This window comes from Streptomyces angustmyceticus (assembly GCF_040701845.1).
GTDB classification, from domain to species: domain Bacteria; phylum Actinomycetota; class Actinomycetes; order Streptomycetales; family Streptomycetaceae; genus Streptomyces; species Streptomyces angustmyceticus_A.
In genome coordinates this window covers 1-55,067 of sequence record NZ_JBFBHQ010000029.1, presented here as the reverse complement: position 1 = coordinate 55,067, position 55,067 = coordinate 1, and the positions used below count along the sequence as shown (strand labels likewise).

The 55,067-nt window shown below is 69.2% G+C and carries 64 protein-coding genes (1 of these 64 running past the window's edge); 59 read left to right on the top strand and 5 right to left on the bottom strand.

Features of this window, described 5'->3' with window-relative positions:
• The 42 genes from AB0411_RS33355 to truA form a co-directional block, all read left to right on the top strand.
• Positions 1-133 carry the 3' end of a hypothetical protein gene (locus AB0411_RS33355; RefSeq protein ID WP_366420987.1) on the top strand. It extends 731 nt beyond the left edge of the window, so only the last 133 of its 864 coding nucleotides appear in the window; its start codon lies off the left edge, out of view; the stop codon is at positions 131-133.
• 317 nt (positions 134-450) lie between these two features.
• Positions 451-1,002, top strand: coding sequence for a 50S ribosomal protein L10 (gene rplJ, locus AB0411_RS33350; protein ID WP_189101119.1), 552 nt, complete (start codon positions 451-453; stop codon positions 1,000-1,002).
• An 84-nt stretch (positions 1,003-1,086) separates the two neighbouring features.
• On the top strand, positions 1,087-1,473 hold the full coding sequence (gene rplL, locus AB0411_RS33345; RefSeq protein WP_042155841.1) for a 50S ribosomal protein L7/L12: 387 nt from the start codon (positions 1,087-1,089) through the stop codon (positions 1,471-1,473).
• 626 nt (positions 1,474-2,099) lie between these two features.
• Positions 2,100-5,585, top strand: coding sequence for a DNA-directed RNA polymerase subunit beta (gene rpoB, locus AB0411_RS33340; RefSeq protein ID WP_088798413.1), 3,486 nt, complete (start codon positions 2,100-2,102; stop codon positions 5,583-5,585).
• Between the two features lie 101 nt (positions 5,586-5,686).
• Positions 5,687-9,586, top strand: coding sequence for a DNA-directed RNA polymerase subunit beta' (locus AB0411_RS33335; protein WP_129295740.1), 3,900 nt, complete (start codon positions 5,687-5,689; stop codon positions 9,584-9,586).
• A gap of 231 nt (positions 9,587-9,817) precedes the next feature.
• The gene (locus tag AB0411_RS33330; RefSeq protein WP_366420986.1) at positions 9,818-10,306 is read left to right on the top strand and encodes a DUF1707 and DUF4190 domain-containing protein; all 489 of its coding nucleotides are present in this window, start codon (positions 9,818-9,820) and stop codon (positions 10,304-10,306) included.
• Between the two features lie 401 nt (positions 10,307-10,707).
• Positions 10,708-11,079, top strand: a complete 372-nt coding sequence (gene rpsL, locus AB0411_RS33325) for a 30S ribosomal protein S12 (protein WP_003948652.1) — start codon at positions 10,708-10,710, stop codon at positions 11,077-11,079.
• 2 nt (positions 11,080-11,081) lie between these two features.
• Entirely contained in the window at positions 11,082-11,552 is a 471-nt protein-coding gene (rpsG, locus tag AB0411_RS33320; protein ID WP_004571813.1) for a 30S ribosomal protein S7, read from the top strand.
• A 39-nt stretch (positions 11,553-11,591) separates the two neighbouring features.
• Positions 11,592-13,712, top strand: a complete 2,121-nt coding sequence (fusA, locus tag AB0411_RS33315) for an elongation factor G (RefSeq protein ID WP_366420985.1) — start codon at positions 11,592-11,594, stop codon at positions 13,710-13,712.
• 155 nt (positions 13,713-13,867) lie between these two features.
• On the top strand, positions 13,868-15,061 hold the full coding sequence (gene tuf / locus AB0411_RS33310) for an elongation factor Tu (RefSeq protein WP_018090904.1): 1,194 nt from the start codon (positions 13,868-13,870) through the stop codon (positions 15,059-15,061).
• Positions 15,062-15,506: 445 nt separating this feature from the next.
• Entirely contained in the window at positions 15,507-15,815 is a 309-nt protein-coding gene (rpsJ, locus tag AB0411_RS33305) for a 30S ribosomal protein S10 (RefSeq protein WP_004571821.1), read from the top strand.
• A gap of 14 nt (positions 15,816-15,829) precedes the next feature.
• Positions 15,830-16,474, top strand: coding sequence for a 50S ribosomal protein L3 (gene rplC / locus AB0411_RS33300; protein ID WP_018090903.1), 645 nt, complete (start codon positions 15,830-15,832; stop codon positions 16,472-16,474).
• Positions 16,475-16,482: 8 nt separating this feature from the next.
• The gene (gene rplD / locus AB0411_RS33295) at positions 16,483-17,133 is read left to right on the top strand and encodes a 50S ribosomal protein L4 (RefSeq protein WP_129295744.1); all 651 of its coding nucleotides are present in this window, start codon (positions 16,483-16,485) and stop codon (positions 17,131-17,133) included.
• Positions 17,133-17,456 (top strand): 50S ribosomal protein L23, encoded by a 324-nt coding sequence (gene rplW / locus AB0411_RS33290; protein WP_006604875.1) that lies wholly within the window; start codon positions 17,133-17,135, stop codon positions 17,454-17,456. The genes rplD and rplW overlap by 1 nt, the downstream gene beginning before the upstream one ends.
• A 39-nt stretch (positions 17,457-17,495) precedes the next feature.
• Positions 17,496-18,332, top strand: a complete 837-nt coding sequence (gene rplB, locus AB0411_RS33285; protein WP_018090900.1) for a 50S ribosomal protein L2 — start codon at positions 17,496-17,498, stop codon at positions 18,330-18,332.
• Positions 18,333-18,344: 12 nt separating this feature from the next.
• A complete protein-coding gene (rpsS, locus tag AB0411_RS33280) occupies positions 18,345-18,626 on the top strand; it encodes a 30S ribosomal protein S19 (protein ID WP_018090899.1) in 282 nt (93 codons plus the stop codon).
• A gap of 43 nt (positions 18,627-18,669) precedes the next feature.
• Positions 18,670-19,017 carry a 50S ribosomal protein L22 gene (gene rplV / locus AB0411_RS33275; RefSeq protein WP_037839423.1) on the top strand — a complete coding sequence of 116 codons (348 nt, stop codon included), beginning with the start codon at positions 18,670-18,672 and terminating at the stop codon, positions 19,015-19,017.
• Entirely contained in the window at positions 19,017-19,844 is an 828-nt protein-coding gene (gene rpsC, locus AB0411_RS33270; protein WP_030986147.1) for a 30S ribosomal protein S3, read from the top strand. The genes rplV and rpsC overlap by 1 nt, the downstream gene beginning before the upstream one ends.
• A 5-nt stretch (positions 19,845-19,849) precedes the next feature.
• The gene (rplP, locus tag AB0411_RS33265; RefSeq protein ID WP_006604880.1) at positions 19,850-20,269 is read left to right on the top strand and encodes a 50S ribosomal protein L16; all 420 of its coding nucleotides are present in this window, start codon (positions 19,850-19,852) and stop codon (positions 20,267-20,269) included.
• Positions 20,269-20,493 carry a 50S ribosomal protein L29 gene (gene rpmC / locus AB0411_RS33260; protein ID WP_033269705.1) on the top strand — a complete coding sequence of 75 codons (225 nt, stop codon included), beginning with the start codon at positions 20,269-20,271 and terminating at the stop codon, positions 20,491-20,493. The genes rplP and rpmC overlap by 1 nt, the downstream gene beginning before the upstream one ends.
• Positions 20,493-20,774: a 30S ribosomal protein S17 gene (gene rpsQ, locus AB0411_RS33255; protein ID WP_006604882.1), complete on the top strand. Its 282-nt coding sequence runs from the start codon at positions 20,493-20,495 to the stop codon at positions 20,772-20,774. The genes rpmC and rpsQ overlap by 1 nt, the downstream gene beginning before the upstream one ends.
• Positions 20,775-20,880: 106 nt before the next feature.
• Positions 20,881-21,249, top strand: coding sequence for a 50S ribosomal protein L14 (gene rplN / locus AB0411_RS33250; RefSeq protein WP_003992364.1), 369 nt, complete (start codon positions 20,881-20,883; stop codon positions 21,247-21,249).
• Between the two features lie 3 nt (positions 21,250-21,252).
• Positions 21,253-21,576, top strand: a complete 324-nt coding sequence (gene rplX / locus AB0411_RS33245; RefSeq protein ID WP_086717609.1) for a 50S ribosomal protein L24 — start codon at positions 21,253-21,255, stop codon at positions 21,574-21,576.
• Positions 21,576-22,136, top strand: coding sequence for a 50S ribosomal protein L5 (gene rplE, locus AB0411_RS33240; RefSeq protein ID WP_086717611.1), 561 nt, complete (start codon positions 21,576-21,578; stop codon positions 22,134-22,136). Before rplX ends, rplE begins: the two co-directional genes overlap by 1 nt.
• 2 nt (positions 22,137-22,138) lie before the next feature.
• The gene (locus AB0411_RS33235) at positions 22,139-22,324 is read left to right on the top strand and encodes a type Z 30S ribosomal protein S14 (protein ID WP_004571834.1); all 186 of its coding nucleotides are present in this window, start codon (positions 22,139-22,141) and stop codon (positions 22,322-22,324) included.
• A gap of 238 nt (positions 22,325-22,562) precedes the next feature.
• Positions 22,563-22,961: a 30S ribosomal protein S8 gene (rpsH, locus tag AB0411_RS33230; RefSeq protein ID WP_006604885.1), complete on the top strand. Its 399-nt coding sequence runs from the start codon at positions 22,563-22,565 to the stop codon at positions 22,959-22,961.
• A gap of 22 nt (positions 22,962-22,983) precedes the next feature.
• On the top strand, positions 22,984-23,523 hold the full coding sequence (rplF, locus tag AB0411_RS33225; protein ID WP_086717613.1) for a 50S ribosomal protein L6: 540 nt from the start codon (positions 22,984-22,986) through the stop codon (positions 23,521-23,523).
• Between the two features lie 3 nt (positions 23,524-23,526).
• Positions 23,527-23,910 (top strand): 50S ribosomal protein L18, encoded by a 384-nt coding sequence (gene rplR / locus AB0411_RS33220; RefSeq protein WP_086717614.1) that lies wholly within the window; start codon positions 23,527-23,529, stop codon positions 23,908-23,910.
• 46 nt (positions 23,911-23,956) lie between these two features.
• Positions 23,957-24,559: a 30S ribosomal protein S5 gene (rpsE, locus tag AB0411_RS33215; RefSeq protein WP_006604888.1), complete on the top strand. Its 603-nt coding sequence runs from the start codon at positions 23,957-23,959 to the stop codon at positions 24,557-24,559.
• On the top strand, positions 24,559-24,741 hold the full coding sequence (rpmD, locus tag AB0411_RS33210) for a 50S ribosomal protein L30 (protein WP_030074796.1): 183 nt from the start codon (positions 24,559-24,561) through the stop codon (positions 24,739-24,741). Before rpsE ends, rpmD begins: the two co-directional genes overlap by 1 nt.
• Before the next feature lies 1 nt (position 24,742).
• Entirely contained in the window at positions 24,743-25,198 is a 456-nt protein-coding gene (gene rplO / locus AB0411_RS33205) for a 50S ribosomal protein L15 (RefSeq protein WP_129295749.1), read from the top strand.
• Between the two features lie 224 nt (positions 25,199-25,422).
• Complete coding sequence (secY, locus tag AB0411_RS33200) at positions 25,423-26,736, top strand: preprotein translocase subunit SecY (RefSeq protein ID WP_086717619.1); 1,314 nt, start codon at positions 25,423-25,425, stop codon at positions 26,734-26,736.
• Positions 26,736-27,392 (top strand): adenylate kinase, encoded by a 657-nt coding sequence (locus AB0411_RS33195; RefSeq protein ID WP_366420984.1) that lies wholly within the window; start codon positions 26,736-26,738, stop codon positions 27,390-27,392. Before secY ends, AB0411_RS33195 begins: the two co-directional genes overlap by 1 nt.
• A 124-nt stretch (positions 27,393-27,516) precedes the next feature.
• Positions 27,517-28,353, top strand: coding sequence for a type I methionyl aminopeptidase (map, locus tag AB0411_RS33190; RefSeq protein ID WP_366420983.1), 837 nt, complete (start codon positions 27,517-27,519; stop codon positions 28,351-28,353).
• A gap of 243 nt (positions 28,354-28,596) precedes the next feature.
• Entirely contained in the window at positions 28,597-28,818 is a 222-nt protein-coding gene (gene infA / locus AB0411_RS33185) for a translation initiation factor IF-1 (protein WP_003956442.1), read from the top strand.
• A 60-nt stretch (positions 28,819-28,878) separates the two neighbouring features.
• On the top strand, positions 28,879-28,992 hold the full coding sequence (gene rpmJ, locus AB0411_RS33180; protein WP_003956441.1) for a 50S ribosomal protein L36: 114 nt from the start codon (positions 28,879-28,881) through the stop codon (positions 28,990-28,992).
• A gap of 198 nt (positions 28,993-29,190) precedes the next feature.
• Positions 29,191-29,571, top strand: coding sequence for a 30S ribosomal protein S13 (gene rpsM, locus AB0411_RS33175; protein ID WP_030074809.1), 381 nt, complete (start codon positions 29,191-29,193; stop codon positions 29,569-29,571).
• Positions 29,572-29,667: 96 nt separating this feature from the next.
• Positions 29,668-30,072, top strand: coding sequence for a 30S ribosomal protein S11 (rpsK, locus tag AB0411_RS33170; protein ID WP_004571845.1), 405 nt, complete (start codon positions 29,668-29,670; stop codon positions 30,070-30,072).
• Between the two features lie 26 nt (positions 30,073-30,098).
• Positions 30,099-30,725, top strand: coding sequence for a 30S ribosomal protein S4 (gene rpsD / locus AB0411_RS33165; protein WP_311623450.1), 627 nt, complete (start codon positions 30,099-30,101; stop codon positions 30,723-30,725).
• Positions 30,726-30,834: 109 nt separating this feature from the next.
• Positions 30,835-31,857, top strand: a complete 1,023-nt coding sequence (locus AB0411_RS33160) for a DNA-directed RNA polymerase subunit alpha (RefSeq protein ID WP_003956430.1) — start codon at positions 30,835-30,837, stop codon at positions 31,855-31,857.
• Between the two features lie 185 nt (positions 31,858-32,042).
• On the top strand, positions 32,043-32,510 hold the full coding sequence (gene rplQ, locus AB0411_RS33155) for a 50S ribosomal protein L17 (RefSeq protein ID WP_030074813.1): 468 nt from the start codon (positions 32,043-32,045) through the stop codon (positions 32,508-32,510).
• 149 nt (positions 32,511-32,659) lie between these two features.
• Positions 32,660-33,523, top strand: coding sequence for a tRNA pseudouridine(38-40) synthase TruA (gene truA / locus AB0411_RS33150; protein WP_366420982.1), 864 nt, complete (start codon positions 32,660-32,662; stop codon positions 33,521-33,523).
• A 57-nt stretch (positions 33,524-33,580) separates the two neighbouring features.
• Here the strand turns inward: truA and AB0411_RS33145 are convergent, their stop codons facing one another.
• A complete protein-coding gene (locus tag AB0411_RS33145) occupies positions 33,581-34,453 on the bottom strand; it encodes a hypothetical protein (RefSeq protein ID WP_366420981.1) in 873 nt (290 codons plus the stop codon).
• A 56-nt stretch (positions 34,454-34,509) separates the two neighbouring features.
• On the opposite strand from AB0411_RS33145, the gene AB0411_RS33140 reads away from it, so the two are divergent.
• The 4 genes from AB0411_RS33140 (at position 34,510) to glmM (ending at position 38,929) form a co-directional block, all read left to right on the top strand.
• Complete coding sequence (locus AB0411_RS33140; protein WP_366420980.1) at positions 34,510-36,144, top strand: ABC-F family ATP-binding cassette domain-containing protein; 1,635 nt, start codon at positions 34,510-34,512, stop codon at positions 36,142-36,144.
• Positions 36,145-36,437: 293 nt separating this feature from the next.
• The gene (gene rplM / locus AB0411_RS33135) at positions 36,438-36,881 is read left to right on the top strand and encodes a 50S ribosomal protein L13 (protein WP_361318349.1); all 444 of its coding nucleotides are present in this window, start codon (positions 36,438-36,440) and stop codon (positions 36,879-36,881) included.
• A gap of 45 nt (positions 36,882-36,926) precedes the next feature.
• Positions 36,927-37,430, top strand: coding sequence for a 30S ribosomal protein S9 (rpsI, locus tag AB0411_RS33130; protein ID WP_086719508.1), 504 nt, complete (start codon positions 36,927-36,929; stop codon positions 37,428-37,430).
• A gap of 140 nt (positions 37,431-37,570) precedes the next feature.
• Complete coding sequence (glmM, locus tag AB0411_RS33125) at positions 37,571-38,929, top strand: phosphoglucosamine mutase (protein ID WP_366420979.1); 1,359 nt, start codon at positions 37,571-37,573, stop codon at positions 38,927-38,929.
• Positions 38,930-39,017: 88 nt separating this feature from the next.
• Here the strand turns inward: glmM and AB0411_RS33120 are convergent, their stop codons facing one another.
• Positions 39,018-39,956: a DUF389 domain-containing protein gene (locus AB0411_RS33120; protein ID WP_366420978.1), complete on the bottom strand. Its 939-nt coding sequence runs from the start codon at positions 39,954-39,956 to the stop codon at positions 39,018-39,020.
• Between the two features lie 13 nt (positions 39,957-39,969).
• Entirely contained in the window at positions 39,970-40,953 is a 984-nt protein-coding gene (gene coaA / locus AB0411_RS33115; RefSeq protein WP_366420977.1) for a type I pantothenate kinase, read from the bottom strand.
• 197 nt (positions 40,954-41,150) lie between these two features.
• Between coaA and AB0411_RS33110 the strand changes: the two genes are divergently transcribed.
• The 9 genes from AB0411_RS33110 to AB0411_RS33070 all read left to right on the top strand — a co-directional run bounded on the left by AB0411_RS33110 (position 41,151) and on the right by AB0411_RS33070 (position 49,932).
• Positions 41,151-41,429 carry a hypothetical protein gene (locus AB0411_RS33110; protein ID WP_366420976.1) on the top strand — a complete coding sequence of 93 codons (279 nt, stop codon included), beginning with the start codon at positions 41,151-41,153 and terminating at the stop codon, positions 41,427-41,429.
• A 24-nt stretch (positions 41,430-41,453) separates the two neighbouring features.
• Positions 41,454-43,301, top strand: coding sequence for a glutamine--fructose-6-phosphate transaminase (isomerizing) (gene glmS, locus AB0411_RS33105; protein WP_366420975.1), 1,848 nt, complete (start codon positions 41,454-41,456; stop codon positions 43,299-43,301).
• The gene (locus AB0411_RS33100) at positions 43,298-43,666 is read left to right on the top strand and encodes a holo-ACP synthase (RefSeq protein WP_366420974.1); all 369 of its coding nucleotides are present in this window, start codon (positions 43,298-43,300) and stop codon (positions 43,664-43,666) included. Before glmS ends, AB0411_RS33100 begins: the two co-directional genes overlap by 4 nt.
• Before the next feature lie 98 nt (positions 43,667-43,764).
• Positions 43,765-45,189: an NAD(P)H-hydrate dehydratase gene (locus AB0411_RS33095; protein WP_366420973.1), complete on the top strand. Its 1,425-nt coding sequence runs from the start codon at positions 43,765-43,767 to the stop codon at positions 45,187-45,189.
• A 110-nt stretch (positions 45,190-45,299) separates the two neighbouring features.
• Complete coding sequence (locus AB0411_RS33090) at positions 45,300-46,151, top strand: L,D-transpeptidase (protein WP_366420972.1); 852 nt, start codon at positions 45,300-45,302, stop codon at positions 46,149-46,151.
• 59 nt (positions 46,152-46,210) lie between these two features.
• The gene (alr, locus tag AB0411_RS33085; protein WP_366420971.1) at positions 46,211-47,398 is read left to right on the top strand and encodes an alanine racemase; all 1,188 of its coding nucleotides are present in this window, start codon (positions 46,211-46,213) and stop codon (positions 47,396-47,398) included.
• Positions 47,395-48,726, top strand: coding sequence for an alpha/beta fold hydrolase (locus tag AB0411_RS33080; protein ID WP_366420970.1), 1,332 nt, complete (start codon positions 47,395-47,397; stop codon positions 48,724-48,726). The genes alr and AB0411_RS33080 overlap by 4 nt, the downstream gene beginning before the upstream one ends.
• A 146-nt stretch (positions 48,727-48,872) precedes the next feature.
• Complete coding sequence (gene tsaE / locus AB0411_RS33075) at positions 48,873-49,409, top strand: tRNA (adenosine(37)-N6)-threonylcarbamoyltransferase complex ATPase subunit type 1 TsaE (RefSeq protein ID WP_366420969.1); 537 nt, start codon at positions 48,873-48,875, stop codon at positions 49,407-49,409.
• Positions 49,410-49,653: 244 nt separating this feature from the next.
• Positions 49,654-49,932 (top strand): hypothetical protein, encoded by a 279-nt coding sequence (locus tag AB0411_RS33070; protein ID WP_366420968.1) that lies wholly within the window; start codon positions 49,654-49,656, stop codon positions 49,930-49,932.
• Between the two features lie 33 nt (positions 49,933-49,965).
• On the opposite strand, the gene AB0411_RS33065 is transcribed toward AB0411_RS33070, so the two are convergent.
• Positions 49,966-50,532, bottom strand: coding sequence for a hypothetical protein (locus AB0411_RS33065; protein WP_366420967.1), 567 nt, complete (start codon positions 50,530-50,532; stop codon positions 49,966-49,968).
• Positions 50,533-50,671: 139 nt separating this feature from the next.
• Between AB0411_RS33065 and tsaB the strand changes: the two genes are divergently transcribed.
• From tsaB to AB0411_RS33045, 4 genes are all read left to right on the top strand, one after another.
• Positions 50,672-51,382, top strand: a complete 711-nt coding sequence (gene tsaB, locus AB0411_RS33060) for a tRNA (adenosine(37)-N6)-threonylcarbamoyltransferase complex dimerization subunit type 1 TsaB (RefSeq protein ID WP_366420966.1) — start codon at positions 50,672-50,674, stop codon at positions 51,380-51,382.
• 83 nt (positions 51,383-51,465) lie between these two features.
• Positions 51,466-51,993, top strand: a complete 528-nt coding sequence (gene rimI / locus AB0411_RS33055; protein ID WP_366421007.1) for a ribosomal protein S18-alanine N-acetyltransferase — start codon at positions 51,466-51,468, stop codon at positions 51,991-51,993.
• Positions 51,994-51,998: 5 nt separating this feature from the next.
• Positions 51,999-53,126, top strand: a complete 1,128-nt coding sequence (gene tsaD / locus AB0411_RS33050; protein WP_366420965.1) for a tRNA (adenosine(37)-N6)-threonylcarbamoyltransferase complex transferase subunit TsaD — start codon at positions 51,999-52,001, stop codon at positions 53,124-53,126.
• Between the two features lie 121 nt (positions 53,127-53,247).
• Positions 53,248-53,613, top strand: a complete 366-nt coding sequence (locus AB0411_RS33045; RefSeq protein WP_340484920.1) for a hypothetical protein — start codon at positions 53,248-53,250, stop codon at positions 53,611-53,613.
• Positions 53,614-53,620: 7 nt separating this feature from the next.
• Here AB0411_RS33045 and AB0411_RS33040 read toward each other — a convergent pair whose 3' ends face one another.
• Positions 53,621-54,883, bottom strand: a complete 1,263-nt coding sequence (locus AB0411_RS33040) for a class I SAM-dependent methyltransferase (protein ID WP_366420964.1) — start codon at positions 54,881-54,883, stop codon at positions 53,621-53,623.
• Between the last annotated feature and the right edge of the window lie 184 nt (positions 54,884-55,067).

Sequence of the window (55,067 nt, the reverse complement as noted above, 5' to 3'; positions counted from 1 at the left end):
GCTGGTCAAGAAGACCGAGAAGCTCGGCGGCAAGCAGCCCAGCGACTCCACGGCCTTCTACACGGCCTACGGCAGCAAGGTCGACGTGGCCCCGCCGCCGGCGAGCCAGACGGCGACCCCGCCCGGCGCCTGACCGGCACGGCAGACCGGATGAGGGTGTGAGCGGGGGCGCGCCGATGCCTCCGCCCACACCCGATTTGCCTGAGCACGGGCCGCTCCCGTATCTTTTCCCGGAAGCCAAAGACCGCTGGTTGTCTCTGCGCGTCCGGTCCCGGACGTGTGGTGGCCGAAGGATCCGCTAGCTGCGGACGGCCTGCGCAGGTGTGTATGGATGAACTCCCGGGCGGATTTCCGCTCCGGTCGAGTACGCCCCGTGCGCCTGCGCCGGGGCGTTTGTTTTGCCCAGCCCCTTCTGCGCGGTCCTCATCACCCGGAAGGAGGCCGAGGCTCATGGCGACGTCTGACAAGAACGCAGCCGTTGCGGAGATCACGGAGAAGCTCCGCGACTCCAACGCAGCTGTTGTGACTTCTTACACCGGACTGAGTGTGGCGCAGCTCAAGGAGCTGCGTCGTTCTCTCGGCGAGAACGCTCAGTACCGTGTGGTGAAGAACACGCTGACCAAGATCGCGGCCAAGGAGGCCGGGATTCAGCTGGACGAGCACCTCAAGGGCTCGACCGCTGTTGCCTTCGTGACCGGTGACCCGGTCACGGCGGCGAAGGGTCTTCGTGACTTCGCCAAGGAAAACCCCGCTCTCGTCATCAAGGGCGGTGTCCTTGACGGCAAGGCGCTGTCCGCCGACGAGATCAAGAAGCTTGCGGACCTCGAGTCCCGCGAGGTTCTGCTCGCCAAGCTGGCGGGTGGCATGAAGGCGTCCATGGCCAAGGCCGCGGCGACCTTCCAGGCCCCGCTCACGAAGTTCGCCCGCACCGCGGACGCCCTTCGCAGCAAGGTCGAGCAGGGCGGTGCCGGTACGCCGGCTCCCGCCGAGGCTGCCGAGTAACCACTCGGACGCCCAGCGGGCCCGTAGTACGCCCGCCAGACATGTACATCCGGCACCAGCCGAATTAGTGGAAGGACCGCCACCATGGCGAAGCTCAGCCAGGAAGACCTGCTCGCGCAGTTCGAGGAGATGACCCTCATCGAGCTCTCCGAGTTCGTGAAGCTCTTCGAGGAGAAGTTCGACGTCGAGGCTGCCGCCCCGGTCGCCGTTGCCGCCGCCGGTGCCCCGGGCGCCCCGGCCGCCGCCGCCGAGGAGGAGAAGGACGAGTTCGACGTCATCCTCACCGGTGCGGGCGACAAGAAGATCCAGGTCATCAAGGTCGTGCGTGAGCTGACCTCCCTGGGCCTGAAGGAGGCCAAGGACCTCGTCGACGGCACCCCGAAGCCCGTCCTCGAGAAGGTCGCCAAGGACGCCGCCGAGAAGGCCGCCGAGTCCCTCAAGGGCGCCGGCGCCTCCGTCGAGGTCAAGTGACCCCACTGAGTCTCTGACTCACGTCCACGGCGCCTGAGGCGCCTCGGACAGCAGCCAAGGGCGATCACCCATGCGGGTGGTCGCCCTTCGGCGTGCTCGTCACGGCTGCGTTGTCTCGCGCCTGCGTGCGAGTATGGTGATCATCGTTGCCCGGACGTGCCCCCATGTGACGATCTCCCAGAGGTGGGGGGCCTTGACGAACCGGACGCGGCGCGCAATTCTCGGGACGCGACGCTGAAGCGATCCAGGGTTCGAGGCATGGATCGCCGACGAAGAGGGAAGCATCGGTGTGCGCCACTGGCGCAGGGCTTTCGGCAGGCGCAGGGCAATGGGCGTAGAGAAGAACAACGAGGCGCTCCTCCGGTGGGAGGACAAGACCTCCCGGAGGGAGAAGATCGGTATCACGGCGTTGAACCGGTCTCCGGAAACTCGCTCTGGACATCAGTGTGCCAAGTGGCTACACTGACCCTTTGCGCTGCCTGTTAGCTGCTCCCTGCCCGTCACCAGGGGCATACCCGAGCCCGAGCAAAGCTGAATGATCCGCCCTGATCTGGGCTTTCCCTCAGTCTGCTCGATTCGGGACCGGTACGCGCGTAGTGAGTCCGAGCCCTCGGAAGGACCCCCTCTTGGCCGCCTCGCGCAACGCCTCGACTGCCAATACGAACAACGGCGACAGCACCGCCCCGCTGCGCATCTCTTTTGCGAAGATCAAGGAGCCCCTCGGGGTTCCGAACCTCCTTGCGCTGCAGACCGAAAGCTTCGACTGGCTGCTCGGCAATGCCGCATGGAAGGGTCGCGTCGAGGCTGCGCTGGAGAGTGGGCAGGAAGTCCCCACCAAGTCCGGTCTGGAAGAGATCTTCGAAGAGATCTCCCCGATCGAGGACTTCTCCGGGTCGATGTCGCTGACGTTCCGCGACCACCGCTTCGAGCCCCCGAAGAACTCCATCGACGAGTGCAAGGAGCGCGACTTCACGTACGCCGCTCCGCTCTTCGTCACCGCCGAGTTCACCAACAACGAGACCGGCGAGATCAAGTCCCAGACGGTCTTCATGGGCGACTTCCCGCTCATGACGAACAAGGGCACCTTCTGCATCAACGGCACCGAGCGTGTCGTCGTCTCGCAGCTGGTCCGCTCGCCGGGCGTGTACTTCGACAGCTCCATCGACAAGACGTCCGACAAGGACATCTTCTCCGCCAAGATCATCCCGTCCCGGGGTGCCTGGCTGGAGATGGAGATCGACAAGCGCGACATGGTCGGTGTGCGCATCGACCGCAAGCGCAAGCAGTCCGTCACCGTCCTGCTCAAGGCGCTCGGGTGGACCACCGAGCAGATCCTCGAGGAGTTCGGCGAGTACGAGTCGATGCGCGCCACCCTGGAGAAGGACCACACCCAGGGCCAGGACGACGCGCTGCTCGACATCTACCGCAAGCTGCGTCCGGGCGAGCCCCCCACGCGTGAGGCCGCGCAGACGCTGCTGGAGAACCTGTACTTCAACCCGAAGCGCTACGACCTCGCGAAGGTCGGCCGCTACAAGGTCAACAAGAAGCTCGGCGGCGACGAGCCGCTGGACGCCGGTGTGCTGACCACCGATGACGTCATCGCCACGATCAAGTACCTGGTCAAGCTGCACGCCGGCGAGACCGAGACGATCGGCGAGAACGGCACGGAGATCGTCGTCGAGACCGACGACATCGACCACTTCGGCAACCGTCGTCTGCGCAACGTCGGCGAGCTCATCCAGAACCAGGTCCGTACGGGTCTCGCCCGTATGGAGCGTGTCGTGCGCGAGCGCATGACCACCCAGGACGTCGAGGCGATCACGCCGCAGACCCTGATCAACATCCGGCCGGTCGTCGCCTCCATCAAGGAGTTCTTCGGCACCAGCCAGCTGTCCCAGTTCATGGACCAGACCAACCCGCTGTCGGGTCTGACCCACAAGCGCCGTCTGTCGGCGCTGGGCCCGGGTGGTCTCTCCCGTGAGCGGGCCGGCCTGGACGTCCGTGACGTGCACCCCTCGCACTACGGCCGCATGTGCCCGATCGAGACCCCTGAAGGTCCCAACATCGGTCTGATCGGCTCGCTGGCCTCCTACGGCCGGGTCAACGTCTTCGGCTTCATCGAGACGCCCTACCGCAAGGTCGTCGACGGCCAGGTCACGGAGGAGGTGGACTACCTCACCGCTGATGAGGAGGACCGCTTCCTGATCGCCCAGGCCAACGCGAAGCTGACCGACGACATGCGCTTCGCCGAGCAGCGTGTCCTGGTCCGCCGCCGTGGTGGCGAGGTCGACCTGGTCCCGGCCGACGAGGTCGACTTCATGGACGTCTCGCCGCGCCAGATGGTGTCGGCCGCGACCGCCATGATCCCGTTCCTCGAGCACGACGACGCCAACCGCGCGCTCATGGGATCGAACATGATGCGCCAGGCCGTGCCGCTGATCAAGGCGGAGTCGCCGCTGGTCGGCACCGGCATGGAGTACCGCTGCGCGGTCGACGCCGGCGACGTCATCAAGGCCGAGAAGGACGGTGTGGTCCAGGAGGTCTCCGCGGACTACATCACGGTCGCCAACGACGACGGCACGTACACCACGTACCGCGTCGCCAAGTTCACCCGCTCCAACCAGGGCACCTCCTTCAACCAGAAGGTCGTCGTGGACGAGGGCGCGCGGGTCATCGAGGGCCAGGTCCTCGCCGACGGTCCGTCCACGGACGAAGGCGAGATGGCGCTCGGCAAGAACCTGCTCGTCGCGTTCATGCCGTGGGAGGGCCACAACTACGAGGACGCGATCATCCTGTCGCAGCGCCTCGTGCAGGACGACGTCCTCTCCTCGATCCACATCGAGGAGCACGAGGTCGACGCCCGTGACACCAAGCTCGGCCCCGAGGAGATCACCCGGGACATCCCGAACGTCTCCGAGGAGGTCCTCTCGGACCTCGACGAGCGCGGCATCATCCGTATCGGTGCCGAGGTCGTCGCCGGTGACATCCTCGTCGGCAAGGTCACGCCCAAGGGCGAGACCGAGCTGACCCCCGAGGAGCGCCTGCTCCGCGCGATCTTCGGTGAGAAGGCGCGCGAGGTCCGCGACACCTCGCTGAAGGTGCCGCACGGTGAGATCGGCAAGGTCATCGGCGTCCGCGTCTTCGACCGCGAAGAGGGCGACGAGCTGCCGCCGGGCGTGAACCAGCTGGTCCGCGTCTACGTCGCGCAGAAGCGCAAGATCACCGACGGTGACAAGCTCGCCGGCCGTCACGGCAACAAGGGCGTCATCTCGAAGATCCTGCCGGTCGAGGACATGCCGTTCCTCGAGGACGGCACCCCGGTCGACATCATCCTCAACCCGCTGGGTGTCCCGTCCCGAATGAACCCGGGACAGGTCCTGGAGATCCACCTCGGCTGGCTCGCCAGCCAGGGCTGGAAGGTCGAGGGCGTCGAGGAGGAGTGGAAGAAGCGTCTCCACGCGATCTCCGCCGACGAGGTCGCCCCCGGCTCCAACGTCGCCACCCCGGTGTTCGACGGTGCGCGCGAGGACGAGATCTCGGGTCTCTTCGAGTCGACGATCCCCAACCGCGACGGCGAGCGGATGGTCAAGGGCTCCGGCAAGGCCCGGCTGTTCGACGGCCGCTCCGGTGAGCCGTTCCCGGACCCGATCTCGATCGGGTACATGTACATCCTCAAGCTGCACCACCTGGTCGACGACAAGCTGCACGCGCGTTCGACCGGTCCGTACTCGATGATCACCCAGCAGCCGCTGGGTGGTAAGGCTCAGTTCGGTGGCCAGCGGTTCGGTGAGATGGAGGTGTGGGCGCTGGAGGCTTACGGCGCCGCATACGCCCTCCAGGAGCTGCTGACGATCAAGTCCGACGACGTGACCGGCCGCGTGAAGGTCTACGAGGCCATCGTCAAGGGCGAGAACATCCCCGAGCCCGGCATTCCCGAGTCCTTCAAGGTGCTCATCAAGGAAATGCAGTCCCTGTGCCTCAACGTGGAGGTGCTGTCCTCGGACGGCATGTCCATCGAGATGCGCGACACCGACGAGGACGTCTTCCGCGCTGCGGAGGAGCTCGGCATCGACCTGTCCCGGCGCGAGCCGAGCAGCGTCGAAGAGGTCTGACGGGAGTTCCGGCCGGGGAGTCAGCGATGGCTCCCCCGGCCGGCCCCAGGACCCCCGTTTCAGACCCCAAGACTTACAACCCTGAGAGGGATTGACGCATAGTGCTCGACGTCAACTTCTTCGATGAGCTCCGGATCGGTCTGGCCACCGCTGACGACATCCGTCAGTGGAGCCACGGCGAGGTCAAGAAGCCCGAGACCATCAACTACCGCACCCTCAAGCCCGAAAAGGACGGACTCTTCTGCGAGAAGATCTTCGGTCCGACCCGGGACTGGGAGTGCTACTGCGGTAAGTACAAGCGCGTCCGCTTCAAGGGCATCATCTGCGAGCGCTGCGGCGTCGAGGTCACTCGCGCCAAGGTGCGGCGTGAGCGGATGGGCCACATCGAGCTTGCCGCTCCCGTGACCCACATCTGGTACTTCAAGGGTGTGCCGAGCCGGCTGGGCTACCTGCTGGACCTCGCCCCCAAGGACCTCGAGAAGGTCATCTACTTCGCCGCCTACATGATCACGTGGGTGGACGAGGAGCGCCGTACGCGCGACCTGCCCTCGCTGGAGGCCCACGTCTCCGTCGAGCGCCAGCAGATCGAGCAGCGCCGCGACTCCGACCTGGAGGCCCGCGCCAAGAAGCTCGAGACCGACCTGGCCGAGCTGGAGGCCGAGGGCGCCAAGGCCGACGTGCGCCGCAAGGTGCGCGAGGGTGCCGAGCGTGAGATGAAGCAGCTGCGCGACCGTGCGCAGCGCGAGATCGACCGTCTCGACGAGGTCTGGAGCCGCTTCAAGAACCTCAAGGTCCAGGACCTCGAGGGCGACGAGCTGCTCTACCGCGAGCTGCGTGACCGCTTCGGCACGTACTTCGACGGCTCCATGGGTGCCGCTGCCCTGCAGAAGCGCCTGGAGACCTTCGACCTCGACGAGGAGGCCGAGCGCCTCCGCGAGATCATCCGTACCGGCAAGGGCCAGAAGAAGACCCGTGCGCTCAAGCGCCTCAAGGTCGTCTCCGCCTTCCTGCAGACCCGCAACAGCCCCAAGGGCATGGTGCTGGACTGCATCCCGGTGATCCCGCCGGACCTGCGTCCGATGGTGCAGCTGGACGGTGGCCGCTTCGCGACCTCCGACCTGAACGACCTGTACCGCCGTGTGATCAACCGCAACAACCGTCTGAAGCGGCTTCTCGACCTCGGCGCGCCCGAGATCATCGTGAACAACGAGAAGCGGATGCTGCAGGAGGCCGTCGACGCGCTGTTCGACAACGGCCGCCGCGGCCGTCCGGTCACCGGTCCCGGTAACCGCCCGCTGAAGTCCCTCAGCGACATGCTGAAGGGCAAGCAGGGCCGCTTCCGTCAGAACCTGCTCGGTAAGCGAGTCGACTACTCGGCGCGTTCCGTCATCGTCGTCGGCCCGCAGCTCAAGCTGCACCAGTGCGGTCTGCCCAAGGCCATGGCGCTGGAGCTCTTCAAGCCGTTCGTGATGAAGCGCCTGGTGGACCTCAACCACGCGCAGAACATCAAGTCGGCCAAGCGCATGGTCGAGCGCGGCCGCACGGTCGTCTACGACGTGCTCGAAGAGGTCATCGCCGAGCACCCGGTGCTGCTGAACCGTGCGCCCACGCTGCACCGTCTGGGCATCCAGGCCTTCGAGCCGCAGCTGGTCGAGGGCAAGGCCATTCAGATTCACCCGCTCGTCTGCACCGCGTTCAACGCGGACTTCGACGGTGACCAGATGGCCGTCCACCTCCCGCTGTCCGCGGAGGCCCAGGCCGAGGCCCGCATCCTGATGCTGTCCTCGAACAACATCCTCAAGCCGGCCGACGGCCGTCCGGTCACCATGCCGACCCAGGACATGGTGCTCGGCCTCTTCTTCCTCACCACGGATGAAGAGGAGCGTGAGGTCAAGGGCGAGGGCCGGGCCTTCGGCTCGGTCGCCGAGGCCATCATGGCCTTCGACGCCCGTGAGCTCTCGCTGCAGGCGAAGGTCGACATCCGCTTCCCGATCGGCACCGTCCCGCCCCGCGGCTGGACCCCGCCGGTTCCGGAGGAGGGCGAGCCCGAGTGGCAGCAGGGTGACAGCTTCCGGCTGCGGACGACCCTGGGCCGCGCGCTCTTCAACGAGCTGCTGCCCGAGGACTACCCGTTCGTCGACTACTCGGTGGGCAAGAAGCAGCTCTCCGCGATCGTCAACGACCTGGCCGAGCGCTACCCCAAGGTCATCGTGGCGGCGACGCTCGACAACCTGAAGGCGGCCGGTTTCCACTGGGCGACCCGTTCCGGCGTCACCGTCGCCGTCTCGGACATCGTCGTGCCGGAGGCCAAGAAGGCCATCGTCGCGGGCTACGAGGCCCAGGACGAGAAGGTCCAGAAGCAGTACGAGCGCGGTCTGATCACCAAGGACGAGCGCACGCAGGAACTCATCAACATCTGGACCAAGGCGACCAACGAGGTCTCCGAGGCGATGAATGAGAACTTCCCCAAGACGAACCCCATCTTCATGATGGTTGACTCGGGTGCCCGAGGAAACATGATGCAGATGCGGCAGATCGCGGGTATGCGTGGTCTGGTGTCGAACGCGAAGAACGAGACCATCCCGCGTCCCATTAAGGCCTCGTTCCGCGAGGGTCTGTCCGTGCTGGAGTACTTCATCTCCACCCACGGTGCCCGTAAGGGTCTGGCGGACACCGCTCTGCGTACCGCCGACTCCGGTTACCTCACCCGTCGTCTGGTCGACGTCTCCCAGGACGTCATCATCCGCGAGGAGGACTGCGGCACCGAGCGCGGCCTCAAGCTGCGGATCGCCTCGAAGGACGCCGCCGGTGTCCTGCGCAAGGCGGACGACGTCGAGTCCAGCGTCTACGCCCGCATGCTCGCCGAGGACGTCGTCGTCGACGGCAAGGTCGTCGCGCCGGCCAACGTGGACCTCGGTGACGTGCTCATCGACGCGCTGGTCAACGCGGGCGTCGAGGAGGTCAAGACCCGCTCGGTCCTGACCTGTGAGTCCGCGGTCGGCACCTGTGCCTTCTGCTACGGCCGTTCGCTGGCCACCGGCAAGCTGGTCGACATCGGTGAGGCGGTCGGCATCATCGCCGCCCAGTCCATCGGTGAGCCCGGCACCCAGCTGACGATGCGTACCTTCCACACCGGTGGTGTGGCCGGTGACGACATCACCCTGGGTCTGCCGCGTGTCGTCGAGCTCTTCGAGGCCCGTACGCCCAAGGGTGTCGCCCCGATCTCGGAGGCGGCCGGCCGCGTCCGGATCGAGGAGACCGAGAAGACCAAGAAGGTCGTCGTCACCCCGGACGACGGCAGCGACGAGATGGCCTACGGCGTCTCCAAGCGTGCCCGTCTCCTGGTGGGCGAGGGCGACCACGTCACGGTCGGCCAGCCGATGACCGTGGGTGCCGTCAACCCGCACGACGTGCTGCGGATCCTCGGCCAGCGTGCCGTCCAGGTCCACCTGGTCGGCGAGGTCCAGAAGGTCTACAACAGCCAGGGCGTGGCGATCCACGACAAGCACATCGAGATCATCATCCGGCAGATGCTGCGCCGTGTGACGATCATCGAGTCCGGCGACGCGGAGCTGCTGCCGGGCGAGCTGGTGGAGCGCACGAAGTTCGAGGGCGAGAACCGTCGCGTCGTGGCGGAAGGCGGCCACCCGGCCTCCGGCCGTCCGCAGCTGATGGGTATCACCAAGGCTTCGCTGGCCACCGAGTCCTGGCTGTCGGCGGCGTCCTTCCAGGAGACGACCAGGGTCCTGACCGACGCGGCGATCAACGCCAAGTCGGACTCCCTGATCGGCCTCAAGGAGAACGTCATCATCGGTAAGCTCATCCCGGCCGGTACGGGCCTGTCCCGCTACCGCAACATCCGGGTCGAGCCCACCGAGGAGGCCAAGGCCGCGATGTACTCGGCCGTCGGTTACGACGACATCGACTACTCGCCCTTCGGCACCGGCTCCGGCCAGGCGGTCCCGCTGGAGGACTACGACTACGGTCCGTACAACCAGTAATCCTGGTCCGTACGACAGCAACAGGGCGGTCATCCCTTACGGGATGGCCGCCCTGCGGCGTTGCCGGCGCTTTCCCCGGGGTTGAGGGCCGTGCGGGGGAACTTGTCCTCCCATTGCTGCGTCTGTGATGAGAAGATGGGGAGAACTGTCGAGCGGGGGGAGGTTCGCGAAGTGGCATTCCAGCCGTGGCAGGGCGGGCAGCCGGCTCAGCCGTCGCATCAGGTGCCTGCCATGCGTGCCTCGCACGCCGATCGTGAGCGGACGGTCGATGTGCTCAAGGCGGGCTTCGCCGAGGGGCGGCTGCAGCAGCCGGAGTACGAGCAGCGGATCACGCGGGCCTACAAGGCGCAGACGCACGCCGAGCTGCAGATGCTGGTCGCGGATCTTCCGCAGGGGCCGGTGCCGCAGGCACAGTTCGTGCCGCAGCGGCCGATGGTGCCGGCGACGTTCATGCCGATGCCGATGCAGATGCCGGTGCCGGTGCACACCAACAGCTCGGCGACGGGCGCGCTGGTCTGCGGGATCATGACGCCGGTGACCTGGGGGCTGACGGCGATCCCCGCGGTGATCCTGGGCCACAAGGCACGCGCCGAGATCCGCCGCACCGGCGAGCGCGGTGACGGCCAGGCGATCACGGGGCTGGTGCTGGGCTGGCTGGCGATCGGCGGGTGGGCGCTGTTCCTGCTGGTCTTCGTCCTGGCGGCGGCGGTCAATCTGTGACCGGGGCAGCGGGCCGCGGCGCCGGCGGGCGTGCGGCGGCAGCCCCGTTCGGCGGTGGCGGGGCGCCTTCTTCCGTACGGTCGCCGATCGCACTACGGTGACCGCAACGCCGTGAGGAGTCCGGCGTGTCCTTCGCGTGTGCATTTGTTTTGACCGCAGCCCATGCGGTAGGTACGCTCTGACCTTGTGCCTGGGGTGTCCCTGGGCTGCCGTGCGCGCACACTCCTCCGCCTCTGGCCTGGAGCGCGACTGTACGGAAGCCGGGTTTCGACACCGCAATCTGCCGCCTCACTCGTTCCAGCGAGGGACCGGACTGCAGTATTCGACACACCCGACCGCGTGGGTCGGGGAATGTTCCAGGTTAGCTTTACCGAGACTGGCACACAGAAACCGGAGAAACGGTGCCTACGATCCAGCAGCTGGTCCGCAAGGGCCGGCAGGACAAGGTCGAGAAGAACAAGACGCCCGCGCTCGAGGGTTCCCCCCAGCGCCGTGGCGTCTGCACGCGTGTTTTCACGACCACCCCGAAGAAGCCGAACTCGGCCCTGCGTAAGGTCGCGCGTGTGCGTCTGACCAGCGGGATCGAGGTCACCGCTTACATTCCGGGTGAGGGCCACAACCTGCAGGAGCACTCGATCGTGCTCGTGCGTGGTGGTCGTGTGAAGGACCTGCCGGGTGTTCGGTACAAGATCATCCGCGGCTCCCTCGACACGCAGGGCGTCAAGAACCGCAAGCAGGCTCGCAGCCGCTACGGCGCCAAGAAGGAGAAGTAAGAATGCCTCGTAAGGGCCCCGCCCCGAAGCGCCCGGTCATCATCGACCCGGTCTACGGTTCTCCTCTGGTGACCTCCCTCATCAACAAGGTGCTGCTGAACGGAAAGCGCTCCACCGCCGAGCGCATCGTTTACGGCGCCATGGAGGGTCTGCGCGAGAAGACCGGTAACGACCCGGTCATCACGCTCAAGCGCGCGCTCGAGAACATCAAGCCGACCCTTGAGGTCAAGTCCCGCCGTGTCGGTGGCGCGACCTACCAGGTCCCGGTCGAGGTCAAGCCCGGCCGCGCCGCCACGCTCTCGCTGCGCTGGCTCGTGGGCTACTCCCGCGCCCGCCGCGAGAAGACCATGACCGAGCGCCTCATGAACGAACTGCTCGACGCCTCCAACGGCCTCGGCGCTTCGGTCAAGAAGCGTGAGGACACGCACAAGATGGCCGAGTCCAACAAGGCCTTCGCGCACTACCGCTGGTAGTCGCAACCCACATCGAGACCGAGAGAAGATTGAGCCACTATGGCCACCACTTCGCTTGACCTGGCCAAGGTCCGCAATATCGGGATCATGGCCCACATCGACGCGGGCAAGACGACCACCACCGAGCGGATCCTGTTCTACACCGGCGTTTCGTACAAGATCGGTGAGGTCCACGACGGCGCTGCCACGATGGACTGGATGGAGCAGGAGCAGGAGCGCGGCATCACCATCACGTCTGCCGCGACGACCTGCCACTGGCCGCTGGAAGACGTCGACAACACCATCAACATCATCGACACCCCGGGCCACGTCGACTTCACGGTCGAGGTGGAGCGCTCGCTGCGCGTCCTGGACGGTGCGGTGACGGTGTTCGACGGCGTCGCCGGTGTCGAGCCGCAGTCCGAGACCGTTTGGCGTCAGGCGGACCGCTACGGCGTGCCGCGTATCTGCTTCGTCAACAAGCTCGACCGCACGGGTGCCGAGTTCCACCGCTGCGTCGACATGATCGTGGACCGCCTGGGCGCGACCCCGATCGTGATGCAGCTGCCGATCGGCACCGAGGCGGACTTCAAGGGCGTCGTCGACCTCGTCACCATGAAGGCCCTGGTCTGGTCGGCCGAGGCCGCCAAGGGCGAGATGTACGACACCGTCGACATCCCGGACACGCACATCGAGGCTGCCGACGAGTGGCGCGGCAAGCTGCTCGAGGCCGTTGCCGAGAACGATGAAGAGATCATGGAGCTGTACCTGGAGGGCCAGGAGCCCACCGTGGAGCAGCTCTACGCGGCGATCCGCCGGATCACCATCGCTTCGGGCAAGGCCGAGAACACCACCGTCACGCCGGTGTTCTGCGGTACCGCGTTCAAGAACAAGGGCGTCCAGCCCCTGCTCGACGCGGTCGTGCGCTACCTCCCCTCCCCGTTGGACGTCGAGGCCATCGAAGGCCACGCGGTCAACGACCCGGAAGAGGTCATCAAGCGCCGCCCGTCCGAGGACGAGCCGCTGTCCGCTCTTGCGTTCAAGATTGCGAGCGACCCCCACCTGGGCAAGCTCACCTTCATCCGGGTGTACTCGGGCCGCCTCGAGGCCGGCTCGCAGGTGCAGAACTCGGTGAAGGGCAAGAAGGAGCGCATCGGCAAGATCTACCGGATGCACGCGAACAAGCGTGAGGAGATCGAGTCGGTGGGTGCCGGTGACATCGTCGCCGTCATGGGTCTGAAGCAGACCACCACCGGTGAGACCCTCTGCGACGCCTCCAACCAGGTCATCCTGGAGTCGATGGAGTTCCCCGCACCGGTCATCCAGGTCGCCATCGAGCCCAAGTCCAAGGGCGACCAGGAGAAGCTGGGTGTCGCCATCCAGCGTCTCGCCGAAGAGGACCCCTCGTTCCAGGTGCACACCGACGAGGAGACCGGCCAGACCATCATCGCGGGTATGGGCGAGCTGCACCTCGACGTGCTGGTCGACCGTATGAAGCGTGAGTTCCGGGTCGAGGCCAACGTCGGCAAGCCGCAGGTCGCCTACCGCGAGACCCTGCGCAAGCCGGTCGAGCGTCTCGACTACACGCACAAGAAGCAGACTGGTGGTTCCGGCCAGTTCGCGAAGGTGCAGATCGCGATCGCGCCGCTCGAGGGCGACGGGTACGAGTTCGAGAACAAGGTCACCGGTGGCCGTATCCCGCGGGAGTACATCCCGTCCGTGGACGCGGGCTGCCAGGAGGCCATGGAGTTCGGTGTTCTCGCCGGCTACCCGCTGACCGGTGTCAAGGTCACCCTGCTCGACGGTGCCTTCCACGAGGTCGACTCCTCGGAAATGGCCTTCAAGATCGCCGGTTCGATGGCCTTCAAGGAGGCCGCCCGCAAGGCCTCCCCGGCCCTGCTCGAGCCGATGATGAAGGTCGAGGTCACCACGCCCGAGGACTACATGGGCGACGTGATCGGCGACATCAACTCCCGCCGTGGTCAGATCCAGTCCATGGAGGACCGCAGCGGCGCCAAGCTCGTCACGGGCCTGGTCCCCCTGTCGGAGATGTTCGGCTACGTCGGAGACCTCCGCAGCAAGACGTCGGGTCGCGCAAGCTACTCGATGCAGTTCGACTCCTACGCCGAGGTTCCCCGGAACGTCGCCGAGGAGATCATCGCGAAGGCCAAGGGCGAGTAGCTCCGTCTCCCGAGAGCCGGAACACGCTTTAGGCTTGACACCGTCTGACGGGGTAATCCCCGCAATCCGTGAGGATTGCCCCGTCAGCCGGCATCCCAGCAAAGATCACCTGGCGCCGATGAGTAAGGCGTACAGAACCACTTCAGGAGGAACCAGTGGCGAAGGCGAAGTTCGAGCGGACTAAGCCGCACGTCAACATCGGCACCATCGGTCACATTGACCACGGTAAGACGACCCTCACGGCCGCCATTACCAAGGTGCTGCACGACGCGTACCCGGACCTGAACGAGGCCTCGGCCTTCGACCAGATCGACAAGGCTCCTGAGGAGCGCCAGCGCGGTATCACCATCTCCATCGCGCACGTCGAGTACCAGACGGAGAACCGTCACTACGCCCACGTCGACTGCCCCGGTCACGCGGACTACATCAAGAACATGATCACCGGTGCGGCGCAGATGGACGGCGCCATCCTGGTGGTCGCCGCCACCGACGGCCCGATGCCGCAGACCAAGGAGCACGTGCTCCTGGCCCGCCAGGTCGGCGTTCCCTACATCGTTGTCGCCCTGAACAAGGCCGACATGGTGGACGACGAGGAGATCCTGGAGCTCGTCGAGCTCGAGGTCCGTGAGCTCCTCTCCGAGTACGAGTTCCCCGGCGACGACGTTCCGGTCGTCAAGGTCTCGGCGCTCAAGGCGCTCGAGGGCGACAAGGAGTGGGGCGACTCCGTCCTCAAGCTCATGAACGCGGTCGACGAGTCGATCCCGCAGCCCGAGCGTGACGTCGACAAGCCGTTCCTGATGCCGATCGAGGACGTCTTCACGATCACCGGCCGTGGCACCGTTGTCACCGGTCGTATCGAGCGTGGTGTCCTCAAGGTCAACGAGACCGTCGACATCATCGGCATCAAGACCGAGAAGACCACCACCACGGTCACCGGCATCGAGATGTTCCGGAAGCTCCTCGACGAGGGCCAGGCCGGTGAGAACGTCGGTCTGCTCCTCCGTGGCATCAAGCGCGAGGACGTCGAGCGCGGCCAGGTCATCATCAAGCCGGGCTCGGTCACGCCGCACACCTCGTTCGAGGCCCAGGCGTACATCCTGTCGAAGGACGAGGGTGGCCGCCACACCCCGTTCTTCAACAACTACCGCCCGCAGTTCTACTTCCGTACCACGGACGTGACCGGCGTCGTGACCCTCCCCGAGGGCACCGAGATGGTCATGCCGGGCGACAACACCGAGATGTCGGTCGAGCTGATCCAGCCGGTCGCCATGGAGGAGGGCCTGAAGTTCGCCATCCGTGAGGGTGGCCGGACCGTCGGCGCCGGCCAGGTCACCAAGATCACGAAGTAATTTCGCTGATCCGGTTGATCCGGTCGTAGCTCCCCGGAGCTCACAAGGAGCCCCGCTCACCATCAGGTGGGCGGGGCTCCTTGACAGTTGGGTCCGATTGGCCTTGGGCGTCCCGGGTATGGCACACTGTCCAGGTTGCTCGGTTGAGTGCCGATGCTGCGCGCCTCCCGCCGGGAGGACTGGAAGCGAGTCCCAGGTATTCGTCGTCCCTTCTCAGGGCCGGAAATACGGGAATCTTCCGGGAAGCGTCAGCGGGGTGCCTCGGCCAGGCACCCGGTGGGTGTTCTTCCCCTGCCTTCTCCTTCTCGAAGGATCCTCCCTGTGGGGATTTACGGGAAGGGGTGCGACACGCCCGACCGCGTGGGTCGGAGAAGAACGGCGCTTCCCAGGAAGCGCAGCGCACCGGGTCCCAGAGCGTTACGAGAGACAGGACTACGAAGTAGCCATGGCGGGACAGAAGATCCGCATCCGGCTCAAGGCCTACGACCACGAGGTCATCGACACGTCGGCGAAGAAGATCGTCGAGACGGTGACCCGTACTGGTGCGTCGGTCGCGGGCCCGGTGCCGCTGCCCACTGAAAAGAACGTGTACTGCGTCATCAAGTCGCCGCACAAGTACAAGGACTCGCGCGAGCACTTCGAGATGCGCACGCACAAGCGCCTGATCGACATCCTCGACCCGACGCCCAAGACCGTTGACTCGCTGATGCGCCTGGACCTTCCGGCCGGCGTTGACATCGAGATCAAGCTCTGAGAGGCGCGGAAGAGATGGCTAAGCAGATCAAGGGCATCCTGGGCGAGAAGCTCGGCATGACCCAGGTCTGGGACGAGAACAACCGTGTCGTCCCGGTGACCGTGGTGAAGGCCGGCCCCTGTGTCGTTACCCAGGTGCGCACCAATGACCAGGACGGTTACGACTCCGTCCAGATCGCCTTCGGCGAGATCGACCCGCGCAAGGTGAACAAGCCCCTCAAGGGCCACTTCGCGAAGGCCGACGTCACCCCCCGTCGTCACCTCGTCGAGGTCCGTACCACCGACGCCGGTGAGTACACCCTCGGCCAGGAGCTGACCGCTGAGACCTTCGAGTCCGGCGTCAAGGTGGACGTGACCGGCAAGAGCAAGGGCAAGGGCTTCGCCGGTGTCATGAAGCGTCACGGCTTCCATGGCGGCAAGGCCTCCCACGGTGCCCACCGCGTGCACCGTAAGCCTGGCTCCATCGGTGGCTGCGCCACCCCGGGCCGCGTGTTCAAGGGCATGCGGATGGCCGGCCGTATGGGCAATGAGCGGGTCACCACCCAGAACCTGACCGTCCATGCCGTTGACGCGGAGAAGGGTCTGCTGCTCATCAAGGGCGCAGTTCCTGGTCCGAACGGCGGCCTCGTCCTGGTCCGTACCGCGGCCAAGGGGGCCTGAGGTAACCGATGAGCACCATTGACATCCTTTCGCCGGCAGGCGACAAGGCCGGTAGCGTCGAGCTCCCCACGGAGATCTTCGACGCCAAGGTCAGCGTTCCGCTGATCCACCAGGTCGTTGTCGCGCAGCTGGCCGCGGCCCGTCAGGGCACGCACAAGACCAAGACTCGCGGCGAGGTCCGCGGCGGTGGCAAGAAGCCGTACCGCCAGAAGGGCACCGGCCGGGCGCGTCAGGGTTCGACCCGTGCGCCGCAGTTTGCCGGCGGTGGCATCGTCCACGGCCCCGTGCCGCGTGACTACAGCCAGCGGACCCCGAAGAAGATGAAGGTCGCCGCCCTGCGCGGTGCCCTCACCGACCGGGCCCGCAACAGCCGTATCCACGTCGTTTCCGGCGTGGTCGAGGGCGACATCTCCACCAAGGCCGCCAAGACTCTCCTCGGCAAGGTCAGCGAGCGCAAGAACGTGCTCCTGGTCGCCGAGCGCAGCGACGAGGCCGCGTGGCTGTCCGCCCGCAACCTGCCCCAGGTTCACATCCTGGAGCCGGGCCAGCTGAACACGTACGACGTGCTCGTCTCCGACGACGTGGTCTTCACCAAGGCCGCCTTCGAGTCCTTCGTGTCTGGCCCCAAGGCCGCTGAGACCGAAGGGAGCGACGCCTGATGACTGAGGCCGTCGTCACCAGCAAGACCTTCTCGGACCCGCGTGACGTGCTCGTCAAGCCGGTTGTCTCGGAGAAGAGCTACGCGCTGCTGGACGAGAACAAGTACACGTTCATCGTCGCGCCCGGCAGCAACAAGACCCAGATCAAGCAGGCCGTCGAGGCGGTCTTCTCGGTCAAGGTCACCGGGGTCAACACGATCAACCGGCAGGGCAAGCGCAAGCGCACCCGCACCGGTTACGGCAAGCGCGCGAACACCAAGCGCGCCATCGTGACCCTCGCCGAGGGCGACCGTATCGACATCTTCGGCGGCCCGGTCTCCTAACGGAGTCCGAGTCGTCCGGAATCGGACGAGGACTGAGAAATGGGTATCCGCAAGTACAAGCCGACGACCCCGGGCCGTCGTGGCTCCAGCGTCGCCGACTTTGTCGAGATCACGCGGTCCACGCCGGAGAAGTCGCTGGTCCGCCCGCTGCACAGCAAGGGCGGCCGTAACAACGCCGGTCGTGTGACCGTTCGCCACCAGGGCGGTGGCCACAAGCGCGCCTACCGAGTGATCGACTTCCGTCGTCACGACAAGGACGGCGTGCCGGCCAAGGTCGCGCACATCGAGTACGACCCGAACCGCACTGCGCGCATCGCGCTCCTGCACTACGCAGACGGCGAGAAGCGCTACATCATCGCGCCCCGTGGCCTGGCCCAGGGTGCTCGGATTGAGAACGGCCCTGGCGCCGACATCAAGCCGGGCAACAACCTGCCGCTGCGCCACATCCCCGTGGGTACGACGATCCACGCGATCGAGCTGCGTCCGGGCGGCGGTGCGAAGTTCGCCCGCTCGGCCGGTGCCTCCGTGCAGCTGCTGGCGAAGGAGGGCCGCATGGCCCACCTTCGTATGCCGTCCGGTGAGATCCGCCTGGTCGACGTGCGCTGCCGCGCCACCGTCGGCGAGGTCGGCAACGCCGAGCAGTCGAACATCAACTGGGGCAAGGCCGGCCGCATGCGCTGGAAGGGCGTCCGCCCGACCGTGCGTGGTGTCGTGATGAACCCCGTCGACCACCCGCACGGTGGTGGTGAGGGCAAGACCTCCGGTGGTCGCCACCCGGTCTCGCCGTGGGGTCAGAAGGAGGGTCGTACTCGTTCGCCGAAGAAGGCGAGCAACAAGTACATCGTCCGCCGCCGCAAGACGAACAAGAAGCGCTAGGAGCGGGTTTAGATGCCGCGCAGTCTCAAGAAGGGGCCCTTCGTCGACGACCACCTTTCCAAGAAGGTGGATGTTCAGAACGATGCCGGCACCAAGAACGTCATCAAGACCTGGTCCCGCCGCTCCATGATCGTCCCGGCCATGCTCGGCCACACGATCGCGGTGCACGACGGCCGCAAGCACGTCCCGGTGTTCGTCACCGAGTCGATGGTCGGCCACAAGCTCGGCGAGTTTGCGCCGACCCGCACCTTCCGCGGCCACGAGAAGGACGACCGCAAGTCGCGGCGTCGTTGATCGGCGGAGTGCGAAGACTATGACTGACACCGAAGGGACAACCATGGAAGCCAGGGCCCAGGCGCGGTACATCCGCGTCACGCCCATGAAGGCCCGCCGCGTGGTGGACCTTATCCGTGGCATGAATGCCACGGAGGCTCAGGCGGTCCTGCGTTTCGCCCCGCAGGCCGCGAGCGTGCCGGTGGGCAAGGTGCTGGACAGCGCCATTGCCAACGCCGCGCACAACTACGACCACACCGACGCCGGCAGCCTCGTCATTTCCGAGGCGTACGTCGACGAGGGCCCGACCCTGAAGCGGTTCCGTCCGCGTGCCCAGGGCCGTGCCTACCGGATCCGCAAGCGGACCAGCCACATCACCGTGGTCGTCAGCAGCAAGGAAGGAACCCGGTAATGGGCCAGAAGGTTAACCCGCACGGGTTCCGGCTCGGCATCACCACCGACTTCAAGTCGCGTTGGTACGCCGACAAGCTGTACAAGGACTACGTCAAGGAAGACGTCGCCATTCGTCGCATGATGACGAAGGGCATGGAGCGCGCCGGTATCTCCAAGGTGGAGATCGAGCGCACCCGTGAGCGCGTCCGCGTTGACATCCACACCGCTCGTCCGGGCATCGTCATCGGCCGCCGCGGCGCCGAGGCGGACCGCATCCGCGGCGAGCTGGAGAAGCTGACCGGCAAGCAGGTCCAGCTGAACATCCTCGAGGTCAAGAACCCCGAGACCGATGCTCAGCTGGTGGCCCAGGCCGTCGCCGAGCAGCTGTCCTCCCGCGTCTCCTTCCGTCGGGCCATGCGTAAGAGCATGCAGTCGACGATGAAGGCCGGCGCCAAGGGCATCAAGATCCAGTGCGGCGGCCGTCTCGGCGGCGCCGAGATGTCCCGCTCGGAGTTCTACCGCGAGGGCCGTGTGCCCCTGCACACGCTCCGCGCGAACGTCGACTACGGCTTCTTCGAGGCCAAGACCACCTTCGGCCGTATCGGCGTGAAGGTCTGGATCTACAAGGGCGACGTCAAGAACATCGCCGAGGTGCGTGCCGAGAACGCTGCCGCCCGTGCGGGTAACCGCCCGGCTCGCGGTGGCGGCAACGACCGCCCGCGCCGCGGTGGCGAGCGTGGCGGCCGCGGTGGCCGCAAGCCGCAGCAGCAGACCGCCGCTGCCGAGGCCCCCAAGGCCGAGGCCGCTGCCGCTGCTCCGGCGGAGACCCCCGGAACGGAGGCCTGACCGACATGCTGATCCCTCGCAGGGTCAAGCACCGCAAGCAGCACCACCCGAAGCGCAGCGGTATGGCCAAGGGTGGCACCGAGCTGGCCTTCGGTGAGTACGGCATTCAGGCCGTCACCCCGGCTTACGTGACGAACCGTCAGATCGAGTCCGCTCGTATCGCGATGACCCGTCACATCAAGCGTGGCGGCAAGGTCTGGATCAACATTTACCCGGACCGCCCGCTCACGAAGAAGCCGGCCGAAACCCGCATGGGTTCCGGTAAGGGTTCTCCGGAGTGGTGGGTCGCGAACGTCAAGCCCGGTCGGGTGATGTTCGAGCTGTCCTTCCCGAACGAAAAGGTTGCCAAGGAGGCGCTGACCCGCGCCGCCCACAAGCTTCCGATGAAGTGCCGCATCGTGCGGCGCGAGGCAGGTGAGTCGTGATGGCGGCCGGTATCAAGGCGACCGAGCTGCGCGAGCTGAACAACGAGGACCTCGTTGCCAAGCTTCGTGAGGCCAAGGAGGAGCTGTTCAACCTCCGCTTCCAGGCGGCGACCGGACAGCTCGAGAACCACGGTCGGCTCAAGTCCGTCCGTAAGGACATCGCCCGGATCTACACCCTGATGCGTGAGCGCGAGCTGGGCATCGAGACGGTGGAGAGCGCCTGATGAGCGAGAAGAATGTGACTGAGACGAACGAGCGCGGTTTCCGCAAGACCCGTGAGGGTCTCGTCGTCAGCGACAAGATGGACAAGACCGTCGTCGTCGCCGTCGAGGACCGTGTCAAGCACGCGCTGTACGGCAAGGTCATCCGCCGTACCAACAAGCTCAAGGCGCACGACGAGCAGAACGCTGCCGGTGTCGGCGACCGCGTCCTCCTGATGGAGACCCGGCCGCTGTCCGCCACCAAGCGCTGGCGCATCGTCGAGATCCTCGAGAAGGCCAAGTAATCCCTCCTAGGGGGACCCCCTAGGAACAGTTCCGCCAGGCTCGGCAGGGGCCCACTCAGCAGAGGAAAGCCCCTGCCGGGAACCGGCAGACACACAGGAGATAGACGTGATCCAGCAGGAGTCGCGACTGCGGGTCGCCGACAACACTGGTGCGAAGGAAATCCTTTGCATCCGTGTTCTCGGTGGGTCCGGTCGCCGCTACGCGGGCATCGGTGACGTCATCGTCGCCACCGTGAAGGATGCGATCCCCGGTGGCAACGTGAAGAAGGGTGACGTCATCAAGGCGGTCATCGTTCGGACCGTCAAGGAGCGCCGCCGTCCCGACGGCTCGTACATCCGCTTCGACGAGAACGCGGCCGTCATCCTCAAGAACGATGGCGACCCCCGCGGCACCCGCATCTTCGGCCCCGTGGGCCGGGAGCTGCGCGAGAAGAAGTTCATGAAGATCATCTCGCTCGCGCCGGAGGTGCTGTAACCGATGAAGATCAAGAAGGGCGACCTGGTCCAGGTCATCACCGGTAAGGACAAGGGCAAGCAGGGCAAGGTCGTCCAGGCCTTCCCCCGCGAGGACCGCGTCCTGGTCGAGGGTGTCAACCGGGTCAAGAAGCACACCAAGGCCGGACAGACCGCTCGTGGTTCGAAGACCGGCGGCATCGTGACGACCGAGGCCCCCATCCACGTGAGCAACGTTCAGCTCGTCGTGGAGAAGGACGGCAACAAGGTCGTCACCCGCGTCGGATACCGCTTCGACGACGAGGGCAACAAGATCCGCGTTGCCAAGCGGACCGGTGAGGACATCTGATGACTGCCACCACCAACGCGCCGCGTCTCAAGACGCGCTACCGCGAAGAGATCGCCGGGAAGCTGAAGGACGAGTTCTCGCTCGAGAACGTCATGCAGATCCCCGGTCTGACCAAGATCGTGGTCAACATGGGTGTGGGCGACGCCGCCCGCGACTCCAAGCTGATCGAGGGCGCCATCCGCGACCTCACCACGATCACCGGACAGAAGCCGGCCGTCACCAAGGCCCGTAAGTCCATCGCGCAGTTCAAGCTGCGCGAGGGCCAGCCGATCGGTGCCCACGTCACCCTCCGCGGTGACCGCATGTGGGAGTTCCTGGACCGCCTGCTGTCGCTGGCGCTGCCGCGCATCCGCGACTTCCGTGGTCTGTCCCCGAAGCAGTTCGACGGTCGGGGCAACTACACCTTCGGTCTCACGGAGCAGGTCATGTTCCACGAGATCGACCAGGACAAGATCGACCGGACGCGGGGCATGGACATCACCGTGGTCACCACGGCGTCCAACGACGATGAGGGCCGCGCCCTGCTTCGTCACCTCGGCTTCCCGTTCAAGGAGAACTGACCGTGGCGAAGAAGGCTCTGATCGCTAAGGCGGCTCGTAAGCCGAAGTTTGCTGTCCGCGCGTACACGCGCTGCCAGCGCTGCGGCCGTCCGCACTCCGTGTACCGCAAGTTCGGCCTGTGCCGCGTGTGCCTTCGTGAGATGGCTCACCGTGGCGAGCTGCCGGGCGTGACCAAGAGCTCCTGGTAATCCCTTCATCGGGACGACCAGGGCTCTCGGTAAGCATTCGGCCGGTGGGCGCCCATCCCTCTTTTCCCGTAGGGTAGAGGGGTTTGGGCGCACCGCCGCCCGAGACCGACCGCGGGCCGAGCCCGCATAAAGTCGCTTACTACGCCGTAGGTCCCCGCGCCGCACCCGTCCCGACTCTGATCGGGGAGAGGGATGGCGCACATAGGAAACCCCGGCGAGAGAGGCCGAAGGCCAATTCATGACCATGACTGATCCCATCGCAGACATGCTGACCCGTCTGCGTAACGCGAACTCGGCGTACCACGACACCGTCGTGATGCCGCACAGCAAGATCAAGTCGCACATCGCGGAGATCCTCCAGCAGGAGGGTTACATCACCGGCTGGCGCGTCGAGGACGCCGAGGTTGGCAAGAACCTCGTCCTCGAGCTGAAGTTCGGCCCGAACCGCGAGCGCTCGATCGCCGGCATCAAGCGGATCTCGAAGCCGGGCCTGCGGGTCTACGCAAAGTCCACCAACCTGCCGAAGGTCCTCGGCGGCCTGGGCGTGGCGATCATCTCCACGTCCCACGGTCTCCTGACCGGTCAGCAGGCCAGCAAGAAGGGCGTGGGTGGGGAAGTCCTCGCCTACGTCTGGTAACCAGGGAACGGAGGAATAGCTAATGTCGCGTATTGGCAAGCTGCCCATCCAGGTTCCCGCTGGTGTGGACGTCACCATCGATGGCCGGACGGTCGCGGTGAAGGGCCCCAAGGGTTCTCTCTCGCACACCGTCGCGGCGCCCATCGAGGTCGCCAAGGGTGAGGACGGCGTCATCAACGTCTCCCGCCCGAACGACGAGCGTCAGAACAAGGCCCTGCACGGCCTGTCCCGCACGCTGGTGGCGAACATGATCACCGGCGTGACCCAGGGCTACAGCAAGGCGCTCGAGATCAGCGGTGTCGGTTACCGCGTCCAGGCGAAGGGCTCCAACCTGGAGTTCTCCCTGGGCTACAGCCACCCGATCCTGATCGAGGCCCCCGAGGGCATCTCCTTCAAGGTCGAGTCCCCGACCAAGCTCAGCGTCGAGGGCATCGACAAGCAGAAGGTCGGCGAGGTTGCGGCGAACATCCGCAAGCTGCGCAAGCCTGACCCGTACAAGGCCAAGGGCGTCAAGTACGCCGGCGAGGTCATCCGCCGCAAGGTCGGAAAGGCTGGTAAGTAAGCCATGGCATACGGTGTGAAGATCGCCAAGGGCGACGCTTACAAGCGGGCCGCCGCCAAGCGGCGCCACATCCGCATCCGTAAGCGGATTTCGGGTACCCCGGAGCGTCCGCGTCTGGTGGTGACGCGGTCCAACCGTGGCATCACCGCTCAGGTCATCGACGACATCGCGGGCCACACGGTGGCCTCGGCGTCGAGCCTGGACGCGTCGATCCGTGGTGGCGAGGGCGACAAGAGCGCTCAGGCCAAGAAGGTCGGCTCCCTGGTCGCCGAGCGTGCCAAGGCCGCCGGTGTCGAGGCCGTCGTGTTCGACCGTGGTGGCAAGCAGTACGCCGGGCGGATTGCCGCTCTGGCCGACGCCGCCCGCGAAGCCGGGCTGAAGTTCTAAGCCCCGGTTCCGGAGCTAGCGGACGTAACAGAGAGAGGTAAATCCAATGGCTGGACCCCAGCGCCGCGGGAGCGGTGCCGGTGGCGGCGAGCGGCGGGACCGGAAGGGTCGCGACGGTGGCGCTGCCGCCGAGAAGACCGCATACGTTGAGCGCGTTGTCGCGATCAACCGTGTCGCCAAGGTTGTCAAGGGTGGCCGTCGCTTCAGCTTCACCGCGCTGGTCGTGGTGGGCGACGGTGACGGCACCGTAGGTGTCGGTTACGGCAAGGCCAAGGAAGTTCCGGCTGCCATCGCCAAGGGCGTGGAAGAGGCCAAGAAGAACTTCTTCAAGGTCCCCCGTATCCAGGGCACCATCCCTCACCCCATCCAGGGCGAGAAGGCTGCGGGCGTCGTCCTGCTCAAGCCGGCTTCCCCCGGTACCGGTGTGATCGCCGGTGGCCCCGTGCGTGCCGTTCTGGAGTGCGCGGGCATCCACGACGTGCTGAGCAAGTCGCTCGGCTCGTCGAACCCGATCAACATCGTGCACGCCACGGTGACCGCGCTTCAGGGCCTGCAGCGCCCCGAGGAGATCGCGGCCCGTCGTGGCCTGCCGCTGGAGGACGTTGCTCCCGCCGCTCTGCTGCGGGCGCGTGCAGGGGTGACCGCGTAATGGCGCACCTCAAGATCACGCAGACGAAGTCCTTCATCGGTAGCAAGCAGAATCACCGCGACACCCTTCGTTCGCTGGGCCTCAAGCGGCTCAACGACGTGGTTGTCAAGGAGGACCGTCCCGAGTTCCGCGGCATGGTGCACACCGTCCGCCACCTCGTGACGGTTGAGGAGGTCGACTGACATGGCGGAGAACAACCCGCTGAAGGTCCACAACCTCCGGCCCGCCCCGGGTGCCAAGACCGCCAAGACCCGTGTCGGTCGTGGTGAGGCGTCCAAGGGTAAGACCGCTGGTCGTGGTACCAAGGGCACGAAGGCCCGTTACCAGGTTCCGGAGCGCTTCGAGGGTGGGCAGATGCCCCTCCACATGCGTCTCCCGAAGCTGAAGGGCTTCAAGAACCCCGCCCACAAGCAGTTCCAGGTCGTGAACCTGGACAAGCTGGCCGCGCTCTACCCGCAGGGTGGCGAGGTCACGGTGACCGACCTGGTCGCCAAGGGCGCGGTGCGCAAGAACGAGCTCGTCAAGGTGCTCGGCACCGGCGAGATCTCCGTGGCGCTGCAGGTGACGGTCGACTCCGTCTCCGGCTCCGCCAAGGAGAAGATCGCCGCCGCCGGCGGCACCGTCACCGAGCTCATCTGAGTTCGCTGACTCAACTGACCGGGGATGCCCATCGTTTGGGGCATCCCCGGTTGGTCGTTCCACGGGGGTACGGTCGCCGGTAAGGTGGCATGGACTGTTGTTTTCCGGGGCTTCGTCCCGGACCCCCGCCGCGCGGGCCGTGTCCGCGCGGTATTAGTCCGCCCAAGTATTCGTCGATCCTCAAGACCGTCCCTCTCGCCCAGGCGGGAGGCGCAGGAGGCACCGTGCTCACCGCGTTCGCCCGAGCGTTCAAGACGCCCGACCTGCGCAAGAAGCTGCTGTTCACATTGGGCATCATCGTGCTCTACCGGATCGGCGCACACGTCCCGGTCCCCGGGGTGAACTACGCGAACGTCGAGACCTGCATGAAGCAGGCCGGCGGAAGCAGTGGGTTGTTCGCCCTGGTGAACATGTTCAGCGGTGGTGCGCTGCTGCAGATCACGATCTTCGCGCTGGGGATCATGCCGTACATCACGGCGAGCATCATCCTCCAGCTGCTGACTGTGGTGATCCCACGGCTGGAAGCCCTCAAGAAAGAGGGGCAGTCCGGCCAGGCGAAGATCACCCAGTACACCCGCTACCTGACCGTGGCGCTCGCCATCCTGCAGGGCACCGGCCTGGTGGCCACCGCCCGCAGCGGTGCGCTCTTCCAGAGCTGCCCGGTCGCCAGCGAGATCGTGCCCAGCGACTCGATCTTCACCACGATCACCATGGTCATCACGATGACCGCCGGCACCGGCCTGATCATGTGGCTCGGTGAGCTCGTCACCGACCGCGGCATCGGCAACGGCATGTCGATCCTGATGTTCATCTCGATCGCCGCCGGCTTCCCGGGCGCGCTGTGGCAGATCAAGCTCACCGGCAAGCTGGCCGACGGCTGGATCGAGTTCTTCGCGGTGATCGCGGTGGGGCTGGCGATGGTCGCCCTGGTGGTCTTCGTCGAGCAGGCGCAGCGGCGCATTCCGGTGCAGTACGCGAAGCGGATGATCGGCCGCCGGTCCTATGGCGGAACGTCCACTTACATCCCGCTCAAGGTGAATCAGGCGGGTGTGATTCCCGTCATCTTCGCGTCATCGCTGCTCTACATTCCGGCCCTCGTTGCACAGTTCAGCGGGTCGAAGGCGGCGTGGGCGACGTGGATCGCCACCAACTTCACCAAGGGAAATCACCCGGTTTACATCGTTACGTACTTCCTGCTGATCGTCTTCTTCGCCTTCTTCTACGTCGCCATCAGCTTCAACCCCGAAGAAGTTGCCGACAACATGAAGAAGTATGGTGGCTTCATCCCGGGTATCCGGGCTGGTCGCCCGACGGCCGAGTACCTCAGCTACGTGCTCAACCGGATCACGTGGCCGGGCTCGCTGTACCTGGGGCTGATCGCGCTCGTACCAACAGTGGCGTTGGTGCTTTTCAACGCGAACCAGAACTTCCCGTTCGGCGGGACGAGCATCCTGATCATCGTGGGTGTGGGTCTGGAGACCGTGAAGCAGATCGAGAGCCAGCTTCAGCAGCGCAACTACGAAGGGTTCCTCCGCTGATGCGAATCGTCCTCGTCGGACCCCCGGGGGCCGGCAAGGGTACGCAGGCTGCGTACCTTGCCAAGAACCTCGAGATCCCGCACATCTCCACGGGGGACCTGTTCCGCGCCAACATCAGCCAGGGCACGCCCCTCGGCCGCGAGGCGAAGTCGTACATGGACGCCGGCAACCTGGTGCCCGACTCGGTCACCATCGCGATGGCCGAGGACCGTATGGAGCAGCCCGACGCGGCCGGCGGTTTCCTCCTGGACGGCTTCCCCCGCAACCTTGGTCAGGCCAAGGCGCTGGACGAGTACCTCAAGGACAAGAACCTCACGCTCGACGCCGTCCTGGACCTGGAGGTCCCGGAGGACGAGGTGGTCAAGCGGATCGCCGGCCGGCGCATCTGCCGCAACGACTCCAGCCACGTCTTCCACGCCGAGTACAACAAGCCCCGGGCCGAGGGCGTCTGCGACACCTGCGGCGGCGAGCTGTACCAGCGGGACGACGACCGCGAGGAGACCGTCCGCAAGCGGCTGGAGGTCTACCACACGGAGACCGAGCCGATCATCGACTACTACAAGGACCAGGACCTGGTCGTCACCATCCCCGCCATGGGGAAGGTGGACGAGGTCACCCGGCGCTCCATGGCGGCCCTGCCGTCCCGGGACGCGTAGCAGCACACGGCTCCCGATACGGCCGCGGTGCCCGCAAGGGCTACCGCGGCCGTATCGTGTACGGGGCGGTCGTTCACGACCGCCGGATATGCGTTGCAGTCGGTTCAGGAAGGCACCAGCCGCCATGGTGGAGATCAAGACCCCCGAGCAGATCGCGAAGATGCGCGAGGCGGGGCTGGTGGTCGCCGCCATCCACGCGGCGACCCGCGAGGCCGCGGTGCCCGGCGCCACGACCAAGGACCTGGACGACGCGGCACGCAAGGTGCTCGCCGAGCACGGAGCGAAGTCGAACTTCCTCGGCTACGGCGGCTTCCCCGCGACGATCTGCACCTCGGTCAACGATGTCGTCGTCCACGGCATCCCCGACACCGAGACGGTGCTGCAGGACGGCGACATCATCTCCATCGACTGCGGCGCGATCATCGACGGCTGGCACGGCGACGCGGCGTACACCGCCTTCGTCGGCTCCGGTCACTCCGCGGAGCTGGTCGAGCTGAGCCGGGTCACCGAGGAGTCGATGTGGGCGGGCATCGCGGCGGTCGCCAAGGGCAACCGGCTGGTGGACATCTCCAAGGCGATCGAGGGCTACATCCGCCGCCAGCCCCGGCCGGCGAGCGGGAAGTACGGCATCGTCGAGGACTACGGCGGCCACGGCATCGGCTCGCAGATGCACATGGACCCGCACCTGCTGAACTACGTCGACCGCAAGCGCGGCCGCGGCCCCAAGCTGGTGCCCGGCTTCTGCATCGCCATCGAGCCGATGGTCAATCTCGGCACGGCCAAGACCCATGTCCTCGACGACGACTGGACGGTCAAGTCGAACGACGGCAGCTGGTCCTCGCACTGGGAGCACTCGGTCGCACTGACCGAGGACGGTCCGCTGGTGCTGACCGCGCCGGACGGCGGCAAGGCCAAGCTCGCCGAGCTGGGGATCACCGCGGCGCCCGACCCTCTGGCCTGACCCGCCCCGGCGCTCTGACACGCCCCGCGCCGATGCCCTGATGCGACCCGCCCCGGCGCCCTGACGCGCCCGGGCGACGGTCCCGGGCGTAAGGATCTCCCCGGGTGGGCAATAATCCTGGATTCGTCTTTTGCCGGGTGCTGACGTAGACTAACGCGTCGGCTCTCGTGCATCCGTATGCCCTCTTGGTCGAGGGTGTGGTGCGGGATAGTCGATCAAGGTAGCCGATTCGAAGGGCGAAGCGTGGCCAAGAAGCAAGGTGCCATCGAGATCGAGGGCACCGTGATCGAGTCCCTCCCGAACGCCATGTTCAAGGTGGAGCTCCAGAACGGTCACAAGGTCCTCGCGCACATCAGCGGAAAGATGCGGATGCACTACATCCGTATCCTCCCGGATGACCGGGTCGTCGTGGAGCTCTCTCCCTACGACCTGACGCGTGGCCGGATCGTCTACCGCTACAAGTAGATCTTGTCGCCGCCCCGCTCCCGTGGGGTGACGGCACTGACCCGGAGAACCTCACATCCCATGAAGGTCAAGCCGAGCGTCAAGAAGATCTGCGACAAGTGCAAGGTGATCCGCCGCCACGGCCGGGTCATGGTCATCTGCGACAACCTGCGCCACAAGCAGCGCCAGGGCTGACGCACGCCGACCACCTGCATTTCGCAGTTTTCGCGCGACGCAAGCACATACGTACATACGCAGTCACCCGACCCCCGCATCACTCGCGTGGGGACGACACCCCCGGCTCGGAGGCCGGGGACCCGGCTCGTAATTCTGCAGAGTCTTACGGGAACGGTGCTGCGGAAGACCTCCGAATAGCCATCAGGAGCCACATCAATGGCACGCCTCGCAGGCGTTGATCTCCCGCGCGAAAAGCGTGTGGAGGTCGCCCTCACCTACGTCTTCGGTATCGGGCGGACGCTGTCTCAGCAGACTCTCGCCGCCACCGGCGTGAACCCGAACACCCGTGTTCGCGACCTTGCCGAGGAAGACCTCATCAAGATCCGCGAGTACGTGGACAACAACCTCAAGACCGAGGGTGACCTCCGTCGCGAGATCCAGGCCGACATCCGCCGCAAGGTCGAGATCGGCTGCTACCAGGGTCTGCGTCACCGCCGCGGTCTGCCGGTGCACGGTCAGCGCACCAGCACGAACGCGCGTACCCGCAAGGGCCCGCGTCGCGCGATCGCCGGCAAGAAGAAGCCGGGCAAGAAGTAGTCCTCAGCAGGACGCACTGTGTGCTCTGGGGGACGTCCCCCAGGCCCCTGCAAGCGGTCTTCGCTGTAGGACCGACCACCTCCACGGGAGTAATGAATGCCTCCGAAGGGCCGTACGGCCGGCGCCAAGAAGGTGCGCCGCAAGGAGAAGAAGAACGTCGCCCACGGGCACGCTCACATCAAGAGCACGTTCAACAACACGATCGTCTCGATCACCGACCCCACGGGCAACGTGATCTCTTGGGCCTCTGCCGGCCACGTCGGCTTCAAGGGCTCGCGCAAGTCCACCCCCTTCGCCGCGCAGATGGCCGCCGAGTCGGCCGCCCGCCGCGCGCAGGAGCACGGCATGCGCAAGGTCGACGTCTTCGTCAAGGGTCCCGGCTCCGGCCGTGAGACCGCGATCCGCTCCCTCCAGGCCACCGGCCTCGAGGTCGGCTCGATCCAGGACGTCACCCCCACTCCGCACAACGGATGCCGCCCGCCCAAGCGCCGCCGCGTCTGACCAGCTGAAGTAGGAGACAAAACAATATGGCGCGTTACACCGGGGCCGACTGCAAGCGTTGCCGTCGGGAGAAGCAGAAGCTCTTCCTCAAGGGGAGCAAGTGCGAGAGCGCAAAGTGCCCGATCGAGATCCGTCCTTACCCCCCGGGTGAGCACGGTCGCGGGCGCACCAAGGACAGCGAGTACCTGCTCCAGCTTCGTGAGAAGCAGAAGTGCAGCCGTATCTACGGTGTCCTGGAGAAGCAGTTCGTGAACTACTACAAGGAAGCGAACCAGAAGACCGGCAAGACCGGTGAGAACCTTCTGCGCATCCTTGAGACGCGTCTCGACAACGTGGTCTACCGGGCCGGCTTTGCCAAGTCCCGCGACCACGCGCGTCAGCTGGTCCGTCACGGACACATCACGGTGAACGGCCGCAAGACCGACATTCCGTCGGCTCGCGTGGCCGTGAACGACATCGTCGAGGTCCGCCAGGGCTCTCGGAACCTGACCCCGTTCGCGGTGGCGCAGGCCGAGGCCGGCGAGAGGACCGTTCCGGCCTGGCTGGAAGCGATTCCCTCGAACCTGCGGATCCTCGTGCACAGCATGCCCGAGCGCCAGGTGATCGACACCCAGGTGCAGGAGCAGCTGATCGTTGAGCTCTACTCCAAGTAAGAGCTGACCGGTGGGGGCGGTACGGAGCCGATGGCGCCGTGCCGCCCGTACCCTTGTCAGTACAGCGGGCGTCAAATAGCGGGCGTCCACGACTGAAGGATCGAACACCATGCTGATTGCTCAGCGTCCCTCGTTGACCGAAGAGGTCGTCGACGAATACCGCTCCCGGTTCGTGATCGAGCCGCTGGAGCCGGGCTTCGGCTACACCCTCGGCAACTCCCTGCGTCGGACCCTCCTGTCCTCGATCCCGGGTGCGGCGGTCACGTCCATCCGCATCGACGGTGTCCTGCACGAGTTCACCACCGTGCCGGGCGTCAAGGAGGACGTCACCGACCTCATCCTCAACATCAAGCAGCTGGTCGTCTCCTCGGAGCACGACGAGCCGGTCGTGATGTACCTGCGCAAGCAGGGCCCCGGCCTGGTCACCGCCGCGGACATCGCCCCGCCGGCCGGTGTCGAGGTGCACAACCCGGACCTGGTCCTCGCCACGCTCAACGGCAAGGGCAAGCTGGAGATGGAGCTGACCGTCGAGCGCGGTCGCGGCTACGTCTCCGCCGTCCAGAACAAGCAGGTGGGCCAGGAGATCGGCCGTATCCCGGTCGACTCCATCTACAGCCCCGTGCTCAAGGTCACCTACAAGGTCGAGGCGACCCGTGTCGAGCAGCGCACCGACTTCGACAAGCTGATCGTCGACGTCGAGACCAAGCAGGCCATGCGCCCGCGTGACGCCATGGCGTCCGCCGGCAAGACCCTGGTCGAGCTGTTCGGTCTGGCGCGCGAGCTCAACATCGACGCCGAGGGCATCGACATGGGCCCGTCCCCGACGGACGCCGCCCTGGCCGCCGACCTGGCGCTGCCGATCGAGGAGCTGGAGCTCACGGTCCGCTCCTACAACTGCCTCAAGCGTGAGGGCATCCACTCCGTGGGTGAGCTCGTGGCGCGCTCCGAGGCGGACCTGCTCGACATCCGCAACTTCGGTGCGAAGTCGATCGACGAGGTCAAGGCGAAGCTGGCCGGCATGGGCCTGGCCCTCAAGGACAGCCCGCCCGGATTCGACCCGACCGCCGCCGCCGACGCGTTCGGCGCCGACGACGACGCGGACGCGGGCTTCGTGGAGACCGAGCAGTACTGAGTTCGTCCGGCTGGGGCCCGGGAGCCATTCCCGGGCCCCAGCCGTGCTGACCACCGGCTGGGGTTTCCGGCTGGGGGCACGGGGGGCATCCCCCGGAGAATGCAGAATCTTCCGCGGGGCGCCCGCCTCGTGGGAACTGACACCGGTACCTGATACGGCCGGTGCAGCAATGAAGGAGATACACCATGCCGAAGCCCGCCAAGGGTGCCCGTCTGGGCGGCAGCGCTGCGCACGAGCGCCTCATGCTGCGCAACCTGGCCACCTCGCTCTTCGAGCACGGCCGCATCACGACGACCGAGGCCAAGGCCCGTCGTCTGCGTCCGTACGCGGAGCGTCTGGTGACCAAGGCGAAGAAGGGCGACCTTCACAACCGCCGTCAGGTCATGCAGCTGATCTCGGACAAGAGCGTCGTGCACACGCTCTTCACGGAGATCGCCCCGCGGTTCGAGAACCGTCCGGGTGGCTACACCCGTATCACCAAGATCGGTAACCGCCGTGGCGACAACGCGCCCATGGCCGTCATCGAGCTGGTGGAGGCGCTGACCGTGGCCCAGCAGGCCACCGGTGAGGCCGAGGCCGCGACCAAGCGTGCGGCCAAGGACGCGGAGGCGGCCACGGCTGCCGAGGCGACCGAGGAGTCGAAGGACGCCTGAGTCCTGACCGACGTGTGAGCGGGTCCGCCCTTGGGGGCGGGCCCGCTTTCGCATGCACGGGGGCTGCCGCGGCTGGCCGCCGGGCGGTGCGGTGCCCGGGGCGGGCCCGTGCGGATCGGCCGCCCGCGGCGTGAGGGAGGATTGCTGTCGTGAGTGACGAAGTGAAGCCCGGGTTCGTCCGGGTGCGGATGGACCTTTCCTACGACGGAAAGGACTTCTCCGGGTGGGCGAAGCAGGCCGGCGGCCGGCGCACCGTGCAGGGGGAGATCGAGGACGCGCTGCGCACCGTGACCCGGTCCGGGGAGACGTACGAGCTCACGGTCGCCGGGCGGACGGACGCGGGGGTGCATGCGCGCGGACAGGTGGCGCATGTGGACCTGCCCGCCGCGCTGTGGGCCGAGCACCGGGACAAGCTGCTGCGGCGTCTGGCCGGGCGGCTCCCGAAGGACGTGCGGGTGTGGCGGCTGGACGAGGCGCCGTACGGCTTCAACGCGCGGTTCTCGGCGATCTGGCGGCGGTACGCGTACCGGGTGACCGACCACCACGGGGGCGTGGATCCGCTGCTGCGCGGCCATGTGCTGTGGCACGACTGGGAGCTGGACGTCGAGGCGATGAACGAGGCCTCGCGGCCGCTGCTGGGCGAGCACGACTTCGCCGCGTACTGCAAGCGGCGGGAGGGCGCGACGACGATCCGCACGCTGCAGGAGCTGAGCTGGTCGCGCGGGGCGGACGGGATCATCACGGCGACGGTGCGGGCGGACGCGTTCTGCCACAACATGGTGCGGTCGCTGGTGGGGGCGATGCTGTTCGTCGGCGACGGGCACCGGCCGGTGGAGTGGCCCGGGAAGGTGCTGGCCGCCGGGGTGCGGGACTCCGCGGTGCATGTGGTGCGGCCGCACGGGCTGACGCTGGAGGAGGTCGGCTACCCGGCCGACGAGCTGCTGATGGCCCGCAACCAGGAGGCGCGGAACAAGCGGACGCTGCCCGGGGGCGGCGGCGCGGGCTGCTGCTGAGCGCCGGCGCCCGCGGCCTGGGGGCGCCGCCCGGCGGGGCGGCGCCACCGGAGGCGGTCAGGACTTGCCGGCCTTCTTCTGGGCTTCCTTCAGCTGCTGCTCGGCGACCTTCGCGGCCTGGTCCTTGCCGCGCTGGGTGATCTGGCTGAACGCGTAGGCACCGCCGTCCCGGGCGATCTGCCGGGCCTTGGTCTCGGTGTTGGTGACGTCCTTGCCGTTGAGGTAGCCGGCGATGGTGAAGTAGGCGTAGCGGCCGGTGGCGTTGGTCGCCATCCGGCACTTGGTGCCCTGGCAGAAGTCCGCGGGGACGCCGGCGCCGGGCAGCGGCATGAGGTTCGCCCGGTTCTCGTTCATGACCTTGGCGGCCTTGGCGGGCGAGTCGAAGACCGCGACGCCGATGGTGACGGCGACGCCGCCCTTGGCGTACGTGGCGCGCAGCAGCTGCTTGCAGCCGTTGTGGGACAGCGAGGAGACCAGCGGCCCCTGGGCGCCGGCGGTGCAGTCCTTGGTGGTGGCGGTGCGGGTGCGGGGGTAGGCGTGCTCGCCGACGACCATGCTCTTCTGCGGGAAGAGGGTGGCGGGGGTGAGCGGCGCCGTGTCCTTCTTCGGGTCGGAGATGAAGTCCCGCGGGTTGGGCGGGGGCGGCACGGAGACGTCGGGGAAGTTCGGCTTGTCGTCCGGCGCCGCGGCCTGGTCGGACGCCGTGGGCGACGCCGCCGGGTTGCCGCCCGCGCCGCCGCTGCCGCCGCTCAGGACGGCGACGGTGACGATGCCGGCCACCGCGAGGGCCGCCAGCGCTCCGCCGCCGATCCACAGCAGGCGTTTGCGGCGGGACTGTGCCTCGCTCTCCTCGGCGAGTGCGCTCCAGTCCGGAGTGGACGACGAAGAACCCCCGGGGCCGTCGAACGGCCCCCCTTGCCCAAAGCTCATGCCGCGCATCCTAATGGGGTTGGTGGAATGCGGAACGGCCGGTCACAATCCCGCTCATGGGACATCTTGAGGCCGGACATCTGGAGTACTACCTGCCGGACGGGAGGGTCCTGCTGGGGGATGTGTCCTTCCGGGTGGGGGAGGGCGCGTCGGTCGCGCTGGTGGGGGCCAACGGCGCGGGCAAGACGACGCTGCTGCGGCTGATCGCGGGGGAGCTGCAGCCGCACGGCGGGGCGGTGACCGTCAGCGGCGGACTGGGCGTGATGCCGCAGTTCGTGGGCTCCGTACGGGACGAGCGCACGGTGCGCGACCTGCTGGTCTCCGTGGCGCAGCCGCCGATCCGGCAGGCGGCGGCCGCGGTCGACGCCGCCGAGCTGGCGATGATGACCGCCGAGGGCGACGACGAGGCCGCGCAGATGGCCTATGCCCAGGCGCTCAGCGACTGGGCCGAGGCGCGCGGCTACGAGGCCGAGACGGCCTGGGACATCTGCACGACGGCGGCGCTGGGGATGCCGTACGAGAAGGCGCAGTGGCGCAAGGTGCGCACGCTGTCCGGGGGCGAGCAGAAGCGGCTGGTGCTGGAGTCGCTGCTGCGCGGCCCGGACGAGGTGCTGCTGCTGGACGAGCCGGACAACTATCTGGACGTGCCCGGCAAGCGCTGGCTGGAGGAGCAGCTGCGGCAGACCCGTAAGACGGTGCTGTTCGTCTCCCACGACCGGGAGCTGCTGGCCCGGGCCGCGGAGAAGATCGTCAGCGTCGAGCCGGGGCCGGCGGGCTCCGACGTCTGGGTGCACGGCGCCGGCTTCGGCACCTACCACCAGGCGCGCAAGGAGCGCTTCGCCCGCTTCGAGGAGCTGCGGCGGCGCTGGGACGAGAAGCACGCGCAGCTGAAGAAGCTGGTGGTCTCGCTGCGGCAGGCGGCCTCGGTCAGCCATGAGCTGGCCTCGCGCTACGCGGCGGCGCAGACCCGGCTGCGGAAGTTCGAGGAGGCCGGGCCGCCGCCGGAGCCGCCGCGCGAGCAGGACATCACGATGCGGCTGCGCGGCGGACGTACCGGCGTCCGGGCGGTGACCTGCGAGAATCTGGCGCTCACCGGCCTGATGAAGCCGTTCGACCTGGAGATCTTCTACGGCGAGCGGGTCGCGGTCCTCGGCTCCAACGGCTCGGGCAAGTCCCACTTCCTGCGCCTGCTGGCCGGCGACGACGACAACCCCGTCGCGCACACCGGCAGCTGGAAGCTGGGCGCCCGGGTCGTCCCCGGCCACTTCGCGCAGACCCATGCCCACCCCGAGCTGCTGGGCCGCACCCTGCTCGACATCCTGTGGACCGAGCACGCCAGGGACAAGGGCCAGGCCATGTCGGCGCTGCGCCGCTACGAGCTGGAGCAGCAGGCCGAGCAGCGTTTCGAGCGGCTCTCCGGCGGCCAGCAGGCGCGCTTCCAGATCCTGCTGCTGGAGCTGTCCGGCACGACGGCCCTGCTGCTCGACGAGCCGACGGACAACCTGGACCTGGAGTCGGCGGAGGCGCTGCAGGAGGGGCTGGAGGCGTACGAGGGGACGGTGGTGGCGGTGACGCACGACCGGTGGTTCGCGCGGTCCTTCGACCGCTTCCTGGTGTTCGGCTCGGACGGGCTGGTCCGGGAGACCTCGGAGCCGGTGTGGGACGAGCGGCGGGTGGAGCGGCAGCGCTAGACGGTGCCTGCGGGTGGCCGGACCGGCACCGGTGGTGACCGTGCGGGGCGGCGGTACGGGGGCCGCACGCCGGTCCGGGGTGCGTTTTGACCCCGCTGGGGACGGCCCGGTATTCTGCTGGTTCGTTATGCGTATTGGCTTGCTCTATCTCACGTGAGGGGCCCTTACGCCGGTCCCTGGGCCGATGACCAGCGGCGGACGATCGGGTTGCGTCACCCGTAGTGCCGCCCTGCTGCGTGATCGGCCACGGCGGCCAGTACAGGACCCATTCACTCAGAAGCGAAGGCTAAGACGTGCGTACGTTCAGCCCCAAGCCCGGCGATGTCCAGCGCCAGTGGCACATCATTGACGCGCAGGACGTTGTCCTGGGCCGTCTGGCCAGCCAGGCCGCGTCCCTCCTGCGGGGCAAGCACAAGCCGGTCTACGCGCCGCACGTTGACACGGGTGACTTCGTCATCATCGTCAACGCCGACAAGGTGCACCTGTCCGGCAACAAGCGGACCCAGAAGATGGCCTACCGCCACTCGGGCTTCCCGGGTGGTCTGCGCTCCGTCCGCTACGACGAGCTGCTCGACAAGAACCCCGAGAAGGCCGTCGAGAAGGCCATCAAGGGCATGCTCCCCAAGAACACCCTCGGCCGTCAGATGCTCTCGAAGCTGAAGGTCTACGCGGGCGCCGAGCACCCGCACGCTGCGCAGCAGCCGGTCCCGTTCGAGATCACCCAGGTCGCGCAGTAAGTCCCGGCCACCCCCTAAGACGACAGAGAATTCTCAAGGAGCATCGTGGCTGAGACCACCCCCGAGACCCCGCTGGACGAGGTCGAGGAGTACACCACCGAGACCGAGGTCGTGGAGTCGGAGTACACCTCCGAGTCCCTCGCCTCCCGCTTCGGCGACCCGCAGCCGGCGGCCGGCCTGGGCCGTCGCAAGAACGCCATCGCCCGCGTCCGGATCGTCCCGGGCACCGGCCAGTGGAAGATCAACGGTCGCACCCTCGAGGGCTACTTCCCCAACAAGGTGCACCAGCAGGAAGTCAACGAGCCCTTCAAGGTGCTCGAGCTCGACAACCGCTACGACGTGGTTGCCCGCATCTCCGGCGGCGGCATCTCCGGCCAGGCCGGTGCGCTGCGCCTGGGCGTGGCCCGTGCGCTGAACGAGGCGGACGTGGACAACAACCGCGGCGCGCTGAAGAAGGCCGGATTCCTCAAGCGTGACGACCGTGCGGTCGAGCGCAAGAAGGCCGGTCTGAAGAAGGCCCGTAAGGCGCCGCAGTACAGCAAGCGCTAACCGCGCGCGCTGCACCATGCAGCTCTTGGCGAACGCCCCGGTGGCACCTCCGTGCTGCCGGGGCGTTCGGCTATCCGGGACCAGGGGCGTATACCTGGACTTCATGCTCTGGTCCAAGCTCATCTACTCGGAGGACACCAGTGGGACGACTCTTCGGCACTGACGGTGTGCGCGGTGTCGCCAATGCGGACCTGACGGCGGAGCTGGCGCTCGGTCTGTCGGTCGCTGCGGCGCATGTACTCGCCGAGGCGGGCACCTTCGAAGGTCACCGGCCGGTGGCGGTGGTCGGACGCGATCCACGCGCGTCCGGTGAATTCCTGGAGGCCGCGGTCGTCGCGGGCCTGGCCAGCGCCGGCGTGGACGTGCTGCGGGTGGGTGTGCTCCCGACCCCGGCGGTCGCCTATCTGACCGGCTCGCTCGGCGCGGACCTCGGCGTGATGCTCTCCGCCAGCCACAACCCGATGCCCGACAACGGCATCAAGTTCTTCGCCCGCGGCGGCCACAAGCTCGCCGACGAGCTGGAGGACCGCATCGAGGAGACCTACCGGGCGCACAGCTCCGGTGAGCCCTGGGAGCGGCCGACCGGCGCCGGCGTGGGCCGGGTCACCGTCTACGACGAGGGCTTCGACAACTACGTCGCGCACCTCGTCGGCGTGCTGCCCAACCGCCTCGACGGGCTGAAGATCGTCATCGACGGCGCCCACGGCGCGGCGGCCCGGGTCTCGCCCGAGGCCTTCGCGCGGGCCGGCGCCGAGGTCATCACGATCGGCACCGAGCCCGACGGCCTGAACATCAACGACGGCTGCGGCTCCACCCACCTGGGGCTGCTGCGCGCGGCCGTGGTCGAGCACGGCGCCGACCTCGGAGTCGCCCACGACGGCGACGCGGACCGCTGCCTGGCCGTGGACCGCGAGGGCAACGAGGTCGACGGCGACCAGATCCTGGCCGTCCTGGCGCTCGGGATGCGCGAGGCGGGGATGCTGCGCAAGAACACCGTCGTCGCCACCGTGATGTCCAACCTGGGCTTCAAGCTCGCCATGGAGCGGGCGGGCATCGACCTCGTGCAGACCGCGGTCGGCGACCGGTACGTCCTGGAGGAGATGAAGGCCCACGGCTTCGCGCTGGGCGGCGAGCAGTCCGGGCATGTGATCGTGCTGGACCACGCCACCACCGGCGACGGCACGCTGACGGGCCTGATGCTGGGCGCCCGGGTCGCCGCGACCGGCCGGTCGCTGGCCGAGCTGGCGGGCGTCATGGAGCGGCTGCCGCAGATCCTCATCAACGTCCCCGACGTCGACAGGTCGCGGGTGGCCACCGCTCCCGAGCTGACCACCGCGGTCGCCGAGGCGGAGCGGGAGCTGGGCGCCACCGGCCGGGTGCTGCTGCGACCGTCCGGCACCGAGCCGCTGGTCCGGGTGATGGTGGAGGCCGCGGACATCGAGCAGGCGCGGGCGGTCGCCGAGCGGCTGGCCGACGCGGTCAAGTCCGCGCTGGGCTAGCCCGGCGCTCCTGTCCCGGCACGGCGAAGGCCCCGGTCCCCGAATGGGGCGGGGCCTTCGCCGTGCGGGCGGGGCCGCGGGACGGCGTCTAGCCGGCCTTCTGCCGGGTGGCGTGCCGGGCCCACAGCAGCTTCTGGACGATCAGGGTCAGGGTGCCGGCCAGGACGATGCCCGCCAGGTTCAGCAGCAGCTGCTCCATGGAGTGCCAGGCCTGGCCGTAGGCGCGGTAGCCGAGCGCCACCGCGGCGTTGGCGGCGGCCGGGACGGTGGTCACGGAGATCGCCACACCGACCAGGGCGCCCGACTTCGCCGACGTCAGCGAGAGGACCCCGGCGACCCCGGCGAGCACCGCGACGACGAACGAGAACCAGTCGGGCCGGTAGATGAAGTTGGTGTTGGGGCGCGCGGCGGCCAGGTCCTCGACGTGGAAGAGGCCGACCGCGTCCATGAAGAGGCTGAAGCCCACGGTCACCGCCATCGCCACCGCGAACCCCACCAGCAGCGCCACCAGGGAGCGCCAGGCCAGCCGCGGCGCCCGCCGCACGAGCGCGGTGCAGATGCCGGCCAGCGGCCCGAACTCCGGGCCCACGGCCATCGCCCCGACGATCAGGATCGCGTTGTCGAGGACCACACCGCAGGCCGCGATCATCGTGGCGACCGTCAGGAACGCCAGATAGGTCGCGGAGAGCGTGGACTCCTCGTGGGTGGCGTCGGTCAGCGACTCCCACAGCACGGCGTCGGCGCCCTCGCCGGGGGCGTCGTCCGCCGCCCGCTCGGCCCGCCGGGAGAGCGACAGGTCGATGTTCTCCAGCGCGATCGAACCGGTCCGGTCCAGCTCCGCCGCCCGCAGCCCCGCCAGCAGGCCGTCGGCGGCCTCCCGGGCGACGTCGCACATCACCACGTCGCCCTGCGGGTCGCGGGCCGCCCCGCCGAGCACGACCAGGTGGGTCACCCCGACGGTCGTCTCCAGCAGCCGGAGCACCTCGTCGGTGCGGTTCCCGGGCACGATCAGGCGTAGATGCAGCACGGCGGGCGACTCCCTAGAGCTTGCGCAACGACAGGCGCTGCACCTTGTGGTCCGGCCCCTTGCGCAGCACCAGGTTGGCGCGGCCGCGGGTGGGGGCGACGTTCTGCTGCAGGTTGGGCTTGTTGACGGTGCGCCAGATCATGCGGGCGTAGTCGAGGGCCTCGTCCTCGGAGACCTGGGTGTACTTGCGGAAGTACGAGAACGGGTTCTGGAAGGCGGTCTCGCGCAGCTTGCGGAAGCGGCCGAGGTACCACTTCTCGATGTCCTCGGTGCGGGCGTCGACGTAGACGGAGAAGTCGAAGAAGTCGGCGAGCCCGAGGCGGGTGCGGCCGTCCTTGCCGGGCAGCGCCGGCTGCAGGACGTTCAGGCCCTCGACGATGAGGATGTCGGGGCGGTGCACGGTCAGCCGCTCGCCGGGCACGATGTCGTAGATCAGGTGGGAGTAGACCGGCGCGGTCACCTCGGCCTTGCCGGCCTTCACGTCCGCGACGAAGCGGGTCAGCGCCCGCCGGTCGTAGGACTCCGGGAAGCCCTTGCGGGACATCAGGCCGCGGCGGTGCAGCTCGCCGTTGGGGAACAGGAAACCGTCGGTGGTGACCAGCTCGACCCGCGGATGCTCGGGCCACCGCGCCAGCAGCGCCTGCAGCAGCCGGGCGGTGGTGGACTTCCCGACGGCCACGCTGCCCGCGACCCCGATGACGAACGGGGTGCCGGGCTGGGGGCCGCCGCCCGCGTCGCCGAGGAAGGTGTTCAGCGCGCCGCGCAGGTTGCTGGTGGCGCCGACGTAGAGGTTGAGGAGCCGGGACAGCGGGAGGTAGACGTCGCGTACCTCGTCGAGGTCGATGACGTCGCCCAGGCCCCGCAGTCGTTCGACCTCGTCGGCCGTCAGGGGCAGCGGGGTCTTCTCCCGCAGGGCGCTCCACTGCGCGCGCGTCAGATCGACGTACGGGGAGCGGTCGGCGCGGCGTCGTTGCTGCGGATCGGTCGTCAGGGGCACGGGCCCATTGTGCGCAGCCGCCACACGCCGTTCATCTCGGGGTGTCCGGCCGGGGTCTTGTGGGGAGGGTCTTGTGGACGTCGGGGACGGCTTGGGGGCTTCTCTGCCTGCGTGTCTGTACCCGGCGGATATTGCCCGGTACGGTCGGCTGCGGGGAGAGGCCCGGCTGCGGGCCGTGGACGAAACAAGGGGTGCGTGTGCGAGCGCGTAGGGCCGGCCTGCTGGGACAGCGGCCGTGGGGGAGGACCAGGGGCGCGGACGACGACCGGGCGGCCGGGGCCGTACCGGACGGATTCGCCGCACGGGTGTACGCGGAGCTCGCGGAGCAGCTCCCGGACGAGGACCTGGGCGAGGATCTCGACGACGTTCTGGAGGGCTTCGAACCGGGCAGCGGCCCGGGGGCGGACGCGGAGGCGGACGAGGAGTTCCTGGACACGGTGCACGAGGCGCACGCGCGGATAGCACGGGGGTATTGAGGGGCCCCGGCGTACGCTGCCCTCATGTGCGGAATCGTGGGATATGTGGGCGGGCAGAGCGCCCTGGACGTCGTCCTGGCCGGATTGAAGCGGCTGGAGTATCGCGGCTACGACTCGGCGGGTGTCGCCGTGCTGGCCGATGGCGGGCTGGCCGCGGCGAAGAAGGCCGGGAAACTCGCCAACCTGGAGAAGGAGCTGGCGGACCGTCCGCTGCCGGCCGGGGCGGCCGGTATCGGGCACACCCGGTGGGCCACCCATGGCGGGCCGACCGACGAGAACGCCCATCCGCATCTGGACAACGCCGGCCGGGTCTGCGTCGTGCACAACGGCATCATCGAGAACTTCGCCGGACTGCGCGCCGAACTCACCGACCGCGGGCACGAGTTGGCGTCCGAGACGGACACCGAGGTCGTGGCGCATCTGCTCGCCGAGGCCTACTCGTCCTGCGGTGAGCTGGCCGAGGCGATGCGGCAGGTGTGCCGGCAGCTGGAGGGCGCGTTCACGCTGGTCGCGGTGCACGCCGATGAGCCGGACGTGGTGGTCGGCGCGCGCCGGAACTCGCCGCTGGTGGTGGGTGTCGGGGACGGCGAGGCGTTCCTCGCCTCGGACGTGGCGGCGTTCATCGCGCACACCCGGGAGGCGATCGAGCTGGGCCAGGACCAGGTCGTGGAGCTGCGCCGGGAGGCGGTGACGGTCACCGACTTCGAGGGGGCGCCCGCCGAGGTGCGCGAGTACCACGTCGACTGGGACGCCTCGGCCGCCGAGAAGGGCGGCTACGACTACTTCATGCTCAAGGAGATCGCCGAGCAGCCGAAGGCCGTGGCCGACACGCTGCTGGGGCGCATCGACGCGTCGGGGGTGCTGTCCCTGGACGAGGTGCGGATCCCGCCGGCGGTGCTGCGCGAGGTCGACAAGGTCGTGATCGTGGCGTGCGGCACGGCGTACCACGCGGGGATGATCGCCAAGTACGCGATCGAGCACTGGACGCGGATCCCCTGCGAGACGGAGCTGGCGAGCGAGTTCCGCTACCGCGACCCGATCCTCGACCGGCGGACGCTGGTGATCGCCATCAGCCAGTCCGGCGAGACCATGGACACCCTGATGGCGCTGCGCCACGCCCGTGAGCAGGGCGCCAAGGTGCTGGCCATCTGCAACACCAACGGCTCGACCATCCCGCGGGAGTCGGACGCGGTGCTGTACACGCACGCCGGGCCGGAGGTCGCGGTGGCCTCCACCAAGGCGTTCCTGACCCAGCTGGTGGCCTGCTACCTGGTGGCGCTGTACGTCGCGCAGGTGCGGGGCACCAAGTGGGGCGACGAGATCCGTGACGTGGTGCGCGAACTCGCGGCCATCGGCACCCAGGTCGAGCAGGTGCTCGGGACGATGGAGCCGGTGCGGGCGCTGGCGCGCTCCCTCGCCGACAAGAACACCGTGCTGTTCCTGGGCCGGCACGTGGGCTACCCGGTGGCGCTGGAGGGCGCGCTGAAGCTCAAGGAGCTCGCGTACATGCACGCGGAGGGCTTCGCGGCCGGGGAGCTCAAGCACGGGCCGATCGCGCTGATCGAGGACGACCTGCCGGTGGTGGTGGTCGTGCCGTCGCCGCGCGGGCGGTCCGTCCTGCACGACAAGATCGTGTCGAACATCCAGGAGATCCGGGCCCGGGGCGCACGGACCATCGTGATCGCGGAGGAGGGCGACGAGACGGTGGTGCCCTACGCCGACCACCTGGTGCGCATCCCGCGGACGCCGGTGCTGCTGCAGCCGCTGGTGTCCACCGTCCCGCTGCAGGTGTTCGCCTGCGAGCTGGCCACCGCCCGCGGCAACGAGGTCGACCAGCCGCGCAACCTCGCCAAGTCGGTGACGGTGGAGTGATCATCGGGGTCGGGATCGACGTCGCGGAGATCGACCGCTTCGGCGCGGCGCTGGAGCGGACGCCGGAGCTGGCGCGGCGGTTGTTCCTCACGGAGGAGCTGATGCTGCCCAGCGGCGAGCGCCGCGGCATCGCGTCGCTGGCGGCCCGCTTCGCCGCCAAGGAGGCGCTGGCCAAGGCGCTCGGCGCGCCGAGCGGGCTGCACTGGACCGATGCCGAGGTGTACGTCGAGGACAGCGGGCAGCCGCGGCTGCGGGTGCGCGGGACCGTCGAGGCGCGCGCCAAGGAGCTCGGCGTCCGCGGCTGGCACGTGTCGCTGAGCCATGACGCGGGGGTCGCCTCCGCCGTGGTGATCGCGGAGGCGTGAGACCGCACGGCGCCCGTCCCCGCCCGCCGGGGACGGGCGCCGTCTTTGCCCGGGGGAAATCCGCCGCACCCCGTGGGCGAGGGGCGAGACTTGTCCGTATGAGGACTGCCTACAGCGTGGAGACCGTGCGGGCCGCGGAGCGAGAGCTCATGGCCCGCTTGCCCGAAGGGGCCCTGATGCAGCGGGCGGCGGCCGGACTGGCCGTCGCCTGCGCGGAGTTGCTGGGGCGGGTGTACGGCTCCCGGGTGGTGCTGCTGGTGGGTAGCGGCGACAACGGCGGGGACGCGCTGTACGCCGGCGCCCGGCTGGCGCGGCGCGGGGCCGGGGTGGCGGCCGTGCTGCTCTCCCCCGAACGGGCGCACCCCGGCGGGCTGGCCGCGCTGCGGGCGGCCGGGGGACGCGTCTCGGTCGATTCCGCGCGGGATCTCGCGCGGGCCGATCTGGTCGTGGACGGGATCGTCGGGATCGGGGGGCGGGGCGGGCTGCGCCCCCAGGCCGCGCAACTGGCGCGTACGGCATGGGAGTCGGCGCCGGTGCTCGCCGTCGACCTGCCCAGCGGGGTGGACGCGGACAGCGGGGAGGTGCACGGGGACGCCGTACGGGCCGATGCGACGGTGACGTTCGGCGCGTACAAGCCGGGGCTGCTGATCGATCCGGCGCGGGAGCGGGCCGGGGCGCTGCGGCTGGTCGACATCGGGCTGGAGCTGCCGCGGGAGGCCGACGCGGAGGCGTTGCAGCATGCGGACGTGGCGGAGCTGCTGCCGCGTCCGGCGCCCGAGAGCGACAAGTACCGGCGGGGTGTGGTCGGGGTGGTCGCCGGGTCCGCGCGGTACCCGGGGGCGGCGGTGCTCGCGGTGGCCGGTGCGCTGCGAGGCGGCGCGGGGGCCGTGCGCTATGTCGGGCCGGCCGCCGAGGCGGTGCTCGCGCACTTCCCGGAGACGCTGGTGCACGCCGGGCCGCCGGACAAGGCGGGCCGGGTGCAGTCGTGGGTCATCGGCCCCGGTCTCGGCGAGGAGTCGGACGCGCTGGAGGACGTGCTGGCGGCCGAGGTTCCGGTGCTGGTGGACGCGGACGGGCTGCGGTTCCTGACGCCGGAGCGGGTCCGGGAGCGGGCGGCGGGGACGTTGCTGACGCCGCACGCGGGGGAGGCCGCCGCGCTGCTCGGGCGCGGACGCGAGGAGGTCGAGGCGGCGCGGCTGGCCTGTGCACGGGAGTTGGCGGCGCACTACGGCGCCACGGTGCTGCTCAAGGGCTCGACGACGCTGGTGGCGGACGCGGCGGGGCCGGTGCGGGTCAACCCCACCGGGACCGGCTGGCTGGCGACGGCCGGGAGCGGGGACGTGCTGTCGGGGGTGACGGGGGCGTTGCTCGCCGCGGGACTGACCACGCGGGACGCGGGATCGGTCGGTGCGTATCTGCACGGGCTGGCGGCCCGCCGGGCGGCCGGGCCGGCCGGCGCACCGATCCTGGCCTCGGAGGTCGCGGCCCATCTCCCGGCCGCCTGGCGCGATGTGACGGACTGACAGAAGGCGGCGGGCCGGCGTTACGCCCCGCGGGGGAATGGGGCGGGCACCAGGGCGAACCTGGCGCGCATCGCGCGCAGCGGCCGCGCGGCCACGGCATGCGTCAGGGCATGAAACGCACTCTTCCCGCGCTGCTGGTCTGCGCCTCGCTGCTCGTCGCCGCCGGGCCGCCCGCGGTGGCCGCGGCGCCGTCGCCCGTCTCGCGCGCGGTCCCCGGGCCCGCCCCGTACCCGGCCTTCGACCTGGTCCCCGGCATCGCGCGCGAGCTGCGCGCGGCGGCGCAGGAGACGCCCGGCCGGGCGCAGACGCGGGGGCAGCGGTGGCACATCGAGCGCGTGCCGCGGCCCGAGGCGGTGCGCCCCGGCGCCGTGACGGTGGCGTGCAGCCGGTCCACCGGGCCCTACCAGCGGCAGGCGGAGCGCTATCTGGGGCGGCAGGTGGACGGGCGGCAGAGCACGGGGGACTGCCGGGCGATCCGGCGGTTCCAGCAGGCGCACCGCATCGCGCCGGCGTCCGGGTTCGCCGGGCCGGTCACGGGCCAGATGGTGCGGCTGATGAAGGCCAGGAAGAACCCCAACCGGGCCGGGCACTGCCCGGACCGTCCGGAGCGGACGGTCTGCGCCGATCTGAACCGGCAGCTGCTGTGGGTCCAGCAGGACGGGCGGGTGATCTTCGACCCGGTCGTGATGCGCTCCGGTGCGCCGACGATGGAGACCCGCACCGGTACGTACCGCATCTACATGCGACACCGGCACCACATTTCCAACCTGTACCACACGTCCATGCCGTTCGCGCAGTTCTTCGACCGCGGGGAGGCCCTGCACGCCGTCTACGACGACATCTACCAGGGGCCGGGCTCGCACGGCTGCGTCAACCTCACATGGGAGGACGCGCGGAAGCTGTGGGATCTGCTGAAGAAGCAGGACATCGTGTACGTCTGGGGGCGGAAACCCGGCGTGTGAGCACGGTTTCCCCGCCCGTCCCCCGGGGCGTCGAGGCGGCGCCTGCGACACTGAGGGGGATGAACGAGACAGCGAAGCGTGCCCGTGCCGCCATCGACGTCGCCGCCGTGCGGTCGAACGTCCGTGCGCTGCGGGCCCGTGCACCCCGGGCAGAGCTGATGGCCGTGGTCAAGTCCGACGGCTACGGGCACGGCGCGGTGCGCTGCGCGCGCGCCGCCCGTGAAGCCGGTGCGGGCTGGCTGGGCACGGCCCTGCCCGAGGAGGCGTTCGCGCTGCGTGCGGCCGGTGACACCGGGCGCCTGATGTGCTGGCTGTGGACGCCGGGCGGCCCCTGGCGGCGGGCGATCGAGGAGGACATCGACGTCGCGGTGAGCGGGCTGTGGGCGCTTCGCGAAGTGACCGCGGCGGCCCGGGAGTGCGGCCGCACCGCCCGCGTCCAGCTCAAGGTCGACACCGGACTCGGCCGCAACGGCTGCCCGCCCGCCAACTGGCCCGAACTCACCGCGGCGGCCCGCGCCGCCGAGGCCGGGGGCGCGCTGACCGTCACCGGCGTCTGGTCGCACTTCGCCTGCGCCGACGAGCCCGGCCACCCCTCGATCGCCGCCCAGCTGGACGTCTTCCACGAGGCGCTGAAGACCGCAGAGACGGCCGGACTGCGCCCCGAGGTGCGGCACATCGCCAACACCCCGGCGCTGCTGACGCTGCCCGAGGCGCACTTCGACCTGGTCCGCACCGGCATCGGCATCTACGGGATCTCGCCCAGCCCCGAACTCGGCACCTCCCAGGAGCTCGGGCTGCGGCCGGCGATGACGCTGGAGGCCTCGCTCGCGTCGGTCAAGCGGGTGCCCGGCGGCCACGGCGTGTCGTACGGGCACCAGTACACGACGCCCGGGGAGACCACCCTGGCGCTGATCCCGCTGGGCTACGCCGACGGCGTCCCGCGGCACGCCTCCGGCGTCGGCCCCGTGCTGGTCGCCGGCAAGTGGCGGACGGTCGCCGGGCGGATCGCGATGGACCAGTTCGTCGTCGACCTCGGCGGCGAGCACGCCGAGCCGGGCGATACGGCCGTGCTGTTCGGCCCCGGGGACCGCGGCGAGCCGACCGCGGAGGACTGGGCCGGGGTGGCCGGAACCATCGGGTATGAGATCGTCACCCGGATCGGATCCCGCGTGCCGCGCGTCTATGTGGACAGCGGCACACGAAGCGAAGCCGAAGGGGACAGCGCGCTCACGGGGGGCACGGCATGACCGACGGACAGGAGGCCGCCGCGCAGGCGGTCGAGACGGCGGCCGAGGTGGCCGGCAACTGGGCACGCGCGGGCCGGCACGCCGGTTTCGCCGGCGCCGCGATCGGCGTGGTCGCGGCGGGCGCCGCCGCCGGGGTGGCGATAGAGCGGCTGACGGTCGGCCGCGGCATGCGGCGCCGCGCCCGGCTCGCCCTGGACGCCGCGGGCCCCTACGGCACGCTGCGCGGCACCCCTGGCGCCGCGATCGCCGAGGACGGCACCGAGCTGTACTACGAGGTCGACGAGCCGGGCCCGCCGGAGAAGGACGACGCGGGCAAGCCCGCGGTGAACGGCAAGCACGCCAAGCACGGCAAGAGCGACCGGTCCGCCAAGCCGGTCCGCGGCAAGGAAGCACGCGCCGCGCAGGAGGCCCACGGCGGCCTGCGCAAGCGGCTGACGGCGGCGCTGGGGCGGCGCTCGGCGGCCCCCACGGTCGTCTTCAGCCACGGCTACTGCCTGAGCCAGGACTCCTGGCACTTCCAGCGCTCCGCGCTGCGCGGCACGGTGCGCACCGTCCACTGGGACCAGCGCAGCCACGGCCGCTCCTCGCGCGGTCACGGCCAGATCGACGGTACGGAACCGGTCACCATCGACCTGCTGGGCCGCGACCTGAAGGCGGTGCTGGACGCCGCGGTGCCCGAGGGCCCGATCGTGCTGGTCGGGCACTCCATGGGCGGGATGACGGTGATGGCGCTGGCCGACCAGTTCCCCGAGTACGTCGCGGAGCGGGTGGTCGGGGTGGCCCTGATCGGCACCTCCGCCGGCCGGCTCAGCGAGGTCGGGTTCGGGCTGCCGTCCATGGGCGTCAAGGCCTTCCACTGGCTCGCGCCGGGCGTCCTCAAGGCGCTCGGCTGGCAGCGCGAGATCGTCGAGCGCGGACGGCGGGCCACCGCCGACCTCTTCGCCGGGCTGATCAAGCGGTACTCGTTCGGGACGCCGGAAAAGGTGGACCCGGGCATCGCCCGCTTCGGCGAGCGGCTGATCGAGGCGACCCCGATCGATGTGGTCGCCGAGTTCTTCCCGGCGTTCGCGGTGCACGACAAGACCGAGGCGCTGGTGGCGTACGACGCGGTGCCCGCGCTGGTGCTCGCCGGGGAGAGCGATCTGATCACTCCCGCCGACCACAGCCGGACGATCGCCGAGGTGCTGCCGCACGCGGAGATGGTGTGCGTCCCCGGCGCCGGGCATCTGGTGATGCTGGAGCGGCCCGAGCTGGTCAACGAGCACCTGGTGTCGCTGGTGGAGCGGGCGAGCGCGGCGGCCCGCAGCTCGCGGCACGCCCGCGCCTGAGGCCACGGGGCCTGCCGGGCAGCGGCCCGGCAGGCGCGCCAGGTCCGCCGGGGGAGCGGGCCGGGCGGCGGGTCCGGCAGCCGTCGCGCCGGGGCGTCGTACGCGGCCGGGCGGGGCCCCGGCGGGCGGGACGTACCATTTGCGGCATGAGCACCACCGGAGCGATTGCGCACGTGACCGTCAAGTCCCCCGAACAGATGCAGGAGTTGGGCCGCCGGCTGGCCCCGCTGCTGCGCCCCGGCGACCTGGTGCTGCTCACCGGTGAGCTGGGCGCCGGCAAGACCACGCTGACCCGCGGCCTGGGGGAGGGGCTGGGCGTGCGCGGCGCCGTGACCTCGCCCACCTTCGTCATCGCCCGGGTGCACCCCTCGCTGACCGGCGGCCCCGCGCTGGTGCACGTCGACGCCTACCGGCTCGGCGGCGGGCTGGACGAGATGGAGGACCTGGACCTCGATGTCTCGCTGCCGGAGTCGGTGGTGGTCGTGGAGTGGGGCGAGGGCAAGGTCGAGGAGCTGTCCGAGGACCGGCTGCACGTGGTCATCGGGCGCGCCGTGGGGGCCGAGGCGCCGGGCGGCGCGGACGGGCTCGTCGCGGACGACGTGGACGATGTGCGCGAGGTGACGGTCACCGGCCTCGGCGCCCGCTGGGCGGACGCCGGCCTGCCCGCGCTGGAGGCCTGCTGACCCCGCCCGCGCCCGGGACCTGCCGAGGGCGCATGGGCCCGCTGGCAGCGGGGAGGCGGCCGGGACGGCGTGGACCTGCGCGCCCGCGATCCCGCCACCCGTCCCGGTAGTTTCCGACAAGCCGTCGGTAAGATGTTGCGTACCCGGTGCCGGGCGTGGTGACATGGGTGGAGACCCCAGTTAGGTCTGCCTAAGTAGCGAGCCTAGCTTCTGTCGCTCGTCCCAGGAGCCCCGGGAGGCGTCCATGTCGGCCCACCAGCCCTCCCCCACGCCCGAAGGGCGCGGGAGTGCCCCCTTCGCGGCGGACGGGCGCGCCGAGCACGAGGCGCGCGAGACGCCGACCATGAACGAACTGCTCGCGGCCTGCGCCGCCGCCAGCGCCGTCTCCACGCCCCCCGACGACGCCGGCGAGGCCCGTCGGAGCGGATCCCCGGCGAACGCGCCGGAAGCGGAGGGCGCACCGGACGAGGAGAACCCGGCAGGTCCGGGGACCGCGTCCACCGGCGGCCGCGACGCGGCGTAGCCCGTTAGGGCGAAGGACGGCGGCCCCGCGCGGTCAGGAGACCACGACGACCTTGGTGCCGTGCAGCGCGAAGTCCCACATCGCCCTGCCGTCCTCCCGCGACTCACGGATGCCACCGGTCTTCTTCGCCGAGCCCGGCTCCGGCATGGAGCCGTCGACGGCCGCGCTGAAGCCGATGGTGACGCCGTCCACCGCGGCGAACCGCACCACATGCTCGATCGCGATGCCGTCCGAACCCGTCACGCTCACCGACCGCGAGGCGACCGCGTACGCCCCCAGCGCCGGGCTCACCGCGCTCGGCGCGACCCGGTACGTGCGCTGTGCCCTGTCGTTGGCGTCGACCAGCCAGACCCGCTTGGCGTCCAGCGAGTAGACGATCCGCCGGCCCTTGCCGGACGCGTCGGGGACCGGGGCCGGCGCGGGGGCCTTGTCCTTCTTGTCCCGCTCCCGGTGGCTCTTGGGCGTGCTGTGGTGGCCGGCCTTGCGGGCCTGGGTGAGGGTGTCCGGAGCGGACGCCGCGGCCTGGTAGCCGAGCACACCGACCACGACCACGGCGGCCGTGGTCAGCGCGGTGACGATCGTGCTGCTCTTAGCGGGCACCGCTGTGCCACCTTTCCTCCCTCTCCCTGCCACCGGCGGGGAGCCCCGGGCCTTGGAACGCCGGGCTGCTTGCTGCTGGGCTACGGGGCGACGGTAGCACCGCGACGGGTACCGCCCGCCGAGCCGTAGTCTTGAGGACGTGCTGCTGCTAGCTCTTGACACCGCCACCCCCGCCGTCACCGTCGCGCTCCACGACGGCACCCGGGTCCTCGCCGAGTCCCGCCAGGTCGATGCGCGCCGCCACGGCGAGCTGCTGCTGCCCGCCGTCGACCGGGTGCTGGCCGAGGCCGGACGGAAACTCGACGACGTCAGCGACATCGTGGCCGGCGTGGGCCCGGGACCGTACACCGGTCTGCGGGTCGGCCTGGTGACCGCCGCGACCTTCGGGGCGGTGCTCGGCGTGCCCGTCCACGGCCTGTGCAGCCTGGACGGCCTCGCCTACGCCTCCGGGCTCACCGAGCCCTTCGTGGTGGCCACCGACGCCCGCCGCAAAGAGGTCTACTGGGCGCGCTACGAGGCCGGCACCTCGCCCGGCGACCACCCCGCGACGAGCGGCTCCGCCGCGCCCCGCCGGATCACCCGCCTGACCGAGCCCGCCGTCGACCGCCCCGCGGACATCGCCGAGCAGGTGGCCGGCGTCCCGGCCGTGGGCGCGGGCGCCGTGCTCTACGACACGGTCTTCACCGGGCTGCGGCGCGAGGCCCCCGAGCACCAGTCCGCCGGGGCGCTGGCCGCGCTGGCCGCCGCGAAGCTGGCCGCGGGCGAGGAGCTGCCCGCCCCGCAGCCGATGTACCTGCGCCGCCCGGACGCCCAGGTGCCCGCCAACTACAAGGTGGTCACTCCCCGGTGACCACCAGCCCGTCGCCCGACCGGCGCCCCGCGGCGGCCCCGCCGCCCGGCGCGGCCGCTCCGCAGGACGCGTCGCTGCGCGAGATGCGCTGGTGGGACATCGCGCCGGTGCTGGAGCTGGAGCGGGAGCTGTTCCCCGAGGACGCCTGGTCGCCGGGCATGTTCTGGTCCGAGCTGGCCCATGCGCGCGGCCCGTACGCCACTCGCCGCTACCTCGTCGCCGAACTGGAGGCGCCGCCGCGCAGTGGCGACGACGAGGGGCGGCGGTCGGGTGGCGGGCGGGGCCGCCGGCTGGTCGGCTACGGCGGGCTGGCCGCCGTCGACGGCACCGGCGACATCCAGACCATCGCCACCGCCCGCGAGATGTGGGGCACCGGCCTCGGCGCCCGGCTGCTGACCGAACTCCTCGGTGCCGCGACGGACTTCGAATGCCACGAGGTGCTGCTGGAGGTGCGGGTCGACAACGTACGGGCCCAGCGCCTCTACGAACGCTTCGGCTTCGAGCCGATCGGTTTCCGCCGCGGCTACTACCAGCCCGGCAACGTCGACGCCCTCGTCATGCGCCGCACCACCCAGACCTCCTCCGAAGCACCCTCCGTACAAGGAACTTGACACTCATGGCTGACTCACGCGGCGGACCGCTCGTCCTCGGCATCGAGACCTCCTGCGACGAGACCGGTGTCGGCATCGTCCGCGGCCACACCCTCCTCGCCGACGCGGTCGCCTCCAGCGTCGACGAGCACGCCCGCTTCGGCGGCGTGGTGCCGGAGGTGGCCTCGCGCGCCCACCTGGAGGCGATGGTCCCCACCATCCAGCGCGCCCTGAAGGACGCCGGGGTCGCGGCGAGCGACCTGGACGGGATCGCGGTCACCGCGGGACCGGGCCTGGCCGGCGCGCTCCTGGTCGGTGTCTCGGCCGCGAAGGCGTACGCCTACGCCCTCGGCAAGCCGCTGTACGGCGTCAACCACCTCGCCTCGCACATCTGCGTCGACCAGCTGGAGCACGGCCCGCTGCCGGAGCCCACGATGGCGCTGCTGGTGTCCGGTGGCCACTCCTCCCTCCTGCTGGCCCCGGACATCACCTCCGACGTACGGCCGCTGGGCTCGACGATCGACGACGCGGCCGGCGAGGCGTTCGACAAGATCGCGCGGGTGCTGAACCTCGGCTTCCCCGGCGGCCCGGTCATCGACCGCTACGCCCGCGAGGGCAACCCCGACGCGATCCGCTTCCCGCGCGGGCTGACCGGCCCCCGCGACCCGGTCTACGACTTCTCCTTCTCCGGCCTGAAGACCGCCGTGGCCCGCTGGATCGAGGCCAAGCGGGCGGCCGGCGAGGAGGTGCCGGTGGCGGACGTCTCGGCGTCCTTCCAGGAGGCCGTGGTGGACGTGCTGACCCGTAAGGCCGTCCGGGCCTGCAAGGACAACGGCGTGGACCACCTGATGATCGGTGGCGGCGTCGCGGCCAACTCCCGGCTGCGGGCGATGGCCCAGCGCCGCTGCGAGGACGCCGGGATCACCCTGCGGGTGCCGCGGCCCAAGCTGTGCACCGACAACGGCGCGATGGTCGCCGCCCTGGGCGCCGAGATGGTGTCACGGGGCCGGTCCGCCTCCGCCTGGGACCTCTCCGCCGACTCGTCCCTGCCGGTCACCGAACCGCATGTGCCCGGCGAGGAGCCGGCCGCCGCCGCGCACCACCACGACCACGACCACGTCCACGAGACGAGCAAGGACAACCTCTACTCCTGAGGCCGCGCGAGGGCTCGTTTTGTCGTGTCGCGAGTCCTCGCGCCGTCCCCGGCGCGAGCTCCGGCCAGAGGTCTTACCCTGGCAGGCAGCACCGGGCGCGCACGTGGGGAGGCGGCAGGCTGTGGACTGGTTCTGGTGGGTCTTCGTCTTCTTCATGGCGGGCGGCTTCGCGAAGGTCGCCGACACCGCCCGTACGGCGCTGCGCACGCGGCACGAACGCAAGATGGAGCGGCTGGAGACCGCCCGTCAGGAACGGCAGGAGCTGGCCGCCGCGCAGCAGCCGCCGCAGCCGGTGTGCGGCTGCACCCACCACCTCGCCAAGCATGACAAAAAGGGCAAGTGTCATGAGCTGGTGGAGGTCGCGGTCGCCTGGGACGCCGATCGCAAACCGGTGCAGTACGAGGCGGGCCAGTGCACCTGCCAGCAGTACATCGGACCGCAGCCGCTCTCCCAGATCTACGCCGAGGACCTCACCGACCTGGCGTGAGGGCCGCTCAGGGCGCGTCCGCGGCCGGGTGCCCCAGCAGCATCGTGGGGGCGCCGGCCACCCGGGTCAGGAAGATCGTGCAGGAGTTGCGGCCGCCGCCGAGCTTCAGCTTCCTGCGCAGCTCCTCCGGCTCCACCGCCGAACCACGCTTCTTGATCACCGCGATGCCGACCTCGCGCTCCCGCAGCAGCGCCTTGAGCCGCTTGACGTGGAACGGCAGCACATCGGTGATCGCGTAGGCGGTCGCGTACGGCGTTTCGGCCAGCCGGTCCGCGGTCAGGTACGCGATCGTCGGGTCGATCAGCCGCCCGTCGATCTCCCGGGCGACGTCCGCGACCAGATGCGCGCGGATCACCGCCCCGTCCGGCTCGTACAGCCAGTCCCCGACGGGGCCCGGCTCGGGATCCGGCAGCCCCGCGCCGAGCAGCGAGTCCCCGGCCGGCAGCAGCGTGGCACGGCGGCCGCCGGGCGTGATGCGCCCCGCCCCGCCCTGCGCCGCGCCGAACCACACCACGGCCTCCTTGACGTCACCCCCGTCCGAGATCCACTCCGTCTCGGCGTCCTCGGGCAGCGCGTCGTGCGGCACCCCCGGCGCGATCTTCAGCGCCGCGACGGGAGCCTTACGGGCCGCCTCGACGGCCCAGGACAGCGGCGGCGAGTACGCCTCGGGGTCGAAGATCCGCCCACCCGTCGCCCGGCCACCGCCCCCCAACGAGGCGCTGCGCGCCGCCCCCTTCGTCGTCGCCTTGCCGCGCCGCGCCGGATCCACGAACACCGCGTCATATCCCGCCGTGTCCACCTCCGTCACGTCCGCGCAGCGCACCTCGATCAGCTCCGCGAGCCCCAGCGCCTCGGCATTGGCCCGCGCCGCCGCGCAGGCCAGCGGGTCACGGTCGACGGCCAGCACCCGGATCCCGGCCCGGGCCAGCGCGAGCGCGTCGCCGCCGATGCCGCAGCACAGGTCCGCCAGCGTCCGCACGCCCAGCGCCGCGAGCCGCTCGGCGCGGTGGGCGGCGACCGTGGCCCGGGTGGACTGCTCCACGCCGTTCGGCGTGAAGTACATCCGGCCCGCGTCCGCCCCGAACTTCGCTGCCGCGCGCTGCCGAAGCCGGGCCTGGCCCAGCGCGGCCGAGACCAGTGCCGCGGGGTGCGTGCGCCGCAGCCGGGTGGCTGCCGCCAGCTCGTCCGACGGGGTGTGGTCCCGCAACTCGGCCAGCAAGGTCTGGCCTTCCGGGGTCAGCAGGTCGGCGAAGGTGTCGACATCGTTCACGATGTCATTGTCCTCCCACGTTTTTGGCTTTCCCGCCGTGGGTTTCGCTGCGCTTGGCTTTCGGCCCACGTTTTTGGCTTTCCCGCCGTGGGGTTGCTCGCCGTTTGCCGCCCGCTGCGCGGTGCGCCCGCGTTTGCGCCTGCGGCGGGCGGGGTCCGCGGTGCCGCTGCGCGGGGCTGGTGCG

What these genes read in the sequence shown, in the direction of transcription:
- AB0411_RS33160 (WP_003956430.1), top strand. Translation starts at nt 30,835, where the DNA reads ATGCTGATTGCTCAGCGTCCCTCGTTGACCGAAGAGGTCGTCGACGAA.
- rpsS (WP_018090899.1), top strand. Translation starts at nt 18,345, where the DNA reads ATGCCGCGCAGTCTCAAGAAGGGGCCCTTCGTCGACGACCACCTTTCC.
- rplD (WP_129295744.1), top strand. Translation starts at nt 16,483, where the DNA reads ATGAGCACCATTGACATCCTTTCGCCGGCAGGCGACAAGGCCGGTAGC.
- rpmC (WP_033269705.1), top strand. Translation starts at nt 20,269, where the DNA reads ATGGCGGCCGGTATCAAGGCGACCGAGCTGCGCGAGCTGAACAACGAG.
- rplX (WP_086717609.1), top strand. Translation starts at nt 21,253, where the DNA reads ATGAAGATCAAGAAGGGCGACCTGGTCCAGGTCATCACCGGTAAGGAC.
- AB0411_RS33095 (WP_366420973.1), top strand. Translation starts at nt 43,765, where the DNA reads ATGAGGACTGCCTACAGCGTGGAGACCGTGCGGGCCGCGGAGCGAGAG.
- rimI (WP_366421007.1), top strand. Translation starts at nt 51,466, where the DNA reads ATGCGCTGGTGGGACATCGCGCCGGTGCTGGAGCTGGAGCGGGAGCTG.
- AB0411_RS33330 (WP_366420986.1), top strand. Translation starts at nt 9,818, where the DNA reads ATGCGTGCCTCGCACGCCGATCGTGAGCGGACGGTCGATGTGCTCAAG.
- rplQ (WP_030074813.1), top strand. Translation starts at nt 32,043, where the DNA reads ATGCCGAAGCCCGCCAAGGGTGCCCGTCTGGGCGGCAGCGCTGCGCAC.
- glmS (WP_366420975.1), top strand. Translation starts at nt 41,454, where the DNA reads ATGTGCGGAATCGTGGGATATGTGGGCGGGCAGAGCGCCCTGGACGTC.
- AB0411_RS33070 (WP_366420968.1), top strand. Translation starts at nt 49,654, where the DNA reads ATGTCGGCCCACCAGCCCTCCCCCACGCCCGAAGGGCGCGGGAGTGCC.
- rplO (WP_129295749.1), top strand. Translation starts at nt 24,743, where the DNA reads ATGGCGGAGAACAACCCGCTGAAGGTCCACAACCTCCGGCCCGCCCCG.
- rpsK (WP_004571845.1), top strand. Translation starts at nt 29,668, where the DNA reads ATGCCTCCGAAGGGCCGTACGGCCGGCGCCAAGAAGGTGCGCCGCAAG.
- rpsM (WP_030074809.1), top strand. Translation starts at nt 29,191, where the DNA reads ATGGCACGCCTCGCAGGCGTTGATCTCCCGCGCGAAAAGCGTGTGGAG.
- AB0411_RS33145 (WP_366420981.1), bottom strand. Translation starts at nt 34,453, where the DNA reads ATGAGCTTTGGGCAAGGGGGGCCGTTCGACGGCCCCGGGGGTTCTTCG.
- rplE (WP_086717611.1), top strand. Translation starts at nt 21,576, where the DNA reads ATGACTGCCACCACCAACGCGCCGCGTCTCAAGACGCGCTACCGCGAA.
- rpsQ (WP_006604882.1), top strand. Translation starts at nt 20,493, where the DNA reads ATGAGCGAGAAGAATGTGACTGAGACGAACGAGCGCGGTTTCCGCAAG.
- rpsD (WP_311623450.1), top strand. Translation starts at nt 30,099, where the DNA reads ATGGCGCGTTACACCGGGGCCGACTGCAAGCGTTGCCGTCGGGAGAAG.
- alr (WP_366420971.1), top strand. Translation starts at nt 46,211, where the DNA reads ATGAACGAGACAGCGAAGCGTGCCCGTGCCGCCATCGACGTCGCCGCC.
- rpsH (WP_006604885.1), top strand. Translation starts at nt 22,563, where the DNA reads ATGACCATGACTGATCCCATCGCAGACATGCTGACCCGTCTGCGTAAC.
- rplW (WP_006604875.1), top strand. Translation starts at nt 17,133, where the DNA reads ATGACTGAGGCCGTCGTCACCAGCAAGACCTTCTCGGACCCGCGTGAC.
- rplL (WP_042155841.1), top strand. Translation starts at nt 1,087, where the DNA reads ATGGCGAAGCTCAGCCAGGAAGACCTGCTCGCGCAGTTCGAGGAGATG.
- rplF (WP_086717613.1), top strand. Translation starts at nt 22,984, where the DNA reads ATGTCGCGTATTGGCAAGCTGCCCATCCAGGTTCCCGCTGGTGTGGAC.
- map (WP_366420983.1), top strand. Translation starts at nt 27,517, where the DNA reads ATGGTGGAGATCAAGACCCCCGAGCAGATCGCGAAGATGCGCGAGGCG.
- rplJ (WP_189101119.1), top strand. Translation starts at nt 451, where the DNA reads ATGGCGACGTCTGACAAGAACGCAGCCGTTGCGGAGATCACGGAGAAG.
- rpmD (WP_030074796.1), top strand. Translation starts at nt 24,559, where the DNA reads ATGGCGCACCTCAAGATCACGCAGACGAAGTCCTTCATCGGTAGCAAG.
- rplB (WP_018090900.1), top strand. Translation starts at nt 17,496, where the DNA reads ATGGGTATCCGCAAGTACAAGCCGACGACCCCGGGCCGTCGTGGCTCC.
- rplP (WP_006604880.1), top strand. Translation starts at nt 19,850, where the DNA reads ATGCTGATCCCTCGCAGGGTCAAGCACCGCAAGCAGCACCACCCGAAG.
- tsaD (WP_366420965.1), top strand. Translation starts at nt 51,999, where the DNA reads ATGGCTGACTCACGCGGCGGACCGCTCGTCCTCGGCATCGAGACCTCC.
- tsaE (WP_366420969.1), top strand. Translation starts at nt 48,873, where the DNA reads ATGAGCACCACCGGAGCGATTGCGCACGTGACCGTCAAGTCCCCCGAA.
- rpsJ (WP_004571821.1), top strand. Translation starts at nt 15,507, where the DNA reads ATGGCGGGACAGAAGATCCGCATCCGGCTCAAGGCCTACGACCACGAG.
- rplR (WP_086717614.1), top strand. Translation starts at nt 23,527, where the DNA reads ATGGCATACGGTGTGAAGATCGCCAAGGGCGACGCTTACAAGCGGGCC.
- AB0411_RS33195 (WP_366420984.1), top strand. Translation starts at nt 26,736, where the DNA reads ATGCGAATCGTCCTCGTCGGACCCCCGGGGGCCGGCAAGGGTACGCAG.
- AB0411_RS33140 (WP_366420980.1), top strand. Translation starts at nt 34,510, where the DNA reads ATGGGACATCTTGAGGCCGGACATCTGGAGTACTACCTGCCGGACGGG.
- rplV (WP_037839423.1), top strand. Translation starts at nt 18,670, where the DNA reads ATGGAAGCCAGGGCCCAGGCGCGGTACATCCGCGTCACGCCCATGAAG.
- AB0411_RS33090 (WP_366420972.1), top strand. Translation starts at nt 45,300, where the DNA reads ATGAAACGCACTCTTCCCGCGCTGCTGGTCTGCGCCTCGCTGCTCGTC.
- rplC (WP_018090903.1), top strand. Translation starts at nt 15,830, where the DNA reads ATGGCTAAGCAGATCAAGGGCATCCTGGGCGAGAAGCTCGGCATGACC.
- rpsE (WP_006604888.1), top strand. Translation starts at nt 23,957, where the DNA reads ATGGCTGGACCCCAGCGCCGCGGGAGCGGTGCCGGTGGCGGCGAGCGG.
- fusA (WP_366420985.1), top strand. Translation starts at nt 11,592, where the DNA reads ATGGCCACCACTTCGCTTGACCTGGCCAAGGTCCGCAATATCGGGATC.
- AB0411_RS33080 (WP_366420970.1), top strand. Translation starts at nt 47,395, where the DNA reads ATGACCGACGGACAGGAGGCCGCCGCGCAGGCGGTCGAGACGGCGGCC.
- rpsG (WP_004571813.1), top strand. Translation starts at nt 11,082, where the DNA reads ATGCCTCGTAAGGGCCCCGCCCCGAAGCGCCCGGTCATCATCGACCCG.
- rpsC (WP_030986147.1), top strand. Translation starts at nt 19,017, where the DNA reads ATGGGCCAGAAGGTTAACCCGCACGGGTTCCGGCTCGGCATCACCACC.
- rpmJ (WP_003956441.1), top strand. Translation starts at nt 28,879, where the DNA reads ATGAAGGTCAAGCCGAGCGTCAAGAAGATCTGCGACAAGTGCAAGGTG.